This window comes from Mitsuaria sp. BK037 (assembly GCF_014193045.1).
Taxonomy (GTDB): domain Bacteria; phylum Pseudomonadota; class Gammaproteobacteria; order Burkholderiales; family Burkholderiaceae_C; genus Roseateles.
The window spans coordinates 732,145-788,659 of record NZ_JACHYS010000003.1 but is presented as its reverse complement, the minus strand read 5'-3'; the positions used below and the strand labels follow the sequence as shown (position 1 = coordinate 788,659).

51 protein-coding genes (2 of these 51 running past the window's edge) are annotated in these 56,515 nt (G+C 69.6%); 23 read left to right on the top strand and 28 right to left on the bottom strand.

The features are described 5' to 3' along the window. On the top strand, positions 1-171 hold the 3' portion of the coding sequence (locus FHT37_RS20255) for a plastocyanin/azurin family copper-binding protein (RefSeq protein WP_183483921.1). 321 nt of this gene lie to the left of the window's left edge; only the last 171 of its 492 coding nucleotides appear in the window; the start codon falls outside the window, past its left edge; the stop codon is at positions 169-171. A gap of 7 nt (positions 172-178) precedes the next feature. Here the strand turns inward: FHT37_RS20255 and rsgA are convergent, their stop codons facing one another. Continuing rightward, a complete protein-coding gene (rsgA, locus tag FHT37_RS20250) occupies positions 179-1,243 on the bottom strand; it encodes a ribosome small subunit-dependent GTPase A (RefSeq protein ID WP_183483920.1) in 1,065 nt (354 codons plus the stop codon). A gap of 329 nt (positions 1,244-1,572) precedes the next feature. Here rsgA and FHT37_RS20245 point away from each other — a divergent pair, with 329 nt between their 5' ends. Together FHT37_RS20245 and FHT37_RS20240 are read left to right on the top strand one after the other, a co-directional pair. Next, positions 1,573-1,944: a YciI family protein gene (locus FHT37_RS20245; protein WP_183483918.1), complete on the top strand. Its 372-nt coding sequence runs from the start codon at positions 1,573-1,575 to the stop codon at positions 1,942-1,944. 129 nt (positions 1,945-2,073) lie between these two features. Continuing rightward, on the top strand, positions 2,074-2,721 hold the full coding sequence (locus tag FHT37_RS20240; protein WP_091730579.1) for an MBL fold metallo-hydrolase: 648 nt from the start codon (positions 2,074-2,076) through the stop codon (positions 2,719-2,721). Between the two features lie 32 nt (positions 2,722-2,753). Here FHT37_RS20240 and FHT37_RS20235 read toward each other — a convergent pair whose 3' ends face one another. Both FHT37_RS20235 and FHT37_RS20230 read right to left on the bottom strand, forming a co-directional pair. Then, complete coding sequence (locus FHT37_RS20235; RefSeq protein ID WP_183483916.1) at positions 2,754-4,355, bottom strand: ATP-binding protein; 1,602 nt, start codon at positions 4,353-4,355, stop codon at positions 2,754-2,756. A 131-nt stretch (positions 4,356-4,486) separates the two neighbouring features. After that, positions 4,487-5,443 (bottom strand): M48 family metallopeptidase, encoded by a 957-nt coding sequence (locus tag FHT37_RS20230; RefSeq protein WP_091730570.1) that lies wholly within the window; start codon positions 5,441-5,443, stop codon positions 4,487-4,489. Positions 5,444-5,478: 35 nt separating this feature from the next. On the opposite strand from FHT37_RS20230, the gene FHT37_RS20225 reads away from it, so the two are divergent. Next, a complete protein-coding gene (locus tag FHT37_RS20225) occupies positions 5,479-6,006 on the top strand; it encodes a flavin reductase family protein (protein WP_183483914.1) in 528 nt (175 codons plus the stop codon). A gap of 10 nt (positions 6,007-6,016) precedes the next feature. On the opposite strand, the gene FHT37_RS20220 is transcribed toward FHT37_RS20225, so the two are convergent. The 4 genes from FHT37_RS20220 to truD all read right to left on the bottom strand — a co-directional run bounded on the left by FHT37_RS20220 (position 6,017) and on the right by truD (position 9,964). Beyond that, on the bottom strand, positions 6,017-7,498 hold the full coding sequence (locus tag FHT37_RS20220; RefSeq protein ID WP_183483912.1) for a hypothetical protein: 1,482 nt from the start codon (positions 7,496-7,498) through the stop codon (positions 6,017-6,019). Beyond that, positions 7,495-8,448, bottom strand: coding sequence for an ABC transporter ATP-binding protein (locus FHT37_RS20215; RefSeq protein WP_254783499.1), 954 nt, complete (start codon positions 8,446-8,448; stop codon positions 7,495-7,497). Before FHT37_RS20215 ends, FHT37_RS20220 begins: the two co-directional genes overlap by 4 nt. Then, positions 8,445-8,846, bottom strand: coding sequence for a GntR family transcriptional regulator (locus tag FHT37_RS20210; RefSeq protein ID WP_091730559.1), 402 nt, complete (start codon positions 8,844-8,846; stop codon positions 8,445-8,447). The genes FHT37_RS20215 and FHT37_RS20210 overlap by 4 nt, the downstream gene beginning before the upstream one ends. A 104-nt stretch (positions 8,847-8,950) precedes the next feature. Beyond that, complete coding sequence (gene truD, locus FHT37_RS20205; protein ID WP_183483910.1) at positions 8,951-9,964, bottom strand: tRNA pseudouridine(13) synthase TruD; 1,014 nt, start codon at positions 9,962-9,964, stop codon at positions 8,951-8,953. A 228-nt stretch (positions 9,965-10,192) separates the two neighbouring features. Between truD and FHT37_RS20200 the strand changes: the two genes are divergently transcribed. Further along, entirely contained in the window at positions 10,193-11,695 is a 1,503-nt protein-coding gene (locus FHT37_RS20200) for an ATP-dependent DNA helicase RecQ (protein WP_183483908.1), read from the top strand. Between the two features lie 35 nt (positions 11,696-11,730). Here FHT37_RS20200 and FHT37_RS20195 read toward each other — a convergent pair whose 3' ends face one another. The 5 genes from FHT37_RS20195 to FHT37_RS20175 all read right to left on the bottom strand — a co-directional run bounded on the left by FHT37_RS20195 (position 11,731) and on the right by FHT37_RS20175 (position 17,921). Further along, the gene (locus FHT37_RS20195; RefSeq protein ID WP_147239731.1) at positions 11,731-12,306 is read right to left on the bottom strand and encodes a hypothetical protein; all 576 of its coding nucleotides are present in this window, start codon (positions 12,304-12,306) and stop codon (positions 11,731-11,733) included. 93 nt (positions 12,307-12,399) lie between these two features. Continuing rightward, complete coding sequence (locus FHT37_RS20190) at positions 12,400-13,932, bottom strand: FAD-dependent monooxygenase (RefSeq protein WP_183483906.1); 1,533 nt, start codon at positions 13,930-13,932, stop codon at positions 12,400-12,402. Between the two features lie 218 nt (positions 13,933-14,150). After that, positions 14,151-15,053, bottom strand: coding sequence for a hypothetical protein (locus FHT37_RS20185; protein WP_183483905.1), 903 nt, complete (start codon positions 15,051-15,053; stop codon positions 14,151-14,153). 74 nt (positions 15,054-15,127) lie between these two features. Next, a complete protein-coding gene (locus tag FHT37_RS20180; RefSeq protein WP_183483903.1) occupies positions 15,128-17,320 on the bottom strand; it encodes a phosphocholine-specific phospholipase C in 2,193 nt (730 codons plus the stop codon). A gap of 10 nt (positions 17,321-17,330) precedes the next feature. Continuing rightward, positions 17,331-17,921, bottom strand: a complete 591-nt coding sequence (locus tag FHT37_RS20175; protein WP_183483901.1) for a PEP-CTERM sorting domain-containing protein — start codon at positions 17,919-17,921, stop codon at positions 17,331-17,333. Positions 17,922-18,385: 464 nt separating this feature from the next. On the opposite strand from FHT37_RS20175, the gene FHT37_RS20170 reads away from it, so the two are divergent. Together FHT37_RS20170 and FHT37_RS20165 are read left to right on the top strand one after the other, a co-directional pair. Beyond that, on the top strand, positions 18,386-18,859 hold the full coding sequence (locus FHT37_RS20170) for a hypothetical protein (RefSeq protein WP_091730526.1): 474 nt from the start codon (positions 18,386-18,388) through the stop codon (positions 18,857-18,859). 24 nt (positions 18,860-18,883) lie between these two features. After that, on the top strand, positions 18,884-19,306 hold the full coding sequence (locus tag FHT37_RS20165; protein WP_183483899.1) for a hypothetical protein: 423 nt from the start codon (positions 18,884-18,886) through the stop codon (positions 19,304-19,306). A 66-nt stretch (positions 19,307-19,372) separates the two neighbouring features. Here the strand turns inward: FHT37_RS20165 and FHT37_RS20160 are convergent, their stop codons facing one another. From FHT37_RS20160 to FHT37_RS20145, 4 genes are all read right to left on the bottom strand, one after another. Then, positions 19,373-21,415 carry an acetoacetate--CoA ligase gene (locus FHT37_RS20160; protein WP_183483897.1) on the bottom strand — a complete coding sequence of 681 codons (2,043 nt, stop codon included), beginning with the start codon at positions 21,413-21,415 and terminating at the stop codon, positions 19,373-19,375. A gap of 78 nt (positions 21,416-21,493) precedes the next feature. Beyond that, positions 21,494-23,416, bottom strand: a complete 1,923-nt coding sequence (locus tag FHT37_RS20155; protein WP_255489858.1) for an ABC transporter substrate-binding protein — start codon at positions 23,414-23,416, stop codon at positions 21,494-21,496. Positions 23,417-23,436: 20 nt separating this feature from the next. Beyond that, the gene (locus FHT37_RS20150; RefSeq protein WP_183483895.1) at positions 23,437-25,335 is read right to left on the bottom strand and encodes an ABC transporter substrate-binding protein; all 1,899 of its coding nucleotides are present in this window, start codon (positions 25,333-25,335) and stop codon (positions 23,437-23,439) included. Positions 25,336-25,357: 22 nt separating this feature from the next. Beyond that, positions 25,358-27,157 (bottom strand): ABC transporter substrate-binding protein, encoded by a 1,800-nt coding sequence (locus tag FHT37_RS20145; protein WP_183483893.1) that lies wholly within the window; start codon positions 27,155-27,157, stop codon positions 25,358-25,360. A 392-nt stretch (positions 27,158-27,549) separates the two neighbouring features. Between FHT37_RS20145 and FHT37_RS20140 the strand changes: the two genes are divergently transcribed. The 11 genes from FHT37_RS20140 (at position 27,550) to FHT37_RS20090 (ending at position 38,346) form a co-directional block, all read left to right on the top strand. Beyond that, entirely contained in the window at positions 27,550-28,488 is a 939-nt protein-coding gene (locus FHT37_RS20140; RefSeq protein ID WP_091730516.1) for an ABC transporter permease, read from the top strand. Then, positions 28,485-29,537, top strand: a complete 1,053-nt coding sequence (locus FHT37_RS20135; RefSeq protein ID WP_183483891.1) for an ABC transporter permease — start codon at positions 28,485-28,487, stop codon at positions 29,535-29,537. Before FHT37_RS20140 ends, FHT37_RS20135 begins: the two co-directional genes overlap by 4 nt. A gap of 4 nt (positions 29,538-29,541) precedes the next feature. After that, positions 29,542-31,227 carry an ABC transporter ATP-binding protein gene (locus FHT37_RS20130; protein ID WP_183483889.1) on the top strand — a complete coding sequence of 562 codons (1,686 nt, stop codon included), beginning with the start codon at positions 29,542-29,544 and terminating at the stop codon, positions 31,225-31,227. A gap of 130 nt (positions 31,228-31,357) precedes the next feature. Beyond that, entirely contained in the window at positions 31,358-32,407 is a 1,050-nt protein-coding gene (locus FHT37_RS20125; protein ID WP_255489857.1) for a type IV toxin-antitoxin system AbiEi family antitoxin, read from the top strand. After that, positions 32,395-33,267, top strand: a complete 873-nt coding sequence (locus FHT37_RS20120; protein ID WP_183483886.1) for a hypothetical protein — start codon at positions 32,395-32,397, stop codon at positions 33,265-33,267. The genes FHT37_RS20125 and FHT37_RS20120 overlap by 13 nt, the downstream gene beginning before the upstream one ends. A gap of 142 nt (positions 33,268-33,409) precedes the next feature. Then, complete coding sequence (lptA, locus tag FHT37_RS20115; protein ID WP_091730510.1) at positions 33,410-34,033, top strand: lipopolysaccharide transport periplasmic protein LptA; 624 nt, start codon at positions 33,410-33,412, stop codon at positions 34,031-34,033. After that, positions 34,030-34,797 carry an LPS export ABC transporter ATP-binding protein gene (gene lptB, locus FHT37_RS20110; protein WP_091730505.1) on the top strand — a complete coding sequence of 256 codons (768 nt, stop codon included), beginning with the start codon at positions 34,030-34,032 and terminating at the stop codon, positions 34,795-34,797. The genes lptA and lptB overlap by 4 nt, the downstream gene beginning before the upstream one ends. Positions 34,798-34,811: 14 nt before the next feature. Next, positions 34,812-36,335 carry an RNA polymerase factor sigma-54 gene (locus tag FHT37_RS20105; protein ID WP_091730501.1) on the top strand — a complete coding sequence of 508 codons (1,524 nt, stop codon included), beginning with the start codon at positions 34,812-34,814 and terminating at the stop codon, positions 36,333-36,335. A gap of 107 nt (positions 36,336-36,442) precedes the next feature. Beyond that, positions 36,443-37,729 carry a class I SAM-dependent RNA methyltransferase gene (locus FHT37_RS20100; protein ID WP_183483884.1) on the top strand — a complete coding sequence of 429 codons (1,287 nt, stop codon included), beginning with the start codon at positions 36,443-36,445 and terminating at the stop codon, positions 37,727-37,729. 78 nt (positions 37,730-37,807) lie between these two features. Then, complete coding sequence (locus FHT37_RS20095) at positions 37,808-38,065, top strand: hypothetical protein (protein ID WP_091730495.1); 258 nt, start codon at positions 37,808-37,810, stop codon at positions 38,063-38,065. 95 nt (positions 38,066-38,160) lie between these two features. After that, the gene (locus FHT37_RS20090) at positions 38,161-38,346 is read left to right on the top strand and encodes a hypothetical protein (RefSeq protein WP_147239721.1); all 186 of its coding nucleotides are present in this window, start codon (positions 38,161-38,163) and stop codon (positions 38,344-38,346) included. Here the strand turns inward: FHT37_RS20090 and FHT37_RS20085 are convergent. The 9 genes from FHT37_RS20085 to FHT37_RS20045 all read right to left on the bottom strand — a co-directional run bounded on the left by FHT37_RS20085 (position 38,326) and on the right by FHT37_RS20045 (position 49,296). After that, positions 38,326-39,057, bottom strand: coding sequence for a 16S rRNA (uracil(1498)-N(3))-methyltransferase (locus tag FHT37_RS20085; RefSeq protein ID WP_255489856.1), 732 nt, complete (start codon positions 39,055-39,057; stop codon positions 38,326-38,328). The two genes, FHT37_RS20090 and FHT37_RS20085, sit on opposite strands and share 21 nt — an antisense overlap. A gap of 15 nt (positions 39,058-39,072) precedes the next feature. Next, positions 39,073-39,630, bottom strand: a complete 558-nt coding sequence (locus FHT37_RS20080; RefSeq protein ID WP_183483880.1) for an NADPH-dependent FMN reductase — start codon at positions 39,628-39,630, stop codon at positions 39,073-39,075. Positions 39,631-39,675: 45 nt separating this feature from the next. Continuing rightward, complete coding sequence (locus FHT37_RS20075) at positions 39,676-40,221, bottom strand: hypothetical protein (protein WP_091730484.1); 546 nt, start codon at positions 40,219-40,221, stop codon at positions 39,676-39,678. 87 nt (positions 40,222-40,308) lie between these two features. Further along, positions 40,309-41,982, bottom strand: coding sequence for a long-chain-fatty-acid--CoA ligase (locus tag FHT37_RS20070; protein WP_147239718.1), 1,674 nt, complete (start codon positions 41,980-41,982; stop codon positions 40,309-40,311). A 144-nt stretch (positions 41,983-42,126) separates the two neighbouring features. Next, positions 42,127-44,208 carry a sensor histidine kinase gene (locus FHT37_RS20065; RefSeq protein WP_183483878.1) on the bottom strand — a complete coding sequence of 694 codons (2,082 nt, stop codon included), beginning with the start codon at positions 44,206-44,208 and terminating at the stop codon, positions 42,127-42,129. A gap of 122 nt (positions 44,209-44,330) precedes the next feature. Then, positions 44,331-46,160: a hypothetical protein gene (locus FHT37_RS20060; protein WP_183483876.1), complete on the bottom strand. Its 1,830-nt coding sequence runs from the start codon at positions 46,158-46,160 to the stop codon at positions 44,331-44,333. Positions 46,161-46,353: 193 nt separating this feature from the next. Next, positions 46,354-47,775, bottom strand: a complete 1,422-nt coding sequence (locus FHT37_RS20055) for an NAD(P)(+) transhydrogenase (Re/Si-specific) subunit beta (RefSeq protein ID WP_183483874.1) — start codon at positions 47,773-47,775, stop codon at positions 46,354-46,356. Between the two features lie 3 nt (positions 47,776-47,778). After that, positions 47,779-48,108: an NAD(P) transhydrogenase subunit alpha gene (locus FHT37_RS20050; RefSeq protein WP_091730467.1), complete on the bottom strand. Its 330-nt coding sequence runs from the start codon at positions 48,106-48,108 to the stop codon at positions 47,779-47,781. Positions 48,109-48,177: 69 nt separating this feature from the next. After that, the gene (locus FHT37_RS20045; protein WP_183483872.1) at positions 48,178-49,296 is read right to left on the bottom strand and encodes a Re/Si-specific NAD(P)(+) transhydrogenase subunit alpha; all 1,119 of its coding nucleotides are present in this window, start codon (positions 49,294-49,296) and stop codon (positions 48,178-48,180) included. Positions 49,297-49,491: 195 nt separating this feature from the next. Here FHT37_RS20045 and FHT37_RS20040 point away from each other — a divergent pair, with 195 nt between their 5' ends. Further along, entirely contained in the window at positions 49,492-49,974 is a 483-nt protein-coding gene (locus FHT37_RS20040; protein ID WP_183483870.1) for a hypothetical protein, read from the top strand. 224 nt (positions 49,975-50,198) lie between these two features. After that, entirely contained in the window at positions 50,199-50,693 is a 495-nt protein-coding gene (locus FHT37_RS20035) for an NUDIX hydrolase (protein WP_091730456.1), read from the top strand. A 24-nt stretch (positions 50,694-50,717) separates the two neighbouring features. On the opposite strand, the gene FHT37_RS20030 is transcribed toward FHT37_RS20035, so the two are convergent. Continuing rightward, a complete protein-coding gene (locus tag FHT37_RS20030; RefSeq protein WP_183483867.1) occupies positions 50,718-51,596 on the bottom strand; it encodes a response regulator in 879 nt (292 codons plus the stop codon). 249 nt (positions 51,597-51,845) lie between these two features. Between FHT37_RS20030 and mnmA the strand changes: the two genes are divergently transcribed. The 3 genes from mnmA to FHT37_RS20015 all read left to right on the top strand — a co-directional run bounded on the left by mnmA (position 51,846) and on the right by FHT37_RS20015 (position 55,101). After that, positions 51,846-52,952, top strand: a complete 1,107-nt coding sequence (gene mnmA / locus FHT37_RS20025; protein WP_147243045.1) for a tRNA 2-thiouridine(34) synthase MnmA — start codon at positions 51,846-51,848, stop codon at positions 52,950-52,952. 230 nt (positions 52,953-53,182) lie between these two features. Then, positions 53,183-54,421: a histidine kinase gene (locus FHT37_RS20020; RefSeq protein ID WP_147242080.1), complete on the top strand. Its 1,239-nt coding sequence runs from the start codon at positions 53,183-53,185 to the stop codon at positions 54,419-54,421. Between the two features lie 32 nt (positions 54,422-54,453). Further along, the gene (locus tag FHT37_RS20015) at positions 54,454-55,101 is read left to right on the top strand and encodes a response regulator transcription factor (protein ID WP_091730445.1); all 648 of its coding nucleotides are present in this window, start codon (positions 54,454-54,456) and stop codon (positions 55,099-55,101) included. A gap of 228 nt (positions 55,102-55,329) precedes the next feature. Here the strand turns inward: FHT37_RS20015 and FHT37_RS20010 are convergent, their stop codons facing one another. After that, positions 55,330-55,791 carry a hypothetical protein gene (locus FHT37_RS20010; RefSeq protein WP_147243044.1) on the bottom strand — a complete coding sequence of 154 codons (462 nt, stop codon included), beginning with the start codon at positions 55,789-55,791 and terminating at the stop codon, positions 55,330-55,332. Positions 55,792-55,872: 81 nt separating this feature from the next. Further along, on the bottom strand, positions 55,873-56,515 hold the 3' end of the coding sequence (locus FHT37_RS25705; protein ID WP_183483865.1) for a sensor histidine kinase. 2,573 nt of this gene lie beyond the right edge of the window; only the last 643 of its 3,216 coding nucleotides appear in the window; the start codon falls outside the window, past its right edge; its stop codon occupies positions 55,873-55,875.

The following is a 56,515-nucleotide window of genomic DNA, read 5'->3' as shown; positions in this document are numbered from 1 at the left end:
ATGAAGCGGTTTCCCAAGATGGAACATGACGACGCCAACATGGCGCACGTCAAACCGAGCCAGACCGGCGACATCGTCTGGCAGTTCACCCAGCCCGGCGAGTTCCAGTTCGCGTGCCTGCAGCCGGGGCATTTCGAGGCCGGCATGGTCGGCAAGGTGATCGTGAAGTGATGGCCGCTCACGACCGCTTGTCACGCGCCCGCTGGCTGCCCGCCTTGCCGATCGCCTTCCACTTGCCTCGCAGCGCGATGCGCTCCAGCGCCGTCATCTCGCCGCGCTGCGCGTCGCGCATCAGCTTCTTGTAGTTGTCGAGCCGGTCGGGGTCGACCTGCGTCACCACGGCGCACCCGGGCTCGCCCTCATGGTGGCAATCCCGGAAGCGGCAATGCTGGGCGAGCAACTGGATGTCGTCGAAGGACGACGCCAGCGTGCGCGCGTCCGCATCGGGCCGGAAGGTGCGCAGCCCCGGCGTGTCGATGATGCAGGCGCCGAGCGCAGTGCGATGCAGCGAGCGGGCCGTCGTCGTGTGCCGTCCGCGGCCATCGCCCTTGCGCACGCCGCCCGTGTCCTGGGCGGCGCCAGCGAGCGTGTTGATCAAGGTCGACTTGCCGACACCCGAGGAACCGAGCACCACGAGCGTCTGTCCGGCCTGCATCCAGGGATCGAGCTCGGCGCAGGTCGCCGGCGAGAGGCCGTTGACCGGCAGCACCGGGACGGTCGGGGGCAGGCGGCTGCGCATCTCCGCGATGCGGTCCGGCGCGTCGGGCGCGAGATCGCGCTTGGTCAGCACGACGACCGGCGTGACCTCGCAGGCCGTCACCATGGCGATGTAGCGTTCCATCCGACGCGCGTTGAAGTCGGCGTCCAGTCCCATCACCAGCAGCGCCGTGTCGACGTTGCTCGCCAGCGGCTGGCGGCGCCCGTCATTCGCGCGCCGCGCGATCTGCGTGACGGGGTCGACGCGATCGGTGATCCAGGGCTGGCCGTGGATGTCCACCTGCATGCTGACCCAGTCGCCGATCGTCAGCGCCTGCGCGCTGGCCTGCAGCTGCTGCACCAGCCGGGGCAGGGCGCGCGCCAGCCGCTCGCCATGGCCGTCGTGCAGCGTGAAGCAGTCGCGTTGGGATTCGATCACTCGCGCCAGGCGCGAATTGGGTTCAGGGGCGCCGAGCTGCGCGGCGCGGGAGGCGATCAAGGGGGTGAGACCGAGCGCTTGCAGCGTCTCGAAGTCGATGTCGATCATGGGAGTCCATTGAATTTGGCTTCGTTCGCGCAGGCGCGAACCCGACCACGCGCGATGGCGCATGGCGTGAGCTGAGTGGGAAGCCGGCCGCGACTGGCGCGACGATCAATGGACCCGCGTTGAGCGCGGAGTCAGGAGCGCTGGGCGCTCAGGCAGCCGGACACGAGAAGGTCGACACGATCTGCTTGTTCCATGGTCTTCTCCTGTCGGGGTGGGTGGATGAAGGCCGCAAGTCTGCAGCGGACGGGGAGCGACGTCAATTTCGGCAAGATGTCGAATTCGGATGCGCCGGTTCGTCGTCCCTGCATCACCCCTCTCAAGGACTGCCCATGAAATACCTCGGCCTCGCCTACTACACCCCCGAAGCCTTCGCCGCGATGGCGCCCGAAGACGTCAAGGCCCTGGTCAGCCAGTGCCCGGCGCTGGACGAGAAGATGCGCGCCACCGGCAAGGTGCTGGTCTCCGCCTCGCTGGGCGACCTGGAAGGATGGAAGACGCTGCGCCCGCGCGGCGGCAGGACGCAGGTCACCGACGGACCCTATGTCGAGACGAAGGAAATGGTCGGCGGCCTGTTCATCATCGAGGCGGACAGCCAGGAGGAAGCGCTGCGCATCGCGTCCATGCACCCGGCCGCCACGCTGGGCGAGGAAGGCGGATGGGCGGTCGAGCTGATTCCGATGGACTTCTATCTGGGTCGCTGAGGACGGGGCGGAATCACGGATACGCCGCGGGTCGCCGCGTCGCGGCATTGCCTTGGCGCGCGAGCGGGTCGCGAGTCCGATACATTGCCGTCGACGCCGCCTCCGCGCGGCCACCCCTGCCGCGACCCCATGCCCCTGCGCCACCACACCGTCCCCGTCACCCCGTTCCGCCAGAACGCCTCCCTCGTCTGGTGCGACCTCACCCATGAGGCCGCCGTCATCGATCCGGGCGGCGAGGTGCCTCGGCTGCTCGCCGAGGTCGAGCGGCTCGGCCTGACGCTGAAGGCCATCTGGCTGACCCACGCCCACATCGACCACGCCGGCGGCACCGGCGAGCTCGCCCGCCTGCGCGGCCTGCCCATCATCGGCCCGCACCAGGGCGACCAGTTCTGGATCACCGCGCTGCCGCAGCAGTCCGCGATGTTCGGCTTCCCGCCGGCGGAGATGTTCACGCCGACCCGCTGGCTCGAGGACGGCGACACCGTCCAGATCGGCCAGGAAACGCTGACCGTGCGGCACTGCCCCGGCCACACGCCTGGCCACGTCGTGTTCCACTCGGCGTCCGCGCGGCGCTGCTTCGTCGGCGACGTGCTCTTCGCCGGCAGCATCGGCCGCACCGACTTCCCCGGCGGCGACCACGACACGCTGATCCGCTCCATCACCGAGCGCCTCTGGCCGATGGGCGACGACACCGTCTTCATCCCCGGTCACGGTCCCGAAAGCAGCTTCGGCGAGGAACGACGCACCAACCCGTTCGTCGGCGGCCGCTGGGGCTGAGCGGCGCCGCGCAGGCAACCCCGCGCCCGCGCTCACAGCGGCGACAGGCCGGTGTCCAGGAAGCGCGATTCCGGAAAGCCGCGCAGCGCCAGCGCCGCCAGTTCGACGAGTTCCTCGAAGCTGCGTTCCTTCTGCAGCACCGCCACGCCGCCCATGCGGTCAGCCGCGTCGGTCAGCTCTTCGCCGATGTAGCCGGTGGTGATGATCACCGGCACCCACGGCAGCGTCGCGCGCACGGCCGCGGCCAGCTCCAGACCGTTCATGCCCGGCATGTTGAAGTCGGTGATCAGCAGCTGCATCGGCGTTTGCCCCTGCTCGACGTCCTTCAGGCAGTCGTCGGGCGACGCGTAGGTCCGGATGTCGTAGCCCGCCTTCTTGAGCAGCGCCTCCACCATCAGCAGCACGATCGGGTCGTCGTCCACGTAGACGACATGCTCGCCCTCGCCCGGATCGGCCACGCGGCTGAGCGCCGCCGTATCGAGCGGCGCCGCCTCGTCGCCGACCACCGGCAGGTAGACGCAGAACTGCGTGCCCCGCCCCGGCGCCGATTGCACATCGATGGCCCCGCCGTGCGCATGCACGATGCCATGCACGATGTGCAGGCCCAGGCCGGTGCCCTGCCCCCGCGGCTTGGTGGTGAAGAACGGCTCGAACAGCCGCTTCGTGACGTCCTCGCTCATGCCGTGGCCGTCGTCGCGCACGCTCAGCGCCGCATAACGCGTCGGCGCCACGCGGCCGATCGCGAAGGCGCGCGGCGCGTCGAAGTGCACCGCGCGCAGTCCCACATGCAGATGCCCGTGGCCGCCCGGCATCGCCTGCCACGCGTTGGTGCACAGGTTCAGCACCACCTGCTGCACCTCCGCCGGATCCACCGTCGCCACGCAGTCGTCGCCATGCAGGTCCACCGTCAGCCGCACCGTGGCCGGCAGGGTCGAGCGCAGCAGGCCGATGCTGTCCTCCACCAGCGGGCGCAGGCGATGCTTGGCCAGTTCCTGGCCGCTGCCCCGGGCGTAGGCGAGGATGCGCTGCACGATGTCCCGCGCGCGGTCGCCGGCGCGCTTGATCTGCTGCATGTGGCCGCGCAGCGGCGAGTTGGCCGGCAGCTCGTCCAGCATCATTCCCGCATGGCCGAGGATCGCCGCCAGGATGTTGTTGAAGTCATGCGCCACGCCGCCGGCCAGCGTGCCCAGCGACTCCATGCGCTGGATGCGCACCAGCTTCTCCTCCAGGTCCACCCGCGTCAGCTCGTCGGCCTTGCGCATCGTGATGTCGATGAACAGCACCACCAGCCCGAGCTCGCAGGGAAACGCGCGGCACTCGAACCACTTGCTCAGGCGCGCATTGAATTCCTCGTAGAGATGGGCCGTGCGCGACTGCATCGCGGCACGCGCCTCGACATCGAAGCGCGCGCCCATGACGCCGGGCAGCGACTGCCAGTAGTTGCGGCCGATCAGGGCTTCCCGCTGCCGGCCGGTGGCGCGCTCGAAGGCGACGTTGACGAACTCGATGGTCCAGTCGTGCCGCAGCAGGATCACCGCGTCGGTGACGTAGTCGAGCGCCGCGCCGACATGCGCGGCGCCATCTTCAGGTGCGGCGGATGCACCCGATCCGTGCGACGGCTCTTGACGCGGCATGAACGCCCCCCGGTGGACGAGGCGCCAGTGTGGACCTCATTCGCCGGCCCGGCAATCACCGTGCCGCCCCCTGATTCGGGAGAGGGCCGATGGCATCGGGCTTTGCGCGCGCCGCGACGGCGCGCCGAGGGTCAGGATTTCGCCGGTGCGGGCGGCTGGAAGCGCTGCTCGGGCTTGGGCGCGCGGGCATACAGCCCCTGCACGCGCGGCAGTGTGCGCTCGATGTCGCGGATGCGGGTCGGGCCGGCCGGGTGCGTGGAGAGGAACTGGGGCGGCGCGCCCTTGCTCGCCTGTCCCATCTTCTGCCACAGCGTCACGCCGGCCTGGGGGTTGTAACCGGCGCGCGCGGCCAGCTCCATGCCGACCAGGTCGGCCTCGCTCTCGTCCTCACGACTGAAGGTCAGCGACAGCAGCTGGCCGCCGATGTTGGCGATGCCGCGGCCCATGTTGCCCAGGCCCAGCAGCGCCGCGCCGATCTCGATCGCGCCGTTGGTGGCCATGTTCTTGCCCATGCGCTCGCGGGCATGCTCGCGCAGCGCGTGCGCCATCTCGTGGCCCATGATCATCGCGACCTCGTCGTCGCTGAGCTGCAGCTGCTGCAGGATGCCGAAGTAGAAGGCGATCTTTCCGCCCGGCATGCAGAACGCGTTGAGCTCGCGGCTGCCGATGAGGTTGACCTCCCAGCGCCACTGCTGCGCGCGCGGGTTCCAGGTCGCGGCGAACGGGATGATGCGCTGCGCGATCGCGCGCAGGCGCAGCACCTGCGGATGATTGGCCGGCGCGAGCGCCTTCTGCGCCTGCGCCTGCCGCATCATCTGCGCGTACTGCTGCTGCGCGGCGGCCTCGACCTGCTCGGCCGAGACCAGCTTGGTGAAGCGGCTCTGCTTGCCGACGTCCACGCCCTCCTGCGCCCAGGCCGGCGTCAGCGCCGACACGCCACCGGCGGCGAGCAGTCCGGTGAACAGGCGGCGGGCGGGGTGCGCGGGCGCGCGGTCCACGCCGCAGCGGCGGCAATCGCAATGGCCGAATCCGGCGGGAGCACCCGGCAGCTGCGGGTCGGCATCGGGGAGGAAGTCAGCGTCAACCATGGCGGCATTCTAGGGAGGCGACAATGCCCCCCATCATGTCCCAGCCGCCCTTGATCACGCCGTCCCCGGCCTGTGCCACCTCGCCGCTCGACCCGCAGCAGTTCCGTGCCGCGCTGGGCATGTTCGCCACCGGCGTCACGATCGTGACCGCGCGGGCGGAGGACGGGACGCTGGTGGGCCTGACGGCCAACTCCTTCAACTCCGTCTCGCTGTCGCCGCCGCTGGTGCTGTGGAGCCTGGCCCGCCGCGCGGGCTCGATGCCGGTCTTCAGCCGTGGCTCGCATTACGCGATCAACATCCTGGCCGCGGACCAGAAGGCGCTCGCGCAGCGCTTCGCCACGCGCGACATCGACCGCTTCGCCGGCGTGGCCTTCCGCGAGGGCTGCGGCGGCGCGCCCGTGCTCGAGGGCTGCGCCGCGGTCTTCGAATGCGCCAACCGCAGCCAGTACGAGGAAGGCGACCACGTCATCTTCGTCGGCGAGGTCGAGGCCTGCAGCCGCGCCGACCTGGCGCAGCCGCTGATCTTCCACGGCGGCCGCTACTACACCGAGCTGCCGATCTGAGGCCTGGGCCTCACTCGCCCGCGTGACGGCCGACCGGCCAGAAGGGCGCCATCCGTTGCAGCGCGCGCCAGCGCCAGGCGCCCAGCGCGACGGTCACCAGGACCGACGCGGCCACCTGCCACAAGGCCGGGATGTGCCAGCGATGGGTCGCCGCGATGCTGAGGCCCACCAGCGCGACCATCAGCATCGTCAGCACCGCCGCCCGCGCGCCCTTGGGAAGGCCCTGGCGTGACCAGTCGCGCCAGACCAGCAGGGTGCCGGGCAGCGCCACCGCGGCGAAGTTCAAGCCCAGCAGCGGGCTGCCCCAGCCGTCGTCATGCCCGGGCGCCAGCGCCTGCAGCGCCATCATCATCGCCACGCCGGTGCCCCACAGCACCAGGTGATGCCGCAACAGCCGCAGCCCGACCACGCGGTTCATCTCGATGCCACGCGGCATGCCGGGCACCAGCGACAGCAGCGCCTGCTCGCGGCGCGTCTGGTGCAGCGTCGCGTCCAGCCCGAAGAACGGACCGATCATCGCGCTCATCAGGCCGATCGACAGCCCCGGCAGGGCCGCCCGGATCACCCGCCCGGCGCGGTCCGGCAGGAAGACCAGCAGCGCCACTTCGGCGATCAGGAAGACGACGAAAAGCAGCAGCGTCGTCGAGGCCGTGGCCGACCAGTGCAGCCCGCGCAAGGCGACGAATTCGGCGCGCGCGGTCACGCTCGCCGTGGTCGGCCGCGCCGTGCGCAGCAGGTGTTCCCGCCACAGCGGATGCGCCCATTGGAAGCAACGGCCGAGCCAGGCCAGCGGTCCACGCGACCAGACCGTGGTCGCCGGCACCGCGCTGCCCTGCATCGTCATCAGGTGCTGGACGCGCTGGCGCTGAGCCCAGGATTGGGCATGCGCGGCGCCGCCGGCCTGGAACAGATGCCACAGGCCCGCGCCCAGCAACAGCAGCACCGCGCCGGTCTGGGTGAAGGGCTGGCGCGCATGCCACTCGCGCGCGATGTCCATCACCTGCAGCGCCAACGGCAGCTCGCGCAGCGGCGGCAACGCGATCCACGGCAATACCCAGATCACCAGCCACATCACCGGCCAGCGCAGGCAGATGGCGAAGGACAGCATCAACGCCGCGGCGCCCATCGTGAACGCCAGCCCATGGTCGAAGACCAGGCCCAGCAGTCCGCCGCAGGCCGCGGCCACGCCGAGGAACACGCCCAGCGCCGACTCGCGCAGCCGCCGCAACTGACCCGGCATCAGGTGCGCCGACAGCGGATCGTTCAAGCCCAGCAGTGCATTCGCCGCCGCCCACCAGGCCAGGTGCAGCGCGATGGCCAACGTCACGCAGAAGGTCCCGGCGACGGCCAGCGGCTGGTTGCTCATCGTCGCCAGCGCGGTCGCACCCAGCACCGGCAGGAGCAGCCACCAGACGCGCCCGACCTTGCGCCCCATCGCCCGCAGCACCGCGGCATGGCCGCCCAGGCCGGGCAGCGGCAGCGCGGCGCTCATTGCGTCAGCTCCAGGAACAGGTCCTCGAGGTTGAGCGCCTCGCAGCGCAGCACGGCATCGGGCGCGGGGGCGTTCCCCTCGGCGAATCGCACCAGCCAGCGCGGCTGCTCGCCCAGGTCGCGCCGGCTCAGCACCTGGCCGCCATGGGCGTCGACCGCCGCCTGCAGCCGTCCCACCGGACCGGCCAGCAGCCGGACCTCGTCGGCCAGTACGTCCTGCGGCGCCTGCAGCGCGATGCGACCGCGGCTGAGGAAAGCGATGTTGAAGGCCACGCGCTCGAGGTCGGAGAGGATGTGCGTCGAGAACAGCACCGTGGTGCCGCGGTCGAGCACCTGGTCGACCAGCTCGCGCAGGAAGTCGCGCCGACCGACGGGATCGAGGCTGGCGACGGGCTCGTCCAGCACCAGCAGGTCGGGCTCATGCGCGAGCGCGCGGATGATGGACAGCCGCTGCTGCTGCCCCTGCGACAGCTGGCCCACGCGCCGGTCGCGCGGGATGTCCCAGCGCGACATCAGGCCGTCCACCTTCGCGTCGTTCCAGCGCGGATAGAAGCTGCGGAAATAGCGCAGCAGGTCCCCGGCCTGGAAGTCCTCGAACAGCGCGGCCTGCTGCGGCACGTAGCCCAGCCGGGCGCGCAGCGCGTCGTCGGGCAGCAGCGCGGACTGGCCGAACAGCCGCACCTCGCCGGCCTGCGGCTCACGCAGCCCGAGCAGCGTCTCCAGCAGCGTGGTCTTGCCCGCGCCGTTGCGGCCCAGCAGGCCCACGACCTGACCCGGCGCGAGCGCCCAGTCCAGCCCGGCGATCACGCCCGGCTGCCCCTTGAAGTCGACCCGCAGGCCGCTCGCGCGCACCGGCGGCGCGCCGAGCGCGTCATCCGCCAGGGCCTGCGCCGAGGCACGGTCGCCCACCGCCAGCGCGTGGGTCATCGCCGATTCCATCGCTTGAGTCATCGCGTCTCTCCCTTGTCTTCCAGCAGCGTCTTGAACAGCGCCAGCACCTGCTCGGGCGGCAGCTCGAGCTGCCGCGCCTCGGCGGCGGCCTGGGCGAGCACCGGCCGCAGCAGCTCGACGCGACCCCGCGTCTTCATCGCCTTCTGGTGCTGCGCCGCCACCACCATCGGCAGCCCGCGGCGACGCTCCACCAGCCCCTCCGCCTCCATCAGCCCGAAGGCCTTGGAGACCGTCATCGGATTCACCGCCAGCGCCTGCGCCAGCTCGCGCACCGACGGGATCTCCTGCCCGGCCACGAGCTGGCCGCTGGCGACGCGGCGGCGCAGCTGCTCCACCAACTGGCGGTAGATCGGCTCGGAAGAGCCGGGGTTGATGCTGAAGAGCAGGTCGGTGTCCATCGGCGGATCGTTGGCGCGCCGACCGGTGTCGTCGACGTGTATCGCTACAGTAATACAGCAGGGAGCGGGACGTCAACCCCGCGCTCGCGGCGCCTGCGGCGCGCTCACTCGACGGCGGCGGGCTCGTCCTCGGTGTGCCGGTCCGGCTCCGAGGCGCGGAGGATTTCGCTCAGGACGGACGTGGCGTAGTTGCCGGCGGGCAACGAGAACGTGAGCACCAGTTGATCGGCTTGCGGCCATTCCCACGACATCTCCGCCGGGCTCGCCACCAGGGCGCGGCGCTCCTGATCGAGGCCGGCGTGTTCCATGCCGTCGCACAAGGTGGCGTGGCGCTCGGCCACGCCGTTCTCCAGGGCCTGCGCCTGGTCGGTGGTGCTGACGCGACCCCGCCCCCAGAGCGGTCCGGTGGGCCGGCCCGCCTCGTCCATCACGTCGCCGGGCAGGGTCTGGCCCCAGAGCCCCTTCTGGATGCGCAGCGCCAGCACTTCATTGAAGACGAAGGAGCGCACCGCCGACAGGTAGATGCCTTTCTTCTTCGGGTTGCGCACGCGGATCTCGCGCGCCAGCATGGCGCGGCCCTGCTCGACGTTGCCGCCGTCGTGGCCGAAGCGCTGGGCGCCAAAGTAGTTGGGCACGCCCTGGGACGCCACGGCCTGGAGGTTGGCCTCGATGGCGCCGCGGTCGCCGGTCACCTCCCGCAGCACGATGCGGAAGCGGTTACCCCGCAGATCGCCAGGGCGCAGCTTCTTCACGTGACGGCTCTGGCTCAGCACCTTGAACTCCGGATGCTGAAGCAGCGTCAGGTCGGGCGTCTCGCCCTTGGGCAGATAGATGCTGAACCACTGGCGGGTGATGGCGTAGCGGTCCTTGAGGCCGGCATAACCGACGTCCCTGTCCTGCACTCCGACCGCCGCGGCCAGCTGCTGGGCGACGAAGGCGGTGTTGGCGCCGTTCTTCTCGACGTCCAGCCAGAGGTGCTCGCCCTCACCGGAGGGCAGCTGCAGCGGTAGTTCGGTCACGATGAAGTCCTCGTTGAGGCGTTTCAGCGTGGCGCTGGCACCGGTGGCCGGATAAGCGTTGGGCCATGGCGGCAAGGTCGTGTATTGAGGGTCGGTCATGAGCGGTCTGGCGGCACCCGGCGTGAAGGAGGAAAGGCGGTCGAGCCGGCCCGGGGCCGTCGAGGCGGCGATTGTCCCTCGCTGTCCGAATGCCTCGGCGGCCGTCGACCCGGGCGCGCGGCTTGCTGAGGCCGGCTGCGCATCCTCCGCGTTCAATGTCCGTTCTCCATGCCGCGTCGTCGTCCTCCCTCGCAACGCACCCTCGAACGTCAGCTGCGCAGCTTTGGCTTGCGCACATGGCGGCCCGGCCAGCGCGAGGTCATCGACCGCGTGCTGCGCGGCCTGAACACGCTGGCGGTGATGCCCACCGGCGCAGGCAAGTCGCTGTGCTATCAACTGCCGGCGGCCCTGCTGCCGGGGCGCACGGTGGTCGTGTCGCCGCTGATCGCCCTGATGAAAGACCAGTGCGAACGACTTGGCGCGTTGGGCATCGCTTGCGCGCAGGTCCATAGCGGCCTGCCGGCCGCGGCGCTGTCGGAGCAGGAGGCCGCCGCGCTCGACGGCACCGCGCAGGTGGTGCTGCTCACGCCCGAGCGTCTGGAGGACGGTGACTGGGTCGCGCGCCTGGCCGAGCGGCCCACCGACCTGCTGGTCGTCGACGAGGCCCATTGCATTTCCGAATGGGGACACGACTTCCGCCCCGCCTTCCTGCGTCTGGGCGCCGCGCGCAAGGCGCTGGGCGCGCCGACAGTGCTGGCGCTGACCGCGACGGCCACCGGGGAGGTGATCGATGACATCGCCCGTCAGCTCGACATCCCGGCCGCCGGATGCCTGATCGGCGGCAGCTATCGCGCCAACCTGCATTACCGGGTGGAGCCCCTGGCCAACGACGCGGACAAGCTGCGGCGCCTGATCGAGATCATCGCGCAGTCACCCGAGAGCGATGCGATCGACACCGCGGATGCTGCGCCGAATCCCGAGGCCCATGCCGATCCGGATGCCGGGCCCTCCACCATCGTCTACACCGCGACGGTGAAGTCAGCGCAGGCGGTCCACGAGGCGCTGCTCGCCGCGGGCGTGGCCTCGACGCTCTATCACGGCCGCCTGCGCGCGGCGGCGAGGCACGACGCGCAGGATCGCTTCATGCGCGGCGAGGTCCGGGTGATGGTCGCGACCAATGCATTCGGCCTGGGCATCGACAAGCCGGACATCCGCCGCATCGTCCATTACCAGTTGCCGGCGGGGCTGGACGTCTATTACCAGGAGTCCGGCCGGGCGGGCCGGGACGGCGAACGCGCGGACTGCACGCTGCTGTTCGTGTCGGGCGACCGGTCGGTGCAGCAGTTCTTCCTGAATGGCCGCTACCCGGTGCCGGCGGACGCGCAGGCCCTGATCGAGGCGCTGCGCGAGACGCCGCCCGACGAAGCGGGATGGACGCTGGACGCTCTGCATCGACGTCTCCGGCGGCCGCTCACCAAGCTGCGCGCGCTGGCGGCGCTGCTGGCGGAGGAGGGTTGGCTGTCGACCTCGGACGACAGCCTGCGGCTGGTCGATCCACCGCCGGGCGACGCCCAGGCCCTGCGCGCCTTGATGGGCCGTTATGAAGCGAAAGGCGAGCAGGACCGGCGGCGCCTGGAGCAGATGGTGTCGTATGCGCAGTCGGGGCGCTGCCGGTGGCGGGACATCCTGGAGGCGCTGGACGAGGCGGCGGTCTTCGATCGCTGCCACGGCTGCGACAGCTGCGAGCGGATGGATGCGCATGAGCGCGAGGCGACGGCCGCCTCCGCCTGACGGCGCACCCGCCGTCGCGACCGGCCAAGTTCTTCTCAGCGCCCGTCCAGGTAGGGCGCCTTCCACGCGTCGAACTGCGCTTGCCACTGCGCACGGGCGCGCTCGACCACCGGATCCGGGTCGGTGAGCGGGTCCAGCTGTGCGACCTCGCTGAGCCATTCGCGGTAGTCCTCGATCGCGTCGCTCGCGTAGTCGTCCCCGTCCTCTTCGTCCTCGTCGATGAAGAAGTAGGCGCTCTCGTGGTCGACATACGGCTCGACGTCCAGGCCACTGAGTTGCAGCAACTCGCGCACGTTGCGCGCGATCACCCATTCGCCGCCTTCGTCGCCGAACACGACCACCGGCCATTCCGCCGGCTCGCTGCCGTCATCCGGATTCCACAGCGCGTAGAACGAGCCCGAGCCGTTGGCCACGCCGATGGCCACCAGCCGCTCCAGGAACGCGGGGTCGGCGGACCAGCCGGCCTCCAGGCCGCGCTTCTCATGGTCGGTGAGCCACAGGCTCTGCGTGTACTGCGTCTTGACGACGTTCTGGAAGCCGCCGAGGCGGATGAGGTCCTCGGGCACCGGACGGCCCTGGAAAAGCGCGATGAACTGATGCAGGTCGAGCATGACGGCCCTTCAACATGGAGTCAGCGGGCGACGATAGCGAATCGCCGAGGGCCGTCGGCATGACCTAGGTCGTGGTGCTGCCTGCCACCGGCATCAACCTCGCTCGACGGACGGCTCGCCAAACCACCGCCGAACAGCCTGCTCCAACTCCGCGTCATCGCCGCCGCTGCCAGCCCACGCGACAACGCCGTCGGGTCGTACGAGCAATGTGCGCATGCCGCGGTCCTCCTTCACGCCACTGGCGACATAGGCGATGCGGTCCTTCCAGCCCCGCGACCACTCGCGCGGCGGTGCTGCGGTGTCCATGTCCAACAGCAACCCCTGGCCCGTTTGCAGATGCGCCGCCAGCGTGGTCCCGTCACCCAGCGCAAGGTCCGGCGCGCTTCGGCCGACCAACGGGTGGGCGTCGCCGAGGTCGTGGCGCAGCGTCGCTCCCCACACGCGTTCGGCGAAATACGTCGCCCCGTCGCGGGTCTCGATGAGGTCGCGCATGATCGCGGCCAGAGCCCGCGTCGCCGGGCTCGGCCGCATCAGCGCCACTTGCGCGCGCGACCAGTCCAGCACCTGGGCGCCGACGGGATGCCGCTCGGCGGTGTAGCTGTCGAGCAGGCCTTCGGGGGCATCGCCGCGGATCGTCGCCGCTAGCTTCCATCCCAGGTTCATGGCGTCGCCGATCCCAAGGTTGAGTCCCTGCCCGCCCAGCGGCGAATGAATGTGGGCGGCATCGCCGGCCAGCAGGATGCGACCGCGGCGATAGGACGTGACCTGGCGGGCCCGGTCGGTCCAGGTCGTGGCGAGGTGTAGCGCCTTGACGCGGACCCCCGTGCCGCTGACGCGGCGAAGCACCGTCTGCACATGCTCAGCGGTGATCGGCGCGGTGCCGTGGAAATGACCGCCATCGAAGTCGACCATCGCGATGACGCCGGGCGGCTGGTAGGTGTACATGCCGGTTGCCGTGTAGTGACGGCCCGGAGCGAGCGCCGCGCCATCGGCCAGTTCCACGTCCACGGAGTAGCCGGTGAACTCCGGCTCGGTGCCGGCGAACTCGAAGCCAGCGGCCTTGCGCACCCGGCTGCGACCGCCGTCGCAGCCCACCAGCCATCGCGCGTGCATCGCCTGGCCGCCAGCCCGCACGCAGACGCTGTCGTCCGACTGCGTCAGGTCCTCCACGCGCACCCCGCGATGGATCTCCACGCCCAGCGCCGTAGCGCGCGCCGCAAGCGCCGATTCGATACGGGCCATGGTGCTGGGCTGGCTCTCGCTGAACGGGCCTGGCAGGCGCCAGGGCCAGCGCGCGGTGTCGATCCTGTCGTGGAAGAACTGGATCCCCGCGAAGTGGCCACCGGGCCGCCGAGGCTGCTGCGCCCATGGTGGCGGCGGCACGGTATCGCCGCTGCCCACGGTCCCGACGACGGCGTCGAGCAATCCGCGGCGGTGCAGCGCCTCGAGCGTGGGGATGGACAGGCCGCGGACGCCGAAAGGCGGCTGCTTGAGCGGTGAATCGGGGCCGGTGGCCTGCTCGAGCACCAGCACCGAGCAACGGGCGAGCCGGAGCTCGCAGGCCAGCATCAAGCCGACAGGGCCTGCGCCCGCAATGATGACGTCGTGTGGGGGGATCGCGCGCATGGACGTTTCCTCTCTCGATGACCGTTCGGCCGGAGCGATTCTTCGTCTTGAGAACCCCACCGACGAACCCGGCGATGCAGGACTGCATCGGACGTTCGTCGTGGGGACCCATGCGCGGGCAGAGTCAGAGCTTCCGTGAGGAAGGACCTGGGCTTACCAGACCAGATCTGCCTTTTTCGACGGGCGGAGTGTAGCGCCCCTCCCCGCATTCACCGCATTCAGGGCATCACCGTCCACCCGGACGGCGACCAGCGCAGCAGCACGTCCGTCAGCGGATTGGCGGACTTGCCCATGATCTCGCGCACCTGCGCGCGCAGCGCGTCGATCGTCGCGGCATCGTCGTCGCCGACGTAGAGCACCGTGTCATTGGACGGCGCGGCGACGATCAGTTTGCCCTTCTGCGCGTCGGCCAGCGGCTTCCAGTCGTCGATGAAGACCAGGCGGCTGGGTTGCGGCACCGGGCCGTCGAGCTTGCCCACCTCGCCGGCCGCCGCGGGCTTGGCGGTCTGCAGCACCTGCGGCATCGCGTCGTAGGTGTTCTTGCGCGCGGTCTCGCGCACCTGGTCCACCGACAGGTTCAAGGTCTTGTAGTCCTTCTCGCTGATCAGCCGCGAGGCGCGCAGCGTGTCGAAGACCGGCACCGTCACCAGCGGACCGACGAAGGGCCGCGGACGAAAGGTGGTCGCGTCGCCGCCGACCTCGCGCTGCGCCTGCTGCACCGACGCGGCCGTGCGCACCGCCAGCCGCAGCGTCTCGCGCGTGGCCGGGATGGTCGCCGCGCGGAAGGCCTGCGTCCGCGTCTTCACGAAGGCGTTGACGTCGTCGGCGCAATGGCTGCGGTTGCTCTGGCACGCCGCATAGAGCTTGTCGAGCGGCGTGCGCTCGCTGGCGATGCCCAGCGTCAGCGGCTCGCGGACGACCACGGTCGCATCGCCCAGCTGCTGGCGCAGTTGGCTCGCGACGTATTCGGTGAAGCCGGGCGCGTCCGGCGGCACGACCGTCGATTGGGCCTGGGCGCCTGCGACCGCGACGCCGAGCCATGCCATCGCCGCGCAGGCGGCACGCAGGGAAGAGCCGCGCTGGACGGGGGCGCGGGAAGGACGAAGACGCATGACGGGCATGAGGACCTCCGTGTTTTCATGGGGAGGCCCGGGCGGGGCAAGAGGCGCTCCCGCGCCCCTGCCCCGCCGCTCGGTCAGACGCCCTGCACGCGGTATTGGTCCGCCTTCGCGAGGCCCTCCATCGCCGGATCGCTGACCGACGGCGCGCCGGTCTCGATGTGGCCGGCAAAACGCCGCAGGAAGTCGGGCTGGCCGCCGACCCGCACCGACACGTCGTACCAATGCGCGGCGACGGCGACGCCCAGGCGCAGTTCGCTGCGACTGCGCGCCGGCACGTTGACGCTGCGCGGCGCGCCCGTCTGGTACTTGTTGTGGGCGACGCTGAAGGTCGCCGCCACCGGACCGGTGTTGACCAGCGTCAGCACCAGTTCGCCGGTGGCCGGCGCGGCCTGGGCGATCACCTCCGGATTGGGCTGGCCGGCCGCCGCCGCGCGACGCGCGTTGCCGGCGATGTGGCGATGGAAACCGTTCGGGCCGAGGATCCACAGGTCGTAGGCGCCTGTCGTCTGCGGCACGAAGCTGCCGGTGAGCTGCTTGCCCGCCTCGACGGTGTAGCGGCGCGGGATCTCGTTCAGGCGTGTGCGGTCGTAGACGTGGAAGACCGCCGCGGCGGTGCCGGTGTTCTGGAAGGTGACCGCGATCGTCGTCGCATTGGGGCCGGCGCCGGTGCTCAGCGCCGCGGTCGCCTGCAGGTCGTAGGGCAGTGGCCGCGCGGGGCGCACGCCGGCGTTCTGCGACGGCAGCTGCAGCGCGCCGGGCACCGGCGGCGTCGTCGTGGCGGGCAGCGCTCGGGCCCGGTTGGCGAGCGCCACGGTGCCGGGCAGCTTCGAGAAGAACTCGCTGTCCTCCGGATCGGTGAAGTTGAAGCACGAGGTCAGGTCGCCGGCGACCGCGCGACGCCACGCGCCGATGTTGGTCTCCTTGACGCCGAAGCGCGCCTCGATGAAGCGCAGCACCGAGGTGTGGTCGGACACCTGGGAGTTGACCCAGCCGCCCTTGCTCCACGGCGACACGATGTACAGCGGCACGCGCGGGCCCATGCCGTAGGGACGGTGCAGGTAGGTCGGCGAGGCGCCGTTGAGGATCTCGCAGTACTCGCCGGTGGTGTCCACCGTCGATGCGCCCGCGAGCACCGCCTGCGCCGGGTTGGCGTTCCAGCTCACATAGGACGGCGCGGCCGGCGGCGGCATGTGGTCGAAGAAGCCGTCGTTCTCGTCGAAGTTGATGAACAGGACGGTCCTGGCCCACACGTCCGGACTGGCGGTGAGCGCGTCCAGCACCTTGGCGGTGTAGTCCGCGCCCTGCGCCGGGCTGGACGGACCGGGATGCTCGGAGCCCTCGGCGGTGGCCACGATCCACGACACCTGCGGCAGGCGGTTGTTGAGCACGTCCTCGCGCAGCAGGTCCAGGTCGCGGGTGGAGATGCCGCGGTCCTTCAGCACCTGCGAGTAGCCCGGGCGGTTGTACCAGCCGTCGCGGAACACCTTGAAGCCGGCCAGCGAGTTGTCGGTGAAGTTGTCCGCCATGTTCTGGTAGACCTGCCAGCTGATGCCGGCCGACTGCAGGCGCTCGGGATAGGTGGTCCAAGTGTAGTCGTCCAGCGGGTTCGGGTTGAACCAGTCGTGGCTGTTGTCGGTGGACGGGCCGTTGCCCAGGCGCAGCGGGTCGTTGGTGCCGGTCCAGAGGAACAGCCGGTTGGTGTTGGTGCCGGTCTGCGTCGAGCAGTGGTAGGCATCGCAGAGCGTGAACGCGTTGGCGAGGGCGAACTGGAACGGCAGGTCCTGCGCCGTGAAGTGGCCCATCGAGTGGTTCTGCTTGGCCTTGGGCCAGTTGTTCATGCGGCCGTGGTCCCAGGCGGCCTGCGCGTCGGTCCACGAGTGCGGCGTGCCGCTGACGCGCATGAAGGCGAAGTTCTGCGCGGTGTTCAGGTGGAAGGGCGCGATCGCGCCGGGCGCGGCGTTGTTGGCGGTGGGCTGGACCCAGATCGAGCGGCCCTTGACGTTGGCCGAGTCGGCCACTGGCGCGGGGAAGGGGTCGCCGAAGCCACGCACCCCGTTGAGCGTGCCGAAGTAGTGGTCGAAGGAGCGGTTCTCCTGCGTCAGGATGACGATGTGCTCGACGTCCCGGATCGTGCCGGTGCGCACGGCCGCGGGAATGGACAACGCGCGGGCGATGGCCGGCGGGAAGCTGGTCATCGCGGCGGTGGCGCCGGCGGCCGTGGCGACCGCGCGGAGGAACTGGCGGCGGGGGGCTTGCTGCTGCGTCATGGCGGGCTCCTCAGGCGGCGGATTGGGACGCCTGGCGGCGGCGGATCACCAGCGCGGCGACGGCCAGGCCGCCCAGCGCGAGCGCGCCGGAGGCCGGCTCGGGGACGGCGGCGGCGAAGCTCAGGTCGTCCATGACGAAGAAGGCGGGGTCGTTGCTGCGGAACACCAGGCGGTCGACGAGGCCGGTGTAGCCGCTGGCCAGGAAGGCGGGCGTCTCGCCCAGATTCAGCGTCGACGTCGAGGCGACCAGCAGGCCGCCGCGGTACAGGTCGATCGCGACGTTGACGCCGTCGAAGCCGGCGAACCAGGCGCCCTGGAAGGTGCTGGGGGTCAGGAAGCCGATGGCGCTGGTGGCGCTGCTGCCGTCGAAGCCGAGCGTGGCGCGGCGGTCGCCCGAATGCGGCGTGTATGGGGCTTGCTCGCCGGCGTACTGGAACCAGGAGCTGGCGGACCAGTCGAGGCCGGCGTAGTTGGCGGGGACGAAGCCGTCGGTGGCGAGGTCGTCGAAGGTGACGACGGTGGCGGACGCGAACGAGGCGGCCAAGGCCAGCGTCAGCGGCAGGCAGACGCGGGCGAGGCGGCGGGCAAGGGGCTTGCGCATGGGGACTCCAGGGAGGTCGGCGGATGGGGATTGCCACCGCGGCGCGGCACGCACGGGCTCGACTGGAGGGTCAGGCCTTGACGGCGCAGGGGCGGTGGAACGCGGCGGATGTTCAGAGGCCGAGGTGACAGACCGGTGAACGGTCGATGTCATCGACAGGCTGGGCACCCACCCCGGGCGGCGCTGTCGCCCGAAGCGGGGGCGCGGCCCCGAACCGACGCGCGGCTGTCATGTAACCCTGGGTGTTGCGCGTCTGCGAGCAAGGGTGTCGACGGTGACGCGATGCATCGCCGGGTCACCTGTCGCGGGCCTGACGGACACCCCCATGATCAGGATGCGCAGGGGGACCCGCCTCCCTCGATCAGTTCCCCCATCGATCCCGCAACTTGGAGGAGAGACACGCGGCCGGCGGCTGCCGACACTGCAGGCCTTCGGGTCATGGGACCCGCACGAAGGAGCCGCTCATGAGCGCCATGACCCGATTGCTTCCAGCCACGCCCTCGAGCGCCTGCCAGACGGCCCCTGCCGCCGCGGACTCGTTCGAGCACCTGATCCACGCGCTTCGCCATCCGCAGGCCCTGTTCGACGACATGGCCAATTCCCAGCTCTTCACGCGATGCGAGATGGCCGATTGGGATGCGACCACTGCGGCCATGAGGCAGATCCTCGATCGCTACGGCGTCACGCCGGCACAGGTCCTGGCGAAGCTGCGCCTGGCCGCGGAGTTCATGCGGCACCACGAGATTCCGCTCGAAGGGTCGCCGTGGTTATGCACCCACCACGATGAATGCGACATCTGGGCACGATTCGACATTCATACGGCGCTGATCGGGCCAGACATCGCGGTCTGGCAAGACCGCTTCGATGATGTAGTCGCGAATCGCGACCTCCGCGTCGAGTGCTTCCAGATCTGGCTGCTTTCGCGCGGCCCGCATTGACGTCAATCGCCGCGTGAGGCCTCCATGTCTGTCAGCAGCCGCAATCTCTTTACCCTGGCACGCAGCTTATCCACCAGCACGGACGAAGCGACCTTGCGAGCGGCCATCAGCCGCGCCTACTACGCGGCCTATCACCGGTGCCTGGACTGGGAGCGGCAGTTGCCGCGGCGCGGCAGCGATACCGGGGTGCATGGCGTTCACGCCTGCCTCATCAGCCGCCTGGAGAGCCCACATCGGCATTGCAGTCCCTTGCAGGCCCAGCGCTCGAAGGCGATCGGCAAGCAGCTTCGCGAGCAAAGGGACCGACGCACGTTCGCGGACTACAGCATTCACCGCCACCTCCCGCGCCAGTTCGTAAGTGCTCAACTGACTTCGACCGCCGATCTCCTCAAGCAATGTGACCAGTCCAACGGGTTGCCAAGGAGCGGCAAAAGCAGGACACGATGACACGCCTTCGCCGATGCCATGACGGCCCGCTACGGCGCTGCCGCTCCGTTAGCCACCGCTGCGCCGCTATGCCCGGCTCCGTGCGAACGCCTGGTACCAAGCCACCGCATCGGCATTCGCCATCGCATCGCGCTTCATGACCTGTTCCGCCGCCGCGCCGAGCAGCAGCTTCTTGATCGGCAGCTCCATCTTCTTGCCCGACAGCGTCCGCGGAATCGCGGTCACCTGGTGGATCTCGTCCGGCACATGCCGCGCCGACAGTGCCTTCTTGATCGACGCCCGCAGCCGCTGCTCCAGGTCCGCCTCCAGCGCCACCCCGTCCCGCAACTGCACGAACAGCAGCAGGCAGCTCGGCCGTCCGAGGTACTCCAGGTCCACCACCAGGCTGTCCAGCACCTCCGGGTGCGCCTCCACGGCGCGATACAGCTCGGCCGTCCCCATGCGGATGCCATGCCGGTTGATCGTCGCGTCCGAGCGCCCGTAGATGATCCCGCCGCCCGACGGCGTGATCCGCAGCCAGTCGCCATGCCGCCAGATCCCCTCGCCGTTCGGGCCGCGGTACATGTCGAAGTAGCTCGACAGGTAGCGCTCGTTGTCCTGGTCGCCCCAGAAGTACAAGGGCATCGACGGCATCGGCCGCGTGCAGACCAGCTCGCCGACCTCGTCGATGAGCGCACGGCCCTGGCCGTGCGCGTCGGCCTCCGAGAACGCATGCACCGCCGCGCCCAGGCTCCGCACCTGCATCTGGCCGCGCACCAGCGGCTCGGTGATCAGACCGGTCAGGAAGGCGCCGGCGAAGTCGGTGCCGCCGCTGATGATGCAGATCCAGATGGGCTGCCCGTCCGGCTTGGGGCAGTGCGCCCAGATCCAGTCGTAGCTCTCGTCCGCCAGCGGGCTGCCGGTGCTGCCGACCGCGCGCAGGCGGCTCAGGTCGCCATGGCGCATCGGTTCGACTCCCGCCTTCAGGCAGCTCGCGTAGAACGCCGCCCCCGCGCCGAAGAAGGTCGCGCCCGACAGCGCCACGAAGCGCCACAGCGTGCTCCAGTCCGGCGCGTCCTTCGGGCCGGCGGGACTGCCGTCGAACAGGCAGATCGTCGTGCCGCCCATCAGCGCGCCGACCTGGCAGTTCCACATGATCCAGCCCGTCGAGCTGTACCAGTGGAAGCGGTCGCCGGTGTCCGCCGTCGCGCCGACGTTGTTGTGGATGGACCCCTTGAGCATCTCCAGCAGCACGCCGCCGTGCCCGTGCACGATGGGCTTGGGCAAGCCGGTCGTGCCGCTGGAGTAGACGATCCATAGCGGATGGTCGAAGGGCACCGGCTCCGGCACGCGCGACACCGGATGGGCGACCAGGTCGTCCCAGCGATGCGCACGCCGCGCCGGGCGGTCCGCGCCGGCGTCCCGCGAGAGCGGCGCGGGATCCGCCCGCGGGTCGAGGTTGGCCAGCAGCACGACATCGCCCACCGTGGGCAGCTCGTCGAGCAGCTGCGCCAGCATGCCCATGCGGTCGATCTCCTGGCCGGCGTAGCGCACGCCGTCGGCGGCAATCAGCACGCGGGGCTCGATTTGACGGAAACGGTCCAGCACCGCCACCGGTCCCATGTCCGGCGAGCACACCGACCAGATCGCGCCCAGGCTGGCCACCGCGAGGAAGGCCACCGCCGTCGCCGGCACGTTGGGCAGGTAGGCGACGACTCGATCGCCGCGGCGCACGCCAAGCTCGTGCAGCGCGGCCGCCAGCGCGCCGACCTGGCGCTGGAGCGTGGGCCAGCTCAGTTCGCCGAGTTCGCCCCGGGCCAGCATCGCCTCGTCGGCATGCACGATCGCCGGGTGGCCGGCAGCGTCGGCGGCGTCGACATGGCGCAGCGCCTGCGCCGCGACATTCAGCGTGGCGCCGCGGAACCACACCGCGCCCGGCATGCGCTCCTCGCAGAGCGCCGCTTCGAACGGCGTGGAAGAGCGCAGGTCGAAGTGGTCCCAGATGCTGCGCCAGAACGCGTCCAGCTCCGTCACCGACCAGGCCCACAGCGAGGCGTAGTCATCGAAGACCAGGCCGTGCTGCTCGCGCAGGAAGCGGCGGTAGTGGTCGATCTGCGGCGTCGGGACCATGCGACTCTCCTTGTCGAGGTCGGGAAGGTAGCGCAGATCCGGCGGGGGGCGCGTCACGCGTGCGACCGGGAGTGAGAGTCAGCGCGGGGGCAGCTTCGTCGTGTCGATGTCGACGTAGGGCCAGAAGATCTGGTTGAAGTACGGCCGGCGGAAGCCGATCAGCCAGGGCTGGGCCAGGTCGTTGACGATCCGGTGCACGCGGAACTTCTGCGGCATGTAGGCGGTCAGCAGCTTCTGTGCATCCCGCAGCAGCGCGGCGCGCTCCGGGCCGTCGGGCAGCACCATCATGCGGCGATAGATCTCGTCGTAGCGCGCCAGCTTGAAGCGGCCCAGGTTCTGCCCGCCCGAGGCCGGCCCGTACATCAGCTCCAGCCCGAGCTGCGCATCCGGCGTCGAGCTGTTGAAGCCCAGCTGCCAGATCATGAGCTGCCCGGCGCGCGCCGACTTCAGGTTCTCCGGCCACTGCGCGGTCCGGATGCGGATCTGCACGCCCAGCTTGTCCATGTCGCGCTTCCACAGCTCGTCGTAGGGCTTGGAGCGCGAGTCCGGCGAGGACGCGATCTCCAGCACCAGCGGACGGCCGTCAGGCTGGTCGCGCCAGCCGTCGCCGTCCTTGTCGACATAACCGTAGGTGTCGAGCAGCGCCTTGGCGCGCGCCAGGTCGAAGTCGCCGTTCTCGCTCTTGTAGTCGGGGTCGTAACCCCAGGTCATCGGCGCCACGACCGACTGCGCCGGCACCGCCTGGTGGCGGCGCGTGCGGGTGATCTCGGTGGCGATGTCCGTCGCCAGGCCGATCGCGCGCCGCAGCGCGACCTTGTCCGGCGTGTAGCCGCCGACCGTCGGATCTTCCATGTTGAAGTAGTACATCGTGCGGTCGCTGGCCAGCACGCTGTAGAGCTGGATGCCCTGCTTCTGCAGGTTGGGCGCGATCCTGCCGTGCGGCGCGGCCACCTCCGCGTACTCCTCGGGCAGCAGGTAGAGCAGGTCGAACTCGCGGTTCAGGAAGGACAACCAGCGCGGCTGGCCCTCCTCGATGATGCTGATCTCGACCGCGTCGATCATCGGCAGCCTGCGTCCCTTGAAGCGCGCCAGCAGCGCCTGGCCCTCGGCATCGCCGGGATTGGGCTGGGCGTCGTAGAACACGTCGCGGTAGCCGGGGTTGCGCACCAGGCGGATCAGCGAACTGCGCCGCCAGCGGTCCAGCATGAAGGGCCCGGTGCCCACCGGGTGCTCCATCGTCTTGCCGGCATAGGCCTCGATGACCTCGCGCGCGACCGCGCCGTAGGTGTCGCCGCCAGCGAGGTTGTAGAGGAAGCGCGGACGCGGCTCGGCGAGCCGGAACTGCAGCGTGTAGCGGTCCAGCGCGCGCACGCCCTCGACCGGCCGGTCGTAATCGAAGGGGCGCTTGCTCTTCAGCGCCTCGACCCGCAACTCCTCCAGCCCGAGGATCCCTTCCTGCTTGAAGGTCGAGTACAGCGGCGCCTTGGTCGCCGGATCGTAGAAGCGCTTGAGGCTGTAGACGTAGTCCTCGGCGGTCAGCTCGCGGCGCCGGCCCTTGAAGGCCGGGTCGTCGGCGAAGTAGATGCCGGGCCGCAGCCGGATCGTCCAGGTGCGGAAATCGTCGGACACCTCGGGCATCGCCGCGGCCGTGTTGGGCTTGAGCTTGAACGGCCGCGCCAGGTAGTCGTAGTTGTAGAGCGATTCGAAGATGTGGGCGGTGACGATGCGCGAGTACAGGTCGCTCAGCTGCGCCGGATCGAAGCCGGTCTCGGCCACCAGGAAGGCGTAGCGCAGCACCTTCTCCGGCTGTGCCGCGGGCGCCTGGACCGAGGGCGAGCCGCCCGCCGGCGGCGGGGACGCCGCGGCGCCGGCGCCCGTCGCGACGGCCAGCGAGGCCGCCATCAGCCCCAGCGTCCAGGCTCCGCGGCGCATGGCGCCGGTGATCCGATCGAGGAAGACGCCGTGCGGGACGGCATTCGGAGCGGGGCGGCGTGCGCGCATGGACGTCGGGACCTCGGAGGCTAGTGCTTGAACTTCGCGGCGGCGTCGGGATCGATGTCCACGTACTCCCACCAGTTCTGCCAGAACTGCGGCCGGCGGTAGCCGATCAGCTGTGGCTGGGCGATGTCGGTGATGAAGCGGTGGCCGCGGTACTTGTAGGGCATGTAGGCGGTGGCGTAGCGCTTGGTCTCGTCGAAGATCTTGAGCCGCTCCGGCCCGTCGGGCAGGTGCGAGGCCTCGTCGTAGAGCTTGTCGACGGCCGCCAACCGGAAGCGCGCGTAGTTCTGCGCGCCGATCTGGCCGCTGTACATGCGCGCGAGCGAGTCCTGCCCATCGGGCTTGGCCGCCGAGGTCGCCAGCGACCAGATCTGATAGCGGCCGGCCCGCAGCGCCTTGAGGTTCTCGGGCCACTTGGCCGGCTTGAACGCGATACGCAGCCCCACCGCGTTGAGGTTCTTCTGGACGATCTCGTCGATCTGGCGCTGGAACTGCTCCGGCGTGGTCAGGCTTTCCAGCACCAGCGGCGAGCCGTCGGGCCGGTCGCGCCAGCCGTCGCCGTCCTTGTCGACATAGCCGTACAGGTCCAGCAGCGCCTTGGCGCGCGCCGGGTCGAAGCTGCTCATGTCGCTCTTGAACGCCGGGTCGTAGCCGGTCGTGCCCGGCATGTAGAGCGACTGGGCCGGGATCGCCTGGCCGCGGCGCACCAGCCGCAGTTCGCGCTCGACATCGATGGCCAGCGCGATCGCCCGGCGCAGCGCGATCTTGTCCGGCGTGTAGCCGCCCACCAGCGGGTCCTCCATGTTGAACACGGTGAACAGCACGTCCGAGGCCACGGTCCGGTAGGCATGCTTGCCCTGCTTGGCGAGGTTGGGCGCCAGCTTGCCGTTGGGCATCGCCTGGTTGATGAAGTCCTCCGGCGTGCGCTCGATGAAGTCGTACTCGCCATTGAGGAAGGACAGCCAGCGCGGCTGGTTCTCCTCGATGACGCCGATCTCGACGCGATCGATCATCGGCAGGCGGCGGCCCTTGAAGCGCGCCTTGAGCGCCTGGCCCTCGGCATCGTCCGGCGCGGGATCGACCTCCTGGTCGTAGAAGCGCTCGCGGTAATGCGGGTTGCGCTCCAGCACCATCAGCGAGCTGCGCCGCCACTGCTTGAGCACGAAGGGCCCCGTGCCCACCGGATGCGCCATCGAGTCGCCCGGATAGGCCTCGATCACCTCGCGCGCGACCGCGCCGTACAGGTCGCCCTGCGCGAAGACCTCCATCAGGCGCGGCCGCGTCTCCTTGGTCCTGAACTGCAGCGTGTAGCGGTCCAGCGCGCGCAGGCCCTCGATGGGCTTGTCGTAGTCGAAGGGCTTGCCGGACTTGCGGACCTGCGCGTGGTACTCGTTGAGTCCAAGCAGCTCGAGTTCCTCCACCTCGCTCCACGACGGCGAGGCCACAGCCGGATCGGCGAAGCGCTTGAAGGTGTAGACGTAGTCCTCGGCCGTCAGCTCCCGCCGCCTGCCCTTGAAGGCGGGATCGTCCGAGAAATAGATGCCGGGGCGCAGCTTGACCGTCCACAGCTTGTAGTCGTCGGCGCTCTCCGGCAGCGCCGCCGCGGTCAGCGGTTTCATCTTCGCGGGACGCGCCAACTGGTCGTAGGTGTAGAGCCCCTCGAACATGTGGGGCGTGACCATGCGCGAATAGAGGTCGCTGACCTTGGCCGGATCGAAGCCGGTCTCGGCGACGCGGAAGGCGTAGCGCAGCACCTTGGGGGCCGAGGCCGAGGCCGGGGACGCCGCGGATGCCGGGGACGTCGCGGGCGCGCTCGCGCCGTCCGTCGCCTGCGCGGCGCTCAGGCCGGCCAGCGCCAGCAGGGACGCGAGGACGGCCCCGCGCAGGTTCGAGGACGGGCGGCGGGCGCGGATCGTCGTCATGGCGGGGCGGTCGTCGAAGCGCTCAGGGCTTCTTGTTCACATGGGCCTTGGCCAGCGCGTCGGTGTCGATGTCGACGAAGGTGTAGAAGTCGCGCTGGTAGAGGTTCTTGTCGTAGCCCAGCACCCAGGGCTGGGTGATGTCGGTGTAGATGCGGTGCACCTCGACCTTGTAGGGCATGTAGGCCGTCAGCAGCCGCTGCGCATCCTGCATCACCGCGACGCGCTCGGGACCATCGGCCATCGAATGCTGCTTGCGGTACAGCGCGTTGAACTCGGGCAGATCGAAGCGGGCCTTGTTCGACTGCCCCTTGCTGCCGCCGTAGGCCAGGCCCAGGAAGTTCTCGCCGTCGGGGATGTCGGCGCTCCAGCCCATGCCCCACATCTGCAGCTTGCCGGCGTTGGCGGCCTTCAGGTTCTCCGGCCACTTGGCGATCTTGAACTTGATGCGCACCTTCAGCGCATCCATGTCCTTCTGCCAGAGCTCGACGAGCTGGCGGTTGCGGCCATCGGGCTGGGTCGCGTACTCGAGCACCAGCGGGCTGCCGTCGGGCAGGTCGCGCCAGCCGTCGCCGTCCTTGTCGACGTAGCCATACAGGTCCAGCAGCGCCTTGGCGCGGGCCGGGTCGTACTGGCTCATCTCGGTCTTGAAGGCCTTGTCGTAGCCGGTCACGCCCGGCGAGATGATGCCCTGCGCCGGGATCGCCTGGCCCTTGCGGGGCAGCCGCACCTGGCGCTCGACGTCCACGCCCAGCGCGATCGCGCGGCGCAGCGCGATCTTCTCCGGCGTGTAGCCGCCGACGACCGGGTCCTCCATGTTGAAGTAGGACGCCGAGATGTCCGCGCGTTCGTAGCGGATTGCCCGCATGCCGTCCTTGGCGAGGTTGGGCGCGAGCTTGTTCTGCGGGATCGCCACCGGCGCGAAGTCCTCCGGCAGCTCGTCCATGAAGTCGAATTCCTTGCGCAGGAAGGCGAGCCAGCGCGGCTGGGATTCCTCGATCACCGAGATCTCGACCCGGTCCACCATCGGCAGCTTGCGGCCCTGCAGCTTCTTGACCGCCTCGACCAGCGCGGCCGGGCGGTCCGGGCCGACCTCCTCGTGATAGCGCACGTCGCGGAAGTTGGGGTTCTTCTCCAGCACCATGCGCGAGGAGCGGCGCCACTCGGCCAGGCGCCAGGCGCCGGTGCCCACGGGGTGCTCCATGATTCGGTCGCCGTAGGCCTCGACGACCTCGCGCGCGACGATGCCCACCATCGGATCGGCGAAGTGGTACAGGAAGCGCGGATCGCTGTTGGCGACGCGGATCTCGACCGTGTAGCGGTCCAGCGCGCGCACGCCGTCGACAGGGCGCGCGTAGTCGAACGGCGTCTTGTTCTTCAGCGCCTCGGCGCGCACCTCGGACAGGCCCAGGATCTTCGCGCCCTCCAGGCGGTAGAGGTGGCCGCTCTTGTTGCGCGGGTCGTAGTGGCGCTTGACGGTGTAGACCAGGTCCTCGGCCACCAGTTCGCGCTTCTGGCCCTTGAACGCCGGATCGTCGGCGAAGTAGATGCCGGGCTTGATCTTGAAGACGAAGCGCTTGTGGTCATCGAAGACCTCGGGCAGCCCGTCGGTGATGTTGGGCTCGAGCCGGTAGGGCCGCCCCAGGAAGCTGTAGCGCAGCGGCGCGTCGAAGATCGCCGAGGTCACGTTGCGCGAGTACAGGTCGGTGACCTGCACCGGATCGAAACCGGTCTCCGCCACGCGGATCGCGTAGCGCAGCACCTTGGGCGCGGGGGTGGCGGCCTCGTCGGCGGCGCGGGCGGTCGACGGGATCACCGTGAACATCGCCAGGGCCGCGAGGGATGCCGAAAGTAAGAGCGCCTGGGATTGTGTCCCGGCCATGCCGCGTCGCATCTGGAAGCCGTCCTTGAATTCGAAAGCGCGCCAGTCTAGTGGGCGATGTCCGCGCCCGCCATGCCAACAACCCCGAGAGCGGGACCCGCCCCGTCGCCAGGGCGCACTGCGGATGGATGCGCCTGCTTCCACGAGCGTGCTTCATCAGTTTTCTTCGATGGATTCAGGGCAAATGCCGGTGCGGCGGTGAGAGGCGCTCACGTAGACTCGCGCGTGATTTTTCGACCCGCAGGCCCCGGCCGTCACAAGCGTCCGGGGTTTGTCTTTATCGGTCGCCGGACGCTCGCGCGATCCCGGCGGCGCTTGCTTGGAGTCCCGCGGTCATGGCGGCATATCTCATCAGGCGCCTGTGGCAAATGATCCCCACGCTGTTGGGCGTCGTGCTGCTGGTGTTCTTCCTCTTCAAATGGTTTGGCGGCGATCCCGCCGAAGTGCTGGGCGGCCTGAACGCCAGCCAGGACCAGATCGAAGCCATCCGCGAGCAGCTCGGCCTGAACAAGCCAGTGTGGGAACAGCTGCTGATCTTCCTGCAGCAGATCGTGACCTTCGACTGGGGCAAGAGCTGGGCGACCAACGAGTCGGTGGCCAACCTCTTCGCCACGCGCATGCCGGCCACGCTGACGGTGATGCTGCCCATCCTGGTGCTGGAGGTGATCCTGGCGATCCCCTTCGCGCTGGCCGTGGCCTACATGCGGGGCAGCCTGACCGACCGCGCGGTGATGATCCTGACCACGGTGGCGGTGTCGATCTCGCTGCTGGTCTACGTGATCGTGGCGCAGTACGTCTTCGCGTTCCGGCTGGGCTGGTTCCCGGTGCAGGGCTGGAGCGACTCGCTGTGGACCAACCTGACGACCTACGCGCCGCTGCCGGTGTTCGTCGCGGTGGCGGTGGCGCTGTCGCCGTACACGCGGCTGTACCGCACCTTCTTCCTCGACGAGATCGGCCACGAGTACGTCCGCACCGCGCGTGCCAAGGGCCTGACCGAGAAGACCATCCTGCTCAAGCATGTGCTGCGCAACGCGATGATCCCGATCATGACCAACATCTCGGTGGCGCTGCCCGGCGTGTTCGTCGGCTCCTTCCTGCTGGAGGTCTTCTTCTCGATCCCGGGCCTGGGCCGCGAGATCCTGCTGGCGGTCAACCGCAACGACTATCCGGTGATCCAGGCCTTCGCGATCTACATCGCGGCGCTGACGATGGTGGTGAACCTCGTCACCGACCTCCTCTACAAGCTGGTTGATCCCCGGGTGGTCCTCAAATGAGCGCAGTGCTGTCCAACCAGACCGCGGTCGCGGCGCCGAAGCGCTCGCAGGGCGTGTGGGCCGCTTCGTGGCGGCGCCTGAAGTCCGACAAGGTCGGCGTGTTCTCGATGGTGGTGGTGGCGCTGTCGCTGCTGCTGGTGCTGGCCGCCGGCCTGGGCCTGGTGGCCCGCGACTGGCAGAAGGAGACCGGCGTGCCGAATGCGCCGCCGACCTTCATGGGCCCCGCGCCCGCCGAGGCGGCCGGCGCGATCGCCCAGCCCAAGGGGCCGAACGTCGACCTCAGCGACATCGACCCGCTCGCGCCCAAGTACGCCGAGTGGACCGAACGGGCCAAGCAGTACAAGACCGACGAGGCGCCGCGCGCGCAGACGCTGGCCTTCGGCGCCGACCGGCTGGGCCGCGACGTGCTGGCCAAGGCGATCAAGGGCGCGGAGATCTCCATCATGGTGGGCGTGCTGGCCGCGCTGGTGGCCACCCTCATCGGCACGGTGCTGGGCGCGCTGTCGGGCTTCTACGGCGGCAAGGTCGGCGACTTCCTGGAGTGGGTCTACAACGTCTTCACGGCGATGCCCAACATCCTGCTGATCTTCGCGTTCGCCGTCGTCTTCGGCCGCGGCGTGCTGCCGGTGGTGATGATCCTGGGCTTGGCGGGCTGGACCGGCATCTACCGCCTGGTGCGCGCCGAGTTCATGAAGCATTCGGTGCGCGAGTACGTGCGCAGCGCCGAGGCCATCGGCGCGAGCAAGGCCTCGCGCATGTTCAAGCACATCCTGCCCAACGTGTCGCACGTGGCGCTGGTGCAGCTGTCGCTGCACGTCGTGGGCTTCATCAAGAGCGAGGTCATCCTGTCCTACCTGGGCCTTGGCGTGAGCGTGGACCAGGTGTCCTGGGGCACGATGCTGGCGGAAGCCCAGAGCGAGCTGATCCTGGGCTACTGGTGGCAGCTGGCCGCCGTGACCGGTTTCATGGCGGTGTTCGTCACCGCGTTCGCCCTCTTCACGGATGCGCTGCGCGACGCGCTCGATCCCAAACTGCGCGGTCTGGAGTAACGCCATGCTGTTGAGCATTCAAGACCTGAAGGTCGCCTTCCGCATGGGCAGGACCGGCGGCGTGATGCAGCGCCAGCTGGCCGTCAAGGGCGTGAGCTTCGACATCCCCGAGAACCGCACCGTCGCGCTGGTGGGCGAGTCCGGCTCCGGCAAGAGCGTGACGGCGATGTCCATCCTCAACCTGCTGCCCGACAACGCCGAGCGCAGCGGCGCGATCCTGTTCCAGGGGCGCGACCTGCTCAAGACCTCGCTGCGGGAGCTGCAGTCGGTGCGCGGGCGCGAGATCGCCTGCGTGTTCCAGGACCCGATGAGCTCGCTGAACCCGGTGTTCCCGGTCGCGGACCAGATCATGGAGCCGCTGATCAAGCACCTGGGCATGAGCCGGCGCCAGGCGCTGGTGCGCGCCGAGGAGCTGCTCAACGAGGTCGGCATCCCCGACCCGAAGCGGCGGCTCAAGAGCTACCCGCACGAGATGTCCGGCGGCCAGCAGCAGCGCGTGATGATCGCGGTGGCGCTGGCCTGCAATCCCAAGCTGCTGATCGCCGACGAGCCCACCACCGCGCTGGACGTGACCATCCAGCGCCAGGTGATGGAGCTGATGGCCAGGCTCAAGGACACGCACAAGATGAGCATGCTGTTCATCTCGCACGACCTGGGCGTGGTGGGCGAGATCGCCGACCAGGTCGTGGTCATGCGCCATGGCGAGGTCCGCGAGCAGGCCCCGGTGGCCGACATCTTCCACAACCCCCAGGACGCCTACACGAAGGCGCTGCTGGCCTGCCGGCCCTCGCTGACCGAGAACCCGGCGCGGCTGATGGTCATCGACGACCACATCGCCGGGCGCGCGGCGCAGGGCGCGGGCAAGGCCAAGGATCCGGCCGCGCCGGTGATCCTGGAGGTCAAGGGGCTGCGCAAGAGCTTCTTCTTCAAGTCGGGCCTGTTCGGCAAGACCGAGTTCAAGGCCGTCAAGGGCGTGGACTTCCAGCTGCGCAAGGGCCACACGCTGGGCGTGGTGGGCGAGTCGGGCTCCGGCAAGACCACGATGGGCCTGACCCTGCTACGCCTGCACGAACCCACCGGCGGCGAGGTGCTCTTCGAGGGCCGGGACCTGCTGAAGATGACGGGTCCGGACTGGCAGAAGATGCGCCGCCGGATCCAGGTGGTCTTCCAGAACCCGTATGCGTCGCTGAACCCGCGCTTCACCATCTCGCAGACGCTGCTGGAGCCGATGGAGATCCACGGCATCGGCGCCAGCCACGAGGAGCGCCTGGCCACCGCGAGCGCGCTGCTGCGCAAGGTCGGCCTGGACGAGAGCGCGCTGCACAAGTACCCGCACGAGTTCTCCGGCGGCCAGCGCCAGCGCATCGCGATCGCGCGCTGCCTGACGCTCAAGCCGGAGGTGCTGGTGCTGGACGAGGCGGTGTCGGCGCTGGACGTGTCGGTCCAGGCCCAGGTGCTGAACCTGCTCAAGGACCTGCAGGACGAGTTCGGCCTGAGCTACATCTTCATCAGCCACGACCTGGCGGTGGTGAAGTTCATCTCCGACGAGGTGCTGGTGATGCAGCACGGCGACGTGGTCGAGCAGAACGACGCCCGCGCGCTGCTCCTGGCGCCCCAGCAGGAATACACGAAGCGCCTGCTCGGCGCCGTGCCGCGCGGCTACCAGGGGCGAGAGTCGGCGGCCGCCTGAGTCACCAGATCCTCGGAATTTCACGTCCTCCGCTTTTTCAGCAAACGCTGAAAATGGACGATTTGGTGAAATTCCTTGACTTGTTCACTGGATTTGCTAATTTCAGCGCATGTTGAAATCTGGCGATCCAATGAACCCCGACAAGGCGGTCGAACTCCTTCGAGCAGCCTTGCTCGAAGTCCCGGGTGTCGACCGGATGGAGATCGTGACCTCTTCGGCGGTCGCTGACACGCCGATCGACTTCGTTTGCCGCGTGACCGTCCACGGTCGCGAACACGTCCTGGCCGGCGAGGTGAAGTCCAACGGACAGCCTCGTCATGTGCAGGCCGCGCTGTTCCAGTTGAAGCGCTATGTGGAGCAACAGCTGGGCGTGGTCATCCCCCTGTTCGTTGCCCCCTACCTGTCCGAGGACGCTCGAGCCCTGTGCGTCGAGAGCAACGTCGGCTACCTCGATCTGCAAGGCAATGCACGAATCGCGTTCCCTGGGTTCTTCCTGTCGCGCACCATGGCCGAAAGGCCTGCATCCGAGCGGCGGGAGTTGCGCTCGCTGTTCAAGGCCAAATCCGCAGCAGTGCTGCGCTGCCTGTTGCGCGAACCGTCCAAACGCTGGCGCGTTGCCGACCTCGCAAGGGAGACGCTCGTCAGCGTGGGTCATGTGAGCAACGTGCGCGCCAGTCTCCTGGATCGGGGCTGGGCTGAGGTATCGGAAGAAGGCGTTTTCCTGGCGCGCCCGGACGGCCTGCTCGACGCCTGGCGCGCCGAATACGCACCGCCTTCGGGCGAGCGTCGAAGCTTCTACACCACCCTGCATGGCGGAGCCTTCGACGATACGCTGCGCGCGCGCGCGCATGAACTGGAGGGATCGGCCATCCTGTCCACGTTCTCGGCCGCGAAATGGTTGGCGCCCTATGGACGCACCAGCGTCGACTCCTTCTATGCGGATCGGAACGGCGCTGACCTGTTGTGTCGTACGCTGGGATTGGTGACCGCGGGCCGCGGCGCCAATGTCGATATCACGGTGATCGACGATCCGGGCTTCTTCCGTGATGCCATCGAACCCGTTGCTGGCATCCGCTGCACAAGCGTCGTTCAAACCTACCTCGACCTGTTCGCCTCGGGCGAACGAGGCCGGGAGGCGGCCGACCACCTTCGGCAGGAGAAGCTGCAATGGAAGAATTGACCGTCAACAGGCTTCAGAGTTCCGGCGACTACGACGACCGCACGACAGCGGCGGTCAAGTCAGTCCTGATCGAAGTCGGCCAGATCCTGGGCGACTTCAAGGGAAAGTTTGCCGTCGTGGGAGGGTCCGTCCCATGGCTGCTGCTGGCCCAGGACGGCGACATGCGCCACGTGGGCACGCTCGACGTCGACTTGGGACTCGACTCGGAAGCATTGGGCGACGGCGAATACGCGCATCTTGTCGAATCGCTGCTGTGCCACGGCTACCGGCAGCGCAAGAACCTCAAGCGCTTCCAATTGGTTCGCCAGATCCTCCCGGTGGACGGAGGCCCCTCCATCGACGTGATCGTCGACTTCCTGATGCCGCGGGACGCCGTCATCGCAAGGAATCGTCCCCCGCTGGTCGAAGACTTCGCTGTACAACGCGCCAGTGGTGCCGAGTTGGCGCTTCGCTTCAAGGAGTTCGTCGCCATCTCGGGAACGATGCCCAATGGGGGTAGCAACAAGGTGGAAGTGGCGGTGTGCTCGATTCCCGCGCTATTGGCGATGAAGGGCTACGCCATCGAGAACCGCTATAAGCAGAAGGATGCCTACGACATCTACTACTGCGTGCGCAACTACCCCGGGGGAATTGCGGCGCTGTCGGCGGCATGCCGTCCTTTGCTGGATCACGGGGACGGCCGAAAGGGCTATGACTTCATTGCCGGCAAGTTCGATTCGCCGGATGGATTCGGGCCGACTTGCGTGCGCGAGTTCGTGGAGAGGCACCGCGTCCTGGAGGACCGCACGCCAGACCAATGGCAACTGGACGCGTTCGGTCAAGTCGACGCCTGGCTGCGCGCCCTTGGCCTTCGACTTTGAGAAGCTCTCGAGCGCCCACGCAGAAAACCCAACTTTCCACAACCGCGAAGCCGGGGGCCCCGCGAACTCGCGGCCCCCTCCCACCACCCTCCAAAGCGGTGGCTAGAATGGCTCGCAAGTTTTGTGCCGTCAGGATTCCCCCATGTCGCTTCGTCGCCCCTTGCTGTTGTCGAGCGCGCTCGCGCTGGCCCTCGCCGCGCCCTGGGCGCAGGCCTCCAAGGACGACCGCACGAAGCCGCTGAACCTGGTTTTCGACCGCGAAGGCGCGATCGACAAGGTCCGGCAGCGGTCCGAGTTCAACGGCAACGTGATCATGACCAAGGGCTCCATGGAGCTGCGCGCCGAGCGCATGGACGTCCAGGAGACCAGCGACGGCTACTACCAGGCCTACGCCAACGGCACCTCCGCCAAGCAGGTCCACTTCCGTCAGGACCGTGACACCCCGGGCGAGCGCATCGAGGGCCGCGCCGACCAGATCGAATACGACACCCGCACCGAGACCATCCGCCTGGTCGGCAACGCCGAGGCGCGGGTGATGCAGGGCGACCAGCTCAAGCAGGCGCTGTCCGGCGCCACGCTGAACTACGACAACCGCACCGAGCGCCTGGTCGTCGAGACCGGCGCCGCCTCGCCGCATCCCAGCGGCCGCGGTCGCGTCGTGCTGATGCCGCGCAATGCCGCGAGCGAACCGCCGCCGGCCAGCAGCGCCCCGCTGCCGCTGCGTCCCAGCATCAACCTGACGCCCCGCCAGTCGCCCCAGCAATGACCCAAGCCCGCACGAACACCTCCCGGAGCCGCCTGCAGGCCTGGGGGCTGCAGAAGTCTTACGGCGTCAGGAAGGTGGTCAAGGACGTCCACCTCGACCTGCACAGCGGCGAGGTCATCGGCCTGCTGGGCCCCAACGGCGCCGGCAAGACGACCAGCTTCTACATGATCGTCGGCCTGGTCCGCGCCGACGCCGGCGAGATCCAGATCGACGGCCGCCCGGTTCAAACCCTGCCCATCCACCAGCGCTCGCGCATGGGGCTGAGCTACCTGCCGCAGGAGGCCTCGATCTTCCGCAAGCTCAATGTCGAGGAGAACATCCGCGCCGTGCTCGAGCTGCAGCTCGACGACAAGGGCAAGGCCTGGTCGTCCGCGCGCATCGACGCGGAGCTGGACAAGCTGCTCAACGAGCTCTCGATCGAGAAGCTGCGCGACACGCCCGCGCCGGCGCTGTCCGGCGGCGAGCGCCGGCGCGTCGAGATCGCCCGCGCGCTGGCCACGCAGCCGCGTTTCATCCTGCTGGACGAGCCCTTCGCCGGCGTGGACCCGATCGCCGTGCTGGAGATCCAGCGGATCATCCGCTTCCTCAAGCAGCGCGGCATCGGCGTGCTGATCACCGACCACAACGTGCGCGAGACGCTGGGCATCTGCGATCGCGCCTACATCATCAGCGAGGGGGCGGTGCTCGCCGAAGGCACGCCCCAGCACATCGTCGAGCACCAGGACGTGCGCAGGGTCTACCTCGGCGAACACTTCAAGATGTAGGGCCGGAGCCGGACATGAGGCCGACGCTACAGGTTCGCCTGTCCCAGCATCTCGCGCTGACGCCTCAGCTGCAGCAGTCCATCCGTCTGCTGCAGCTGTCGACGCTGGAGCTCCACCAGGAGGTGGAGCAGATGCTCGCCAGCAATCCGCTGCTGGAGACCGACGAGGAATTCGACGCCCCGCTGCCCACCGCCACGCAGGAGCGCCTGACCGAGCGCGAGGAACGCGAGGAGCGCGTCGCGCAGACCGAGTCCGAGGCGCCGTCCGGCGACGCGCCCGCGGGGGAGGAGATGCGCGCCGAGGAATTCGGCACCACCGAGCGCGACGACTGGGAGAACGGCACCGAGGGCGACGACTTCGACGGCATCCGCGAGACGCCGGGCAGCGCGGCCTCGTCCTCGGGCGACGACGACGAGCGGCCAGAGACGGAGGCGCCGTCGGAATCGCTGCAGGACGTGCTGCGGGCGCAGATCCCCGGCATGAACCTGAGCGCGGTGGACCGCGCGGCGTTGCTGGCGCTGATCGAATCGCTGAACGAGGACGGCTACCTCGAGGATCCGCTCGAGGAGCTGGTCGCCGCGATCCTGGGCGAGGAGGCCGACGCGGAGCAGCGCGAGGAGTTGCTGGACCGCTTCAAGGTGGCGCTCAAGTGGCTGCAGTCGATGGAGCCGTCCGGCGTCGGCGCGCGCGATCTGTCCGAATGCCTGGAGCTGCAGCTGCGCACGCTGCCGCGCTCGCCGGAGCAGGCGCTGGCGGTCGTCGTCTGCCGCCGCCATCTGGACCTGCTGGCCAAGCGCGACTGGCGCCGGCTGATGTCGCTGACCGGCGCCGACGAGGAACTGCTGCGCGACGCGCAATCGCTGATCGCCGGCCTGGAGCCCAAGCCCGGCCGCCGCTACGCACAGAGCGACAACCGGCCGGTCATCCCGGACGTGATCGTGCAGAAGGCCGGCCGCAACTTCCGCGTCTCGATCAACCCGGACGTGCTGCCCAAGCTGCGCATCAACGAGCTGTACGCGCAAGCGCTGCGCGCCACGCGTGGCGGCGTCAGCAATTCGCCGCTGGGCGGGCAGCTGCAGGAGGCGCGCTGGTTCATCAAGAACATCCAGCAGCGCTTCGACACCATCCAGCGCGTCAGCGAGGCGATCGTCGAACGCCAGCGCGGCTTCTTCACCCATGGCGAGCTGGCGATGAAGCCACTGGTGCTGCGGGAGATCGCCGATGAACTCGGGCTGCATGAGTCGACCATCTCGCGCGTCACGACGGCCAAGTACATGGCCACGCCCTGGGGCACCTTCGAGCTGAAGTACTTCTTCGGCTCCAGCCTGTCGACCGAGGCGGGCGGGAATGCCTCGAGCACGGCGGTGCGGGCGCTGATCAAGCAGTTCATCGCCGCCGAGGACGCCACCAGCCCGCTGTCGGACAGCCAGCTCTCGACGATGCTCGGCGAGCAGGGCATCACCGTGGCGCGCCGCACCGTCGCCAAGTACCGCGAGGCGCTCAAGCTCGCGCCAGCCAACCTGCGCAAGGCGCGCTGAGCGCCAACCCCGCGTCGCGGGGCAGCAGCCCCGATCGCCTGTCGGTGGGACAATCCGCCGCTTGATCCCCGGGCGCTGCGGCGCCCGCTTCCTCACGCCGCCCCACGATGTCCGATTCCGCCTACCACCTGTTCCTGCCCTGCGCCGCCGGCGTCGAAGACTGGCTGGAGGCGGAGGTCCGCGACATCCTCGGCCCGGACGAATGCCTGGACGGGCCCAAGGCCTTCCGCGGCGGCGTGGGCCTGTACGGCACGCTGGCCGCGGTGATGCGGCTGAACCTGCACAGCCGGCTCGCGCAGCGGGTGCTGATCGAAGTGGCCCGCGAGGAATACCGCCACGAGGACGACATCTACGCGATCGCGCGCACCGTCGACTGGACGCGCTGGATCACCCCGCGCCAGACGCTGCGGGTGGACACGACGGCGCAGCGCTCGCCGCTGCACAGCCTGAACTTCGCGACCCTGCGGGTGAAGGACGCCGTCTGCGACGTGCTGCGCGAGGCCAGCGGCGAGCGCCCCAGCGTCGACACGCGCTGGCCGGACCTGCCGCTGCAGCTGCACCTCACGGAATACCTGGCGACGGTCTATGTCGACAGCTCCGGCGAATCGCTGTTCAAGCGCGGCTGGCGCGAGGACAAGGGCGATGCGCCGCTGAAGGAGACGCTGGCCGCGGCGATGCTGGCCGCGGCGGGCTGGAAGGGCACGCGCGAGGCGGGCGGCGCGCTAAGCGATCCGTGCTGCGGCTCGGGCACCATCCCGGTCGAGGCGGCGACCATCGCCTGCAACATCGCGCCGGGCATCCAGCGCCGCTTCGCCTTCGAGAAGCTCGCGCCGTTCCAGCCGCTGCTGCCGGCCTGGCGCGCGATGAAGGACCAGGCGCGCGCCGCGGAGCATCCGCCCGAGGTCCCGATCTTCGCCAGCGACGTGTCGTTCCGGATGGTCGACTTCGCGCGCCGCAATGCCGAGCGCGCGGGCGTGGCGCAGTACATCCAGTTCAACGGCGGCGATGCGCTGGAGCGTCCCGCGCCGAAGCTGCCGGCGGACATGCCCGGCACGCTGATGCTGAACCCGCCGTATGGCGAGCGGATCGAGGTGCGCGGCAAGGCCGGTGCGCACCGGATGGACGGCGGCGCGCTGTCCGAGGAACGCGACGCTGGGGACGACTTCTTCCCGCGCCTGTCCGCCCACTGGAAGCGCGCCTACACGCAGCACGAGGCGGGATGGACGGCCTGGCTGCTGTGTCCGGAGATGAAGCTGCCGAGCAAGATGCGGCTGAAGGAGTCGCGCCGCATCCCGATGTGGAACGGCCCGATCGAATGCCGGCTGTTCAAGTTCGACCTGGTGGCCGGCTCCGCGCGCCGGCAGAACGCTGGGACCACTGACTCCGACGAATAACTTCGCCGGGTGGGGGCCTCCTTGTTGGGGATGCGGTCACCCCCTACGATGCGATTTCTTTCCGACGGAAGGACCGAGATGATTCACGCCGAACTTGGCCCCGACCTGGAGGCCATCGTGCTGGATCTGATCGAGAGCGGAAAGTATTCGTCGCGCACGCAGGTGCTGCGCGACAGCGAGGAGTTGAAGGACTGGCGGGAGGCGCAACTGCGCGCCTTCGATGCCTCGGTTGACCGAGCCGTCGCGGACATCAAGGCCGGGAAGGGCATCCCTCTGGATGAGGCCTTCGAGACTTTGCGTGCAGAGTTCCCTCTGCTGAGGCATCGCGACGAATGAAGGTCTGCCTCCAGCCGGAGGCATTGGACGACCTGCGCGACGGCGCGCGACACCGCCCGGCTACTGCGCGCCTTTGAATAGTCGAGACCGTTGACATGAACGACATCCCGTACGCGCCCCGACAGCAAGCGGAACGCTATCAGGCATTCCGCGAACTGCTGGACCGTCGCTTGGCGACACCATCGTCGGAGTACATCCCGGTGGACGAGGCCTTTGAGCAGCTCTACCGCGAATTGGGAATCGAAGCGCTAGAGGACGCTTCAGGATCCGCTGAGGGATAGCCAACCCAGCACCGCCAGCGGCGCCGTATCCGCCCGCAGGATCCGAGGACCCAGCTTCGCGGCGCTGAAGCCTCGCGCGCGGGCCGATTGCTCCTCGGCCTCGCTGAGGCCGCCTTCGGGGCCGCTGAGGACCACGATGCGTCCCGCATCGCCCGCCTTCGACGCCAGCGCCGACAAGGGCTGCGCCGCCACCGGGCTCAGCAGCCAGCGCTGTTCGTCAGCATCGTCGGGCAGCTCCGCCAGCCACTGCGCCAGCGTCTTCACCGCCGCCACCTGCAGCGGTTTCGACCGCCCGCATTGCTCGGCCGCCGCGATCGCGACGCCCTGCCAGTGCGCCCGCTTCTTCTCCGCCCGATCGCCCTGCAGCCGCAGCACCGAGCGCTCGCTCATCAGCGGTTGGATCGCCACCGCGCCCAGCTCGCAGGCCTTCTCGACGATGCCGTCCATGCGGTCGTTGGCCGGCATCACGACCGCCAGCGTCACCGCGCGCTTCATCTCGCGATCGACCGGCTGCCGGGACTTGAGCGCCACGCGGACCTCGCTGCGGCCCATGGCCGTCACCGCGGCGGTCCACTCGTCCCCGCTGCCGTCGAACAAGGTGACCTCATCGCCAGGCTGCAGCCGCAGCACCTGCACATGGCGCGCCGCGCCGGGCGGCAGCGCCAGTTCAGCCTCGAGCGCGAGCGCGCCCAGCGGCTGCTCGACAAACAACCTCGCCGCCAAGCCTCACCCCTTGAGCTTCTGCACCCAGGCGGCGAAGGCGCTCATGACCTTGCGCAGGAAGGCTTCCGTCTCCGGCTTGGCCAGGCTGCCGTCGTCCTTGAACATCTCGTTCGCGCCGCCGAGGTAGACCTCCGGCGACGGCAGCAGCGGCGCGTTCAGGCAGGCCAGCACCTGACGCAGGTGGTGATGGGCGCCGAAGCCACCCAGCGCGCCCGGCGACAGCGTGATCACCGCCGACGGCTTGCCGTCGAAGGCGTTGTGGCCGTAGGGCCGCGAGCCCACGTCCAGCGCATTCTTCAGCGCGCCCGGGATCGAGCGGTTGTATTCGGGGCTGACGAACAGCACGGCGTCCGCCGCCTTGATGGCGTTGCGGAACTCGACCCAGGGCGCCGGCGGCTCGGCCGCCTCGTCCTCGTTGTAGAAAGGCAGCTGGCCGATCTCGACGATCTCCAGCTTCAGCTCGGCCGGGGCCAGCTGCGCCAGCGCGAGGGCCAGCTTGCGGTTGAACGAAGCCTTGCGAAGGCTGCCGACGAGTACCGCGACGCGATAGGGCGAGGACATGGATGTGCTCCCAACAAAGGAAGGACCGCCCCAGGGCGGTCCGGTTCAGTTGAAGCCCAGTGTCGCACGCAGTTCGTGGGCCGCGGCGTCGCCCTTGGTGGCGCGCACGCGGTCGATGATGTCCAGCGCCAGCGTCTGCAGCTGGTTCATGTCGCTGCACTGCTCGACCTCGAGCGCCAGCTTGTAACCCTTGAGCAGCCCCTGCTGCTTGGCGAAGGTGCTCAGCGCGGTGTAGAGCTGCGCGTAGTCGAGCGACGAGGTCGGCACCCCGGCCAGGCGCGAGGGCGCCGGCCGCGACGGCGAGGCGCCGCTCATGCGCGAGGACGGCCCCGCGCCCATCGGCGTCGCGATCGACGCCGGCCCCATGGGCCGCGACAGCGGCGCGCCGGCGGTCGCCTTCACCAGCTGGTGCTGGATCAGCAGTTCCAGGTCTGCCGGCGCGGCGCCCTGCACCATCGCCACCCAGTCGGCACCGGTCTTGCTGGCGTCGATCACCAGCAGCAGATTGCGGGCCACGCGCGCCTGCACCAGCGCGCGCGACTTGATTTCCGCTCTCCCGGCCTCGGTCTTTTCGTAACGTTCTTCGAGCACGGCCTTGTCTCCTCCACAGGAGGGCGAACTTTAGGCGGACACGGGCGGTTTTCGCCCGCGAGCATTCCCGAAAACTGCTACCGACTGCTACTTTTTGTCGCGCAATTCACGGCGCAACACCTTGCCCACCGGCGTCTTGGGCAGCTCGGTGCGGAATTCGATGATCCGCGGCCGCTTGTAGCCGGTCAGGTTGGCCTCGCAGAAGGCCTTCACGTCGGCTTCGGTCAGCGCCGGGTTGCGGCGCACGATCACGACCTTCACCGCCTCGCCCGCCTTCTCGTCGGGCACGCCCACGGCCGCGCATTCCAGCACGCCCGGCATCTGCGTCAGCACATCCTCGATCTCGTTGGGATAGACGTTGAAACCGCTGACCAGGATCATGTCCTTCTTGCGGTCGACGATGCGGAAGAAGCCGCGCTCGTCCACGGTGCCGATGTCGCCGGTGCGGAAGTAGCCGTCGGCGGTCATGACCTTGGCGGTCTCGTCGGGCCGCTGCCAGTAGCCGGCCATCACCTGCGGACCGCGGATCGCGATCTCGCCGGTACCGCCGGGAGGCACCTCGTTGCCGTCATCGTCCAGCAGCGTCACCTCGGTGCCGGACAGCGGCAGGCCGATCGAGCCGGTGTAGGCGGTGCTGTCGGTCGGGTTGCAGCAGGCGACCGGCGAGGTCTCCGACAAGCCGTAGCCCTCGACGATCGGGCAGCCGGTCTTCTCCAGCCACAGTCGCGCGGTGGCCTGCTGCACGGCCATGCCGCCGCCGACCGAGATCACCAGCCCGCTCCAGTCCACCGTGTTGAACTGCGCATGGTTGGCCATCGCCATGAAGAGCGTGTTGACCGCCGGCAGGCTGTGGATCTTGTGGTGGCTCAGTTCCTTGAACACGGCCGGCAGGTCCCGCGGATTGGGGATCAGCACATTGCAGCCGCCCACCCGCATCGACAGCATCAGGTTGGTCGTGAATCCGAAGATGTGATACAGCGGCAGCGCGCAGACGCTCATCAGCTGCTCGTCAGCGGGTTTCTTCTTCAGCGCCGGCTGGTACCAGGCCTCGCACTGCAACGTGTTGGCCACCAGGTTGCGATGCAGCAGCACCGCGCCCTTGGACACGCCGGTCGTGCCGCCGGTGTACTGCAGCACCGCGATGTCATTGGGGCCCACCGTCGGGCGCTTGTAGGTCTGGCCGCGGCCCTTGGCGACGGCGTCGTTGAAGCGCACCGCCGACGGCAGCTCGAAGGCCGGCACCAGCTTCTTGACCTTGCGCACCACGTAGTTGACGACCATGCCCTTGGCGAAGCCCAGCATGTCGCCCATCGCCGCCAGCACGATGTGCTTGGTGGGCACGCTCGCGAGCACCTGCTGCAGCGTGGCGGCGAAGTTCTCGATGATGACGATGGCCTTGGCGCCGGCATCCTTGAGCTGGTGCTCCAGCTCGCGCGGCGTGTACAGCGGATTGACGTTGACGACGACGAAACCGGCCCGCAGCACGGCCGCGACGGCGACCGGGTACTGCGGCACGTTGGGCATCATGATCGCGATGCGGTCGCCCTTCTCCAGGCCCAGGCCCTGCAGGTACGCGGCCAGCGCGCGCGAGGCCTCGTCGATCTGCGCGAAGCTGATCGAGCGGCCCAGCATCTTGTAGGCGGCGCGCTCGGGAAACTGCTTGAACGCGGCCTCCATCAGCTCCACCAGCGAGGGATAGACATCCGCATCGATCTCGGCGGGCACCCCGGCCGGATAGTGCTTCAGCCAGTTCTTCTCCATTGTTCTGTCTCCAAGGTACGGCGCGGATTCTCGCTGATCGCCATGCGCCCCCCATCAGGGGATTCGATAGAGCGCACAAAGTGGAGAGATGACTCCAGAACGCACCGGGAACGACCGCGATCGGTGTCGATCGCGCGTTGACGTTCAGTCATCGGCGTGCAGCGGCAGGCGCAGCAGCAGCTCGGTGCCGCCCTCGACGGCGGCATCCTCGGGCGGGCGCCAGTCGATGGCGGCGCGGATCCGCTCGGCACGCCGGCGCATGCCGCGCAGGCCATTGCCCTGGCGCAGGCCGACGGCCATGCCGCGGCCGTTGTCGACGATCGACAGCAGGACCTGTCCGCGGGCCGCGTCCACGCGCGTCGAGAACCGGACCCGCGTGGCCCCGGCGTGGTGAATGATGTTGCTCAGCGCCTCCTGCACGATCCGAATCAGCTCGCGGCCGCCGGTGCCGCGCAAGGTGGGCAGCAGCGGCACGTCGGTCAGCTGCCAGTCGAGCTCCAGGCCTGCGTCCTGCAGGCGCGGCGCCATCCGGTGCCGCAGGTTGGCCAGCAGCAGCGTCAGGTCGCCGTCGGTGACGGCCAGCGCATCGACGGTCAGGCGCATCTCGCGGATGCATTCGTCGAGCTGGCCCACCAGCGCCTGCGACGGCACGCCGCGCTCCGCGCACAGGCGCGCGGTCACGAGCTGCGAGCCCAGGCCATCGTGCATCTCCTGCAGCAGGCGCTCACGCTCCTGCGCCGCGGAACGCTGCCGCTCGCTGTCCTGCAGGTCTTCCCAGCGGTCCTGCAGCTCGCGGGTGCGCGCGTCCAGCGCGTGCTCCAGCCGCACCCGCGCCATCGCCTGGTCGCGCAGCGAGCCGACGAAGCGCCGCTGCAGCGCCACGCCGGCGATCGCGATCAGCACCGCATGGCCGACGACGTTGATGTCCACGACGCTCATCTGGCGCGACATGACCAGCGCGAAGGCGCTGACGTAAAGCCACACCCAGCCCGACAGCGCGACGGCGCAGGCCGCGGCGAGGTGGGCACGACGGCCCGACGCCAGCGCGGCGCGCGCGGCGAGCGCCGCCGCGGCCACCAGCACGACGAAGCGACTGCCCAACGCCCACCAGGGCCAGGGATGGTGGAAGTCGGTCCAGCTCCAGCCGAGCATTGCCGCCGCGGCGTCGATCACCAGCCCGAGGCCCAGGTAGGCCGCGGCCATCCGCTCCGCCCAGCCCGCGGCCAAGCCGGACAGCCGCGCCACCAGGAACAGCAGCAGCGCCTTGGACAGCACGTCGGCGACATCGAGCGCCACGCGCCACCACGGCGCGGGAAACAGCGCGCCGTTGAGCAGGTAGGGCGACAGCAGCAGCGCGGTGCAGAGGCAGAAGACGCCGGTGACGCCGTAGAGCCACTCCTGCCGCAGCGCCAGCCAAACCATCAGCATGAAGGCACCGATGACGAGGCCGGCGAGGGTCGTCGTCACGCGCGCCACCTGCCAGAACCGCCGTCCCTCCTGGAGCGCGCGGATCTGGGACGCCGGACCCAGCAGCGGCGCCGACAGCCCCGCGCCTTCGAAGCCCGGCCGCGCCAGGCGCAGGCTCAGGCGATGCGGTCCGGCAGGCAGCAATGCCGGCGGGATGCTGACCTGCAGGCGCCGGCCCGCCAGCAGCAGGCCGCGCTGCGCGAGGTCGTCCTCGTCCTCGGACACGTAGCCGACGCCCGGCCCCGAGGTGGCGATCAACTGGCCGTCCAGGTAGATCGAGGCCGCGGGCCGATGCTGGATCACCAGCCAGTACGGCACCTGCGCCGGCCGATCGAGGCGGAAGTCGAGCGCGAACCAGAGCGGGCCCGGCGCATCGGTGTCGTGGATCTGGACCGGCAGCGCCACGACGTGGCCTGGCGCGAGGGAGGTCACCGGCGTCGTCGGCGCCGTCGATGGCATCGGCGTCGGCGTGGCCGTCGCTTCGAGCGGGCGGGACACGATGGCCGACGCGGCGGGCGCCGGCAGCTGCGGATCGAGCAAGGCGCCGGGGATCTGCGCGGGGTCCAGGGCGTCGCCGGGCAGCAGGCGCGCCTCGGCCAGCCGCAGCACCTGGGGCGGCATCGCCGTCCCGTACTGCTGCGAGAACAGGTGGACGGCGCCCAGCAGCAGCAGCGGCAGCACCACCAGCAGCGCGAGCCGGCGGATCGAGATCGCCGACGTCGCCGGCCGCGCCTCCATCGCGCGAGTCCATACCGCCAAGTGGCCCCCCACGGCATCGCCAAAAGGAACGCCGGCCCGAGATGGAACCGGCGCGGCCGATGCTAGGTCAAGGGGCGGGGCGGGACAACCTTGGACCTAGGGGCGGCGGCGTCCCGTCCGCGTCAGATCACGGCGCTCTGGACATAGAGCTCGAACTGGAAGTGGGCCGGGAGGCTCTGGTTGCCGGCCAGGTCCACCTGCTGGACGAAGACCTCGACCTGGCCCGCCGTGCCGGCCGGCAACCCCATGTCCGCGGTGGTGATCGTGTGGCCCTTGCCGCCCTGGTAGTACTCCTTGCCGTTGACGGTGACCTTCAGCCACCACTCCGCGTTGGGCTCGAGCTTGCCCAGGCGCAAGGTGCCGTCGGAGGTGATCCTGTCGTTGTTCCAGTAGCCGGTGTCGTTGACCAGCTGCACCGTCGGCGCGACGGGCTTGACGGTGTCCAGCGTGAACGACCGCTCGGTGATCGTCACGTTGCCGGCCAGGTCCTGCTGACGGACCTGCAGCGTGTGCGCCCCGTCCTTGAGCCCCGCGGTGCTGACGCTGCGCCCATGGTCGGCATTGGTCAGCCAGGACTGGCCGTCCCAGCTGTAGGCCCAGCCGTCCATGGCCGCCACGTCGATGGCCCCGTGCTTCATGTGCGGAGCGGTGGTGAACGGGCCGTCGATCGGGGGGTCGACCGGCAGCCGGATCAGCGCGCCCTCCGGCGGGGTGAGGTCCACCTTCACGGTGACGCGGCTCGCCTGGCTCGCGTTGCCCGCCAGGTCGACCTGGCGCAGCCAGATCTGCTGCTCGCCCTCCTGGCCGACCTCGGCGCCGCGCAGCCCGCCGCCGGTGCCGGGGCGCCAGGTCGTGCCGTCGAGGCTGTACTGCCAGTGCGCGTCGCGGTCCAGGCGGCCGACATGGATGTCGCCGTCGCGGCCCAGCCAGCCATTGGCCGGCGCCGAGGGCGCCAACGCCGCCGGCGCCTGCGTGTCGAGCTCGAACGACAGCCGGCTCGAGACGCTGCGGTGGCCCTGCGCATCGAACTGCTCGACGATCAGGTCCTTGCGGCCGTCCGCGCCGAAGGCGGCGGCCGCGATGCGATCACCGCTGCCCGCGACCCAGGACTCGCCACCGTCGAGGCTGTAGCGCCACCGGCCGCTGCCCAGCAGGGCGTCGACCTGGACGTCCGCGCGCGAGGTGATGCCGTCGTGGTCCGACACGCCGGTGTCCATCACCAGGCGCGGTCGCGGCGCGGGGACGTCGGGGTTCGGCTCAGGGTCGGTGCCGCCGGGTTGTTCCGGTTTCGGTTGCTCGGGCTTGGGCTCTTCGGGCTTGGGCTGCTCCGGCTTGGGATCCTCCGGTTTGGGCTCCTCCGGCTTCGGTCGCTCGGGCTGGGGCTCTTCCGGTTTTGGCTGTTCGGGCTTGGGTTGCTCAGGCTTGGGTTGCTCGGGCTTCGGGGACTCCGATTCCGGCTTCTCCGGCTTCGGCTCTTCGGGTTTTGGCTGCTCGGGCCCAGGTGCTTCGGGCTTCGGCTGCTCCGGTCCAGGCTGCTCCTGCTCGGGGCGTTCCGGCTTGGGCGTCTCGGGCTTCGGTTGCCCCACCTCGGCCACGGGCGGTTTGCTGCTCGAGCCGCCCGCGGCGGCCACCGCGACGCTGGCCGCGCCGCCCACGCCGAGCAGGCCGAGTCCCGAGGCCAGCAGCGCGCTGGAGCGATCGGCGCGCGACGCGTCGGAGCCATCGGCATCCGCCTTCACGGGTGCGCCGGCGTCTGAAGCCGGCGGCTCCGCGGGCTCTGCTGGCGTGGCGGGCGGCGGCGTCGCGCCTTCGCGCGCGGCCGCATCCGCGTCAGCGGGCGGCGCGGTGTCGAGGTCGTCCTCGTCGCGACGACGGCGCGATGGCGCATCGCCCCCTGGCGCCGGCGACTTCACGGCACGGACATGGGACAACGGATCGGAGGGAGTGGTCATGGCAAACAGACGGCGATGGAAAGCCTCGCAGTCTGTTCAAGCGCACTCGGATGCGCATCGACCTTCAGCGGTGGTGAGCCTGGACGCCTTCCCCTTCAGTCGGTAGGTGTCCTACTGAAACTAGCCGGGGAGGACGCCACGCGCCGATCGCGCCGATCGCGCGGATCGCGCCACACCGCCTCACACCCCTCGGTCACTCCACCGCCTTGACCATGTCCTCGACCACCTTCTTCGCGTCACCGAAGACCATCATGGTCTTGTCCATGTAGAAGAGTTCGTTGTCCAGGCCCGCATACCCGGCCGCCATCGACCGCTTGTTGACGATGACGGTGCGCGCCTTGTAGGCCTCCAGGATCGGCATGCCGTAGATCGCGCTGCCCTTCTGCAGCGCGGCCGGGTTCACCACATCGTTCGCGCCGAGGATGATGGCCACGTCCGTCTGGCCGAACTCGGCGTTGATGTCCTCCATCTCATGGACCTGGTCGTAGGGCACCTCGGCCTCGGCGAGCAGCACGTTCATGTGACCCGGCATGCGGCCCGCCACCGGATGGATCGCATAGCGGACGGTGACGCCCTTTTCGATCAGCTTCTGCGCGAGCTCCTTGACCGCATGCTGCGCGCGCGCGACCGCCAGGCCGTAGCCGGGGACGATGATCACGCTCTCCGCGTTGCCGAGGATGAAGGCCGCGTCGTCCGCGCTGCCGCTCTTCACATTGCGCTGCTGCGCGGCCCCGGCGGCGGTGGTGCCCTCGGCGCCGAAGCCGCCCAGGATCACGTTGAAGAACGAGCGGTTCATCGCCTTGCACATGATGTAGCTCAGGATCGCGCCCGAGCTGCCCACCAGCGAGCCCGCGATGATCAGCATGCTGTTGTTGAGCGAGAAGCCGATGCCCGCCGCGGCCCAGCCGGAGTAGCTGTTGAGCATCGACACGACGACCGGCATGTCGGCGCCGCCGATCGGGATGATCAGCAGCACGCCCAGCACGAAGCCCAGCGCCGCGACCAGCAGGAAGTCCATCGCGCTCTGCGAATGCCAGAAGCCGAAGATGAAGAACACCGCCGCCAGACCCAGGACCAGGTTGAGCCAGTGCTGCCCGGGAAAGGTGACCGGCGCGCCCTGGAACAGGCGGAACTTGTACTTGCCGCTGAGCTTGCCGAAGGCGATGACCGAGCCGGAGAAGGTCACCGCGCCGATGAAGCAGCCCAGGGCCAGCTCGATGCGGTTGCCGCCGGGGATGGGCGCGTAGCGGGGCGCGATGCCGAAGGCATGCGGCTCGACGACCGCGGCCACCGCGATGCACACCGCCGCCAGACCGATCATGCTGTGCATGAAGGCCACCAGCTCCGGCATCTTGGTCATCTCGACGCGCTGCGCCATGACGGTGCCGATGCCGCCGCCCACCACCAGGCCGCCCAGGACATAGGCCAGCCCCAGCGTCTGTCCGCCGGCCAGCTTCAGGATCAGCGCGCCGGTGGTGAGCACGGCGATGGTCATGCCGACCATGCCGAAGACGTTGCCGCGGATGGAGGTGGTCGGGTGAGAGAGGCCCTTGAGCGCCTGGATGAAGCAGACGCTCGCGATCAGATATAGCAGGGTGACGAGATTCATCGACATCGGTCAGCCCTTCGCGTTGCCGTGGCCATCGGCGGGAGTCTTGCGCTCCTTCTTCTTGAACATCTCCAGCATCCGCCGCGTGACGAGGAAGCCGCCGAAGACGTTGACCGCCGCGAGCGCGACGGCGAAGGTGCCCATGAACTTGCCCAGCGAGGTCTCGGTGAGCGCGGCGGCGAGCATCGCGCCGACGATGACGATGGCCGAGATCGCGTTGGTCACGGCCATCAGCGGCGTGTGCAGCGCCGGCGTCACGGTCCAGACGACGTGGTAGCCGACGTAGATCGCCAGCACGAAGATCGTCAGGTTGATGAGGGTGGGAGAAACGGCATCCATCCGGGACTCTCCTTGCGGGCGCGCGGCCCGGTCGTCATGCGGCCTCGCGGCCTCCAGCAGGGTGGCCGCTCAGGCCTGGCGCAGCACCTGGCCCTCGTGCGCGACGAGGCAGGCGGTCACGATGTCGTCGTCGGCCGGCAGCGCGAAGCCGCCTTCCTTCGTCAGCACCAGCTTCAGGAAATCCAGCACGTTGCGCGCGTAGAGCGCGGACGCGTCCGCCGCCACCAGCGACGGCAGGTTGGTCTCGCCCACCAGCGTCACGCCGTGCTTGCGCACCGTCCGGCCCGGCTCGGTGAGCGGGCAATTGCCGCCCGCCGGCGCCGCGATGTCGACGATGACGGAGCCCGGCTTCATCGCGCGGACCATCTCCTCGGTGACCAGCACCGGCGCCGGCCGTCCGGGGATCAGCGCGGTGGTGACGACGACATCGGCCTGGGCGACGCGCTTGGCGACCTCCACCTGCTGGCGCTGCAGCCAGCTCGGCGGCATCGGGCGGGCGTAGCCGCCGACGCCCTCGGCGGCCTGGCGCTCCTCGTCGGTCTCGTAGGGCACGTCGATGAACTTGGCGCCGAGGGACTCGACCTGCTCCTTCACCGCGGGGCGCACGTCGGAGGCCTCGATGACCGCGCCCAGCCGCTTGGCGGTGGCGATCGCCTGCAGGCCGGCGACCCCGACGCCCAGCACGACGACCCGCGCGGCCTTGATCGTGCCGGCGGCGGTCATCAGCATCGGGAACAGGCGCTGGTAATGGAAGGCGGCCAGCATCACCGCTTTGTAGCCGGCCAGGTTGGCCTGGCTGGAGAGCACGTCCATGCTCTGCGCGCGGGTGGTGCGGGGCGCGGCCTCGAGCGCGAAGGCGGTGAGCCGCGCCTCGGCCAGGCGCTGCAGGCCGTCGCGGTCGAAGGGATTGAGCATGCCGGCGAGCACCGCGCCGGGCTTGAAGAGCGCCATCTCGCCGGGCTCCGGCGCACGGACCTTCAGGACGAGGTCACAGGCGAAGGCCGCCTCGCGCCCCACCAGTTCCGCGCCGGCGGCGGCGTAGGCCTCGTCGGTCACGCTGGCGTTCAGGCCTGCGCCCTGCTGCACGCGCAGCGCATGGCCCTGCGCGACCAGCTTCTTGACGGTCTCCGGCGTCGCGGCGACGCGCGCCTCCCCCGCCGCGGTTTCCTGCGGCACACCGATCAGCATCTGGAATCCCTCCATCCTGAATCAGGGTCGGGGCGAGCTTAACCGGGGGACCGCCTCGGGCGAGACGCGCCCGCGACTGGGTTTTTCACCAACCAAACCCATGAGCAATGTGAGGCAAAGCTGTTTCGAATGGTGAACTAGAGTCGTCGAAGGGGGTCAAAGCGACGTTAAATGACGACCGAAAGGAGTCAGACCATGACAAAGAAAATTCTCCTCAGCAGTGCGTTGGCCTTGGCGGCCCTGATGCCGATGGCATCCCGGGCCGCCGATGTGGGGGTCTCGGTGAGCATTGGCGAACCGGGTTTTTATGGACAGATCGACATCGGCAATGTGCGCCCGCAGGTGGTGTACGAGCGGCCGGTGCTGGTGACCCGGGTGCCGGCGCCCGCGCCGGCGGTCTATCTCCGCGTGCCTCCGGGCCATGAGAAGAACTGGGCCAAGCACTGCGCGCGCTACAACGCGTGCGGCCGGCCGGTGTATTTCGTCCGGGACAACTGGTACCGCGAGGTGTATGCGCCGCAATACCGCCGCGATCACAGCGAATACCGCTGGCGCGACGATGGCCGCCGCGATTACCGCGATGACGATCGCGGTCCCGGCAAGGGTCACGGCCGCGGACACGGTCACGACAAGGACCGCGACGATGACCGCGGCCACGGACACGGCCGGGGCAACTGAGCCTCTCGCTGAAGAATGAAGAAAACCCCGGCAAGCCGGGGTTTTGCTTTTGGGCGATGTCGGACGGGTGCGCCGACGGGTTCAGGGGACACGCCTTCGCCGGCGTGGTCGCTGTTCGCCGCCGCTGTCACCAGGCCCCCTCACAATGCGGCCCCGTTCCCACATCGAGGTGGCGCTCCCCCGGCATCCCCTGCCGCCGGACCAGCCGCTCCCCAGGAAGGACCATGACCGAACGATTCAAGCCCAGCGTCACCGTCGCCGCCGTGATCGAGCAGGACGGCCGCTACCTGCTGGTCGAGGAGCTCACCCGCGACGGCCTGCTGCTCAACAATCCCGCCGGCCATCTGGAGCAGGCCGAGTCCGCGATCGACGCGGTCAAGCGCGAAGTCCTCGAGGAAACCGCCCGGCCGTTCACGCCGGACGCCTTCCTCGGCGTCTACATGTCGCGTTTCCTGCGCCCGGACCGCGGCGACGACGTGACCTATGTGCGACTGGCCTTCACCGGCCGGGTCGGCGACCAGATCCCCGGCCGCCCCTTCGACGAGCCGATCCAGCGCACCCTCTGGCTGACGCTGGACGAGATCCGCGCCAGCCGCGACCGCCATCGCAGCCCGCTGATCCTGCAGTGCATCGAGGACCACGCCGCCGGCCGCCGGCTGCCGCTGGAGGCCGTCGCGGCCCACCCGTCGCTGTACGCGCCGCGCGCCTGGCCGCATTGAGCGCGGCCGGCGCCGCGATCGCGCTCAGAGCGTCATCGCGGCGCTGATCGCCTGGTCGATGTGGCGCGGCTCGCGCCGGCGGGCCTCGAGCTCATTGATCGCGCAGCGCGACAGCGTCACCAGCGACTCGCGCTGGCGCTCGCGCAGGCGCCGCGGCAGGCGGTCCATCACGCACAGGCTGCCGACGACCTCGCCGGTGGACAGCGACAGCGGCACCGACGCATAGAAGCGCACATACGGCGCGCCCTGCACCAGCGGGTGGTCGAGGAAGCGGCGGTCGTGCCAGGTGTCCGGCACCTCCTGCAGTCCGCCGTGATGCATCACGTGCGAGCACAAGCCACGTGCGCGCGGCATCGTCCGCAGCGGCAGGCCGGAGGTGCCGATCAGCCGCAGCTGCTCGCCATCCACCAGGCCGACCGCGGCCATCGCGCCGCCGCTGATGTCGCAGGCCAGGTCGGCCAGTTCGTCGAAGGCGGAGTGGCCGCGCGGCGCCAGGTCCAGCCCGTCGACGGCCGCCTGCCGCGCCGGCTCGTCCGCCCGCAGCGGCGGCAGCCAGCCCTGCAGCAGCGCCAGCACCTCCTCGGCCTGGGTGCCCTTGTCGAAGAAGCCGGAGATGCCGTGCTCGGCGCAGGCGCGCCGCATGTCCTCGTAATAGCTGTTGCTCAGCACGATCGCCCGCGCGCCGATGCCCAGCTGCCGGATCGCCCGCAGCACCCGCAGCCCGCTGCCGGGTTGCAGCGCCAGGTCCATCACCACGACATCGGGCTGGGTCCGCGTGATCGTCTCGATCGCGGAGGCCTCGCAAGCCGCCTCGCCCACCACCTGGATCCGGCGTTCTCGCGCCAGCAGCGCCTGCAGTTGCGCCCGGATGGTGATGGACCCTTCGACGATGACGACGTTCATGATCGGTCTCCCTGTTTCATTCAGTTTCTTCGGACGCCGCGAGGCGGAGGAGTCGGCGACCACCGGCCCCGCTGTGCGTCGAATCGCGCAGCGCGTGTCAGCCATTCCTGACACGCCTCCCCCCGGGCGGCGTGGGGCGTGAACGGCGTCACGAAGTCGGGGGTGGAGGGGGTGGGTGACGAGGCGCGTCGGGCGGCGGCCGGCCCCGCGCCGGACAGGCCTTGCGGACCTTTGGGACAATCGCGCCCCATGAATCCCAAGAAGCAACGCATCGTCGTCGGGCTGTCCGGCGGCGTTGATTCCGCCGTGTCCGCCTGGCTGCTCAAGCAGGCGGGCCATGAAGTCGTCGGCATCTTCATGAAGAACTGGGAAGACGACGACGACAGCGAGTACTGCTCCTCCAACATCGACTTCGTCGACGCGGCGGCGGTGGCCGACGTGATCGGCATCGAGATCGAGCATGTGAACTTCGCCGCCGAGTACAAGGACCGCGTCTTCGCCGAGTTCCTGCGCGAGTACCAGGCCGGCCGCACGCCCAACCCGGACGTGCTGTGCAACGCCGAGATCAAGTTCAAGGCCTTCCTCGACCACGCGATGCGGCTGGGCGCCGAGAAGATCGCCACCGGCCATTACGCCCGGGTGCGCGAGCAGGACGGCCAGGTGCAGCTGCTCAAGGGCCTGGACCCGCTCAAGGACCAGAGCTACTTCCTGCACCGGCTCAACCAGGCGCAGCTGCGCAAGACGATGTTCCCGGTCGGCGAGCTGCCCAAGACCGAAGTGCGCCGGCTGGCCGAGGAGATCGGGCTGCCCAATGCGAAGAAGAAGGACTCGACCGGCATCTGCTTCATCGGCGAACGGCCCTTCCGCGAGTTCCTCAACCGCTACCTCTCCCACAAGCCCGGCCCGATCAAGGACGAGCGCGGCCGCAAGCTGGGCGAGCACGTCGGCTTGTCCTTCTACACGCTGGGCCAGCGCCAGGGGCTGGGCATCGGCGGCGTGAAGGAGAAGGGCGCGCCGCGCGGCGGCGGCGAGCACGAGCCCTGGTTCGTCGCCCGCAAGGACCTGGCGAGCAACACGCTGGTGGTCGTCCAGGGCCACGACCACCCGCTGCTGCAGAGCCGCGGCCTGGTGGCGCAGGACCTGAGCTGGACCGGCCAGGCGCCGGCCTTCGGCGGCTTCGGCGCCAAGACCCGCTACCGGCAGGCCGACGCGCCCTGCGCGCTGACCCCCGGCGAGGGCAGCATCCGCCTGGACTTCCCGCAGCCGCAATGGGCGGTCACGCCCGGCCAGAGCGCGGTGCTCTACGACGGCGACGTCTGCCTGGGCGGCGGCGTCATCGCGGAAGCGATCGCGTAGTCCCGAGGCCACGTCCGCCGGCGGGCCGTCCCGAGTGCCCGGCCGACCAGGGCCGGCGCGGCGGCGGTCCGCTGCCCGTCGCACGCCCGCCGGCAGCTCATCCAGCGATTCGGGGCACTCGTCGCATGGCCGGAACCGCCGCGGCCGGTGTCCCATGACAATGCGCACCTTCCCTGCCGGACGTCGCCTGTGGCACGCTGGCGTGTTGCCGCCTCGCCTGGATGGACCCCTTGGATCGTCTGCTCGCCCGCATCGCCCAGCCCGCCTTCGTGCTGCGCATTGCCGCCCTGGCGATCTGTCTGCTGGAGCTGGGCTCGGCGGTCTGGGGCCTGATGGGCAACGCGACCGAGCCCTACGACGGCGTCCTGGCCAGCCTCTACCGCCGCACCGGCGGCGACACCCACGACGCGCCCTTCGTGCTCACCTGCCTGGCGCTGGTGATGCTGTTCGCGTGGCACTTCTGGCGGCTGGCGCGCCAGCAACACCTGGACCTGCCGCCGGCCGACGCGCTCGCCCGCGTGCTGCTGCTGGACGTGCTGGCGCTGCTGGTCACGCCGGGTCTGCCCTTCCTCGTGACCGTGCTGGCGGCGCTGCTGCTGAACGTGCGGCGCGCCTTCAATTTCGCGCTCGCGCAGGTCGTGATCAGCGTGGCGCTGTACTGGCTGCTGCCCAGCGAGGCCCAGCGGCTCGAGCAGCTCCAGCCCGACCTGCCCTGGTGGCTGAACAGCCTGGGGCTGTCGATGTCGATGGTGGCGCTGCACGGCATGGCCTTCGGGCTGGGCCGGCTGGCCGCGGCGGAGGCCGAGCGCAGACGCTGGTTCCAGGCCATGCTGGCCGAGAAGGAATCGGGCGAGCGGCTGCAGATCGAGCAGCTGCGTTATGCCGAGCGCCTGCACATGGCGCGCGAGCTGCACGACGTGATGGGGCATCACCTGACCGCGCTCAACCTGCACCTGCAGCTGAGCGAGGCGCTGCTGCGCCGCCACGACGAGCCCGGCGCCGCGCAGGCGGTCGAGAAGGCCAAGCTGGGCGCGGCGGGGCTGCTGGCGGAGGTCCGCGCGGCGGTATCGCGCGAACGGGAGAGCCAGCGCATCAACCTCGAGGCCGCGCTGCGCACGCTGGCCGACGGCATCGCCAGCACGCAGATCGAGCTGGCGCTGGACCCGGTCGCGCAGGACCTGACGCCGCGCTGCGCGCACGCGTTGCTGCGCTGCGTGCAGGAGGCGGTGACCAACGCGGTGCGCCATGCCGGAGCGACCCGGGTGCGCGTCAGCCTGGAGGCGGTGGACGAATCCGGTCCGCAGGTCCGGGTGCGGGTTGACGACAATGGCCGCGGCACGCGCAAGCTGCGCGAGGGCAACGGCCTCAAGGGCATGCAGGAACGCATGGCCGAACTGGGCGGGACGATGCAGGTGCTGCGGCATCACCCCGGATTCCTGATCGAACTGAACTGCCCGCGGCGCGCCTGAACCGGGATTGCGCCATCCAGCAAGGAGACGACATGAGCGACAACACGATCAAGCTGCTGCTGGTGGAAGACCAGCAACTGGTGCGCGAGGGGCTGAAGGGCCTGCTGGCGCTGCACGACGACATCCGCCTGGTGGGCGAGGCGTCGGACGGCGCGGAGGCGCTGGAGCTGCTGGCGCGCGAGCAGCCGGACGTGATCCTGTCGGACATGCGGATGCCGCGGCTGGACGGCATCGGGCTGATCCGGGCGCTGGCGGCGCGGGCGCTGAAGATCCCGGTGGTGCTGCTGACCACCTTCGACGACACGGCGGCCTTCGACGAGGCGGTGCGGGCGGGGGCGCGCGGTTTCCTGCTGAAGGCGATCAGCCCGGACACGCTGGTGCAGGCGCTGCGCGACGTGGTGGGTGGCTCGACGGCGCTGCGGCCGCTGCTGACCGAGCGCATGGAGCGCGCGCCGGTGGAGCGCGCCTTCGCGGCGACGGCGGAGCCCGAGCCGCTCAGCCCCAAGGAGCTGCAGGTGCTGCGCCTGGTGGCCAGCGGCCGCAGCAACACCGAGATCGCCGCGCTGCTGGGCAACAGCGAAGGCGTCATCAAGAACCACTGCTCCGCGGTGTTCGCGAAGATGGGCGTCCGCGACCGCACGCAGGCCGTGCTGCGCGCGATCGATCTGGGCTGGATCTGACCTCGCGATGTTCGCGAAGAAGAGCATCCTTGACCGCACGCAGGCGGTGCTGCGCGCGATCGATCTGGGCGGGATCTGACCACCGCCTCGTTGGCTCGGTCGATCGGGGCGTCGCGAGCGGACGTCAGGCTAGGCGGGCGGAGCGGAGGAACCGGAGCGTACTTCGGTACGTGAGGATTCCGAGCATCTGCCCAACGACGCCTGGCGTTCGCGCAGTAGCCCTCGCTCTTAGATCCAGAGGTCGTAGTCTTGGAGCGCGCGGATGCGGCGTTCCACAGACAGGAATCGGGCGGCGCCGACTTCGCCGATCGCCTTCACCACGCGCGGGTGGTACTTCTTGTAGAGCTTCTGCTCAGCGTCGACGTACCCCAGGTAGCCCTTGGAGAAGTACTTCGACTGCGCATTGGTCGGCTTCTCGCCGATCTGCACGAATTCCACCGACATGCGGGTGAACTGGCGGTTCAGCGTGGCCAGTTCGCGCTCATACGCCTCGTAGACGGGCACGAACTTCTTGGTCTGCGCCTCGTCGAGCTGCAGCGCCTTGAGGACGACGCCCTTGCGGTCGGCCCGCACGGCGTCGCGCAGCGATTGCGCCTGGGTGGCATCGGGTACCGGCGCCGGATCGGCGAAGGCGGGGAGCGCGGCGGCCAAGGACAGGCACAGCGCGGACAGCGCGGCAAACTTCTTCATCACTCTTCCCTCGTGAAAACGTCGGAACTTCGACGTCGCGCGGATTCTAGGAAGCCGGGTATGCCCTGACCCTCGGGGACTTCACGGGGAGACGGCCGCGCGCTGCTGCCGCCAGCGCGCCCGCCAGCCGGCGCGTGGCGCATCGGCCACGTGCAACACCAGCTCGGTGCCGGCGCCCGGCGCGCTACGCACCGACAGGCACGCCGCCATGAGGCGCGCCCGCTCGCGCATCCCGCACATGCCGTAGCGCCCGTCGCGCGGCTGGCGCGCCTCCCAGTCCGGCGGCAGGCCGATGCCGTTGTCGCGCACCGTCAGCGTCAGGCCGTCGGCGCGGTAGTCCAGCTCCAGGCTCACCTCGCTCGCCCGCGCATGGCGGTCGGCATTGGTCAGGGCCTCGCGCGCGATCAGCAGCATTTCATCCTCGATCGAGGCCGCCAGCGCCCGCGGCGTGCCGGTCACCCGGATCCGGAACTGGCCCGGCGGCCGGACCAGGTCCTGGCCGGCGCGCGCCAGCCGCTCGGCCAACCGACGGTCCGAGCCCCGGCGCTCGCCGCCGTTTGCGTCGTCGTCGCCCTCGTCGTCATCCCCCCAGCCGCCGCGCTCGGCGGCGTCCTCGTCGTCGATGCGCTGACGCAGCTGGCCGACGCGATCGCGCCCTTCGGCCAGCAGCCCCTCGGCCCGCGTCAGGTCGCGCTCCATCTTGTGCCGCAGCGCCTGGTCGGTC

Coding starts and splice junctions, on each gene's coding strand:
- rsgA (WP_183483920.1), bottom strand. CDS start 1,243: ATGATCGACATCGACTTCGAGACGCTGCAAGCGCTCGGTCTCACCCCC.
- FHT37_RS20245 (WP_183483918.1), top strand. CDS start 1,573: ATGAAATACCTCGGCCTCGCCTACTACACCCCCGAAGCCTTCGCCGCG.
- FHT37_RS20240 (WP_091730579.1), top strand. CDS start 2,074: ATGCCCCTGCGCCACCACACCGTCCCCGTCACCCCGTTCCGCCAGAAC.
- FHT37_RS20235 (WP_183483916.1), bottom strand. CDS start 4,355: ATGCCGCGTCAAGAGCCGTCGCACGGATCGGGTGCATCCGCCGCACCT.
- FHT37_RS20230 (WP_091730570.1), bottom strand. CDS start 5,443: ATGGTTGACGCTGACTTCCTCCCCGATGCCGACCCGCAGCTGCCGGGT.
- FHT37_RS20225 (WP_183483914.1), top strand. CDS start 5,479: ATGTCCCAGCCGCCCTTGATCACGCCGTCCCCGGCCTGTGCCACCTCG.
- FHT37_RS20220 (WP_183483912.1), bottom strand. CDS start 7,498: ATGAGCGCCGCGCTGCCGCTGCCCGGCCTGGGCGGCCATGCCGCGGTG.
- FHT37_RS20215 (WP_254783499.1), bottom strand. CDS start 8,448: ATGACTCAAGCGATGGAATCGGCGATGACCCACGCGCTGGCGGTGGGC.
- FHT37_RS20210 (WP_091730559.1), bottom strand. CDS start 8,846: ATGGACACCGACCTGCTCTTCAGCATCAACCCCGGCTCTTCCGAGCCG.
- truD (WP_183483910.1), bottom strand. CDS start 9,964: ATGACCGACCCTCAATACACGACCTTGCCGCCATGGCCCAACGCTTAT.
- FHT37_RS20195 (WP_147239731.1), bottom strand. CDS start 12,306: ATGCTCGACCTGCATCAGTTCATCGCGCTTTTCCAGGGCCGTCCGGTG.
- FHT37_RS20190 (WP_183483906.1), bottom strand. CDS start 13,932: ATGCGCGCGATCCCCCCACACGACGTCATCATTGCGGGCGCAGGCCCT.
- FHT37_RS20185 (WP_183483905.1), bottom strand. CDS start 15,053: ATGCCCGTCATGCGTCTTCGTCCTTCCCGCGCCCCCGTCCAGCGCGGC.
- FHT37_RS20180 (WP_183483903.1), bottom strand. CDS start 17,320: ATGACGCAGCAGCAAGCCCCCCGCCGCCAGTTCCTCCGCGCGGTCGCC.
- FHT37_RS20175 (WP_183483901.1), bottom strand. CDS start 17,921: ATGCGCAAGCCCCTTGCCCGCCGCCTCGCCCGCGTCTGCCTGCCGCTG.
- FHT37_RS20170 (WP_091730526.1), top strand. CDS start 18,386: ATGAGCGCCATGACCCGATTGCTTCCAGCCACGCCCTCGAGCGCCTGC.
- FHT37_RS20165 (WP_183483899.1), top strand. CDS start 18,884: ATGTCTGTCAGCAGCCGCAATCTCTTTACCCTGGCACGCAGCTTATCC.
- FHT37_RS20160 (WP_183483897.1), bottom strand. CDS start 21,415: ATGGTCCCGACGCCGCAGATCGACCACTACCGCCGCTTCCTGCGCGAG.
- FHT37_RS20155 (WP_255489858.1), bottom strand. CDS start 23,416: ATGCGCGCACGCCGCCCCGCTCCGAATGCCGTCCCGCACGGCGTCTTC.
- FHT37_RS20150 (WP_183483895.1), bottom strand. CDS start 25,335: ATGACGACGATCCGCGCCCGCCGCCCGTCCTCGAACCTGCGCGGGGCC.
- FHT37_RS20145 (WP_183483893.1), bottom strand. CDS start 27,157: ATGTTCACGGTGATCCCGTCGACCGCCCGCGCCGCCGACGAGGCCGCC.
- FHT37_RS20140 (WP_091730516.1), top strand. CDS start 27,550: ATGGCGGCATATCTCATCAGGCGCCTGTGGCAAATGATCCCCACGCTG.
- FHT37_RS20135 (WP_183483891.1), top strand. CDS start 28,485: ATGAGCGCAGTGCTGTCCAACCAGACCGCGGTCGCGGCGCCGAAGCGC.
- FHT37_RS20130 (WP_183483889.1), top strand. CDS start 29,542: ATGCTGTTGAGCATTCAAGACCTGAAGGTCGCCTTCCGCATGGGCAGG.
- FHT37_RS20125 (WP_255489857.1), top strand. CDS start 31,358: ATGAACCCCGACAAGGCGGTCGAACTCCTTCGAGCAGCCTTGCTCGAA.
- FHT37_RS20120 (WP_183483886.1), top strand. CDS start 32,395: ATGGAAGAATTGACCGTCAACAGGCTTCAGAGTTCCGGCGACTACGAC.
- lptA (WP_091730510.1), top strand. CDS start 33,410: ATGTCGCTTCGTCGCCCCTTGCTGTTGTCGAGCGCGCTCGCGCTGGCC.
- lptB (WP_091730505.1), top strand. CDS start 34,030: ATGACCCAAGCCCGCACGAACACCTCCCGGAGCCGCCTGCAGGCCTGG.
- FHT37_RS20105 (WP_091730501.1), top strand. CDS start 34,812: ATGAGGCCGACGCTACAGGTTCGCCTGTCCCAGCATCTCGCGCTGACG.
- FHT37_RS20100 (WP_183483884.1), top strand. CDS start 36,443: ATGTCCGATTCCGCCTACCACCTGTTCCTGCCCTGCGCCGCCGGCGTC.
- FHT37_RS20095 (WP_091730495.1), top strand. CDS start 37,808: ATGATTCACGCCGAACTTGGCCCCGACCTGGAGGCCATCGTGCTGGAT.
- FHT37_RS20090 (WP_147239721.1), top strand. CDS start 38,161: ATGAACGACATCCCGTACGCGCCCCGACAGCAAGCGGAACGCTATCAG.
- FHT37_RS20080 (WP_183483880.1), bottom strand. CDS start 39,630: ATGTCCTCGCCCTATCGCGTCGCGGTACTCGTCGGCAGCCTTCGCAAG.
- FHT37_RS20070 (WP_147239718.1), bottom strand. CDS start 41,982: ATGGAGAAGAACTGGCTGAAGCACTATCCGGCCGGGGTGCCCGCCGAG.
- FHT37_RS20060 (WP_183483876.1), bottom strand. CDS start 46,160: ATGACCACTCCCTCCGATCCGTTGTCCCATGTCCGTGCCGTGAAGTCG.
- FHT37_RS20055 (WP_183483874.1), bottom strand. CDS start 47,775: ATGTCGATGAATCTCGTCACCCTGCTATATCTGATCGCGAGCGTCTGC.
- FHT37_RS20050 (WP_091730467.1), bottom strand. CDS start 48,108: ATGGATGCCGTTTCTCCCACCCTCATCAACCTGACGATCTTCGTGCTG.
- FHT37_RS20045 (WP_183483872.1), bottom strand. CDS start 49,296: ATGCTGATCGGTGTGCCGCAGGAAACCGCGGCGGGGGAGGCGCGCGTC.
- FHT37_RS20040 (WP_183483870.1), top strand. CDS start 49,492: ATGACAAAGAAAATTCTCCTCAGCAGTGCGTTGGCCTTGGCGGCCCTG.
- FHT37_RS20035 (WP_091730456.1), top strand. CDS start 50,199: ATGACCGAACGATTCAAGCCCAGCGTCACCGTCGCCGCCGTGATCGAG.
- FHT37_RS20030 (WP_183483867.1), bottom strand. CDS start 51,596: ATGAACGTCGTCATCGTCGAAGGGTCCATCACCATCCGGGCGCAACTG.
- mnmA (WP_147243045.1), top strand. CDS start 51,846: ATGAATCCCAAGAAGCAACGCATCGTCGTCGGGCTGTCCGGCGGCGTT.
- FHT37_RS20015 (WP_091730445.1), top strand. CDS start 54,454: ATGAGCGACAACACGATCAAGCTGCTGCTGGTGGAAGACCAGCAACTG.
- FHT37_RS20010 (WP_147243044.1), bottom strand. CDS start 55,791: ATGAAGAAGTTTGCCGCGCTGTCCGCGCTGTGCCTGTCCTTGGCCGCC.